Origin of the sequence: Flavobacterium sp. NLM (assembly GCF_002210235.1) — a bacterium.
Lineage (GTDB): Bacteria > Bacteroidota > Bacteroidia > Flavobacteriales > Flavobacteriaceae > Flavobacterium > Flavobacterium panici.
The window spans coordinates 288000-345670 of sequence record NZ_LIAC01000004.1; the positions used below are offsets into that span (position 1 = coordinate 288000).

Annotated in this window: 57 protein-coding genes and 1 pseudogene (2 of these 58 cut by a window edge); 51 read left to right on the plus strand and 7 right to left on the minus strand. The window is 29.8% G+C overall.

Annotated features, from left to right (window positions below):
* From APR43_RS06730 to APR43_RS06965, 48 genes and pseudogenes are all read left to right on the plus strand, one after another.
* On the plus strand, window positions 1-954 hold the 3' portion of the coding sequence (locus APR43_RS06730) for a hypothetical protein (protein ID WP_053470861.1). The gene continues 72 nt to the left of window position 1, outside the view; only the last 954 of its 1026 coding nucleotides appear in the window; its start codon lies off the left edge, out of view; its stop codon occupies window positions 952-954.
* 47 nt (window positions 955-1001) lie between these two features.
* Window positions 1002-2405, plus strand: a complete 1404-nt coding sequence (locus APR43_RS06735; protein WP_053470862.1) for a lipopolysaccharide biosynthesis protein — start codon at window positions 1002-1004, stop codon at window positions 2403-2405.
* On the plus strand, window positions 2402-3433 hold the full coding sequence (locus APR43_RS06740; RefSeq protein ID WP_053470863.1) for a hypothetical protein: 1032 nt from the start codon (window positions 2402-2404) through the stop codon (window positions 3431-3433). The genes APR43_RS06735 and APR43_RS06740 overlap by 4 nt, the downstream gene beginning before the upstream one ends.
* A 229-nt stretch (window positions 3434-3662) precedes the next feature.
* Window positions 3663-4916, plus strand: a complete 1254-nt coding sequence (locus tag APR43_RS06745) for a glycosyltransferase family 4 protein (protein ID WP_053470864.1) — start codon at window positions 3663-3665, stop codon at window positions 4914-4916.
* Entirely contained in the window at window positions 4916-6169 is a 1254-nt protein-coding gene (locus APR43_RS06750; protein WP_053470865.1) for a hypothetical protein, read from the plus strand. The genes APR43_RS06745 and APR43_RS06750 overlap by 1 nt, the downstream gene beginning before the upstream one ends.
* On the plus strand, window positions 6132-6941 hold the full coding sequence (locus APR43_RS06755; protein WP_053470866.1) for a glycosyltransferase family 2 protein: 810 nt from the start codon (window positions 6132-6134) through the stop codon (window positions 6939-6941). The genes APR43_RS06750 and APR43_RS06755 overlap by 38 nt, the downstream gene beginning before the upstream one ends.
* A gap of 480 nt (window positions 6942-7421) precedes the next feature.
* On the plus strand, window positions 7422-8087 hold the full coding sequence (locus APR43_RS24785) for a glycosyltransferase family 4 protein (RefSeq protein ID WP_371079490.1): 666 nt from the start codon (window positions 7422-7424) through the stop codon (window positions 8085-8087).
* Window positions 8088-8111: 24 nt separating this feature from the next.
* Complete coding sequence (locus APR43_RS06765; protein WP_053470868.1) at window positions 8112-9083, plus strand: NAD-dependent epimerase/dehydratase family protein; 972 nt, start codon at window positions 8112-8114, stop codon at window positions 9081-9083.
* Window positions 9080-9823 carry a glycosyltransferase family 2 protein gene (locus APR43_RS06770; protein WP_053470869.1) on the plus strand — a complete coding sequence of 248 codons (744 nt, stop codon included), beginning with the start codon at window positions 9080-9082 and terminating at the stop codon, window positions 9821-9823. The genes APR43_RS06765 and APR43_RS06770 overlap by 4 nt, the downstream gene beginning before the upstream one ends.
* Window positions 9820-10728 carry an NAD-dependent epimerase/dehydratase family protein gene (locus APR43_RS06775; RefSeq protein WP_053470870.1) on the plus strand — a complete coding sequence of 303 codons (909 nt, stop codon included), beginning with the start codon at window positions 9820-9822 and terminating at the stop codon, window positions 10726-10728. Before APR43_RS06770 ends, APR43_RS06775 begins: the two co-directional genes overlap by 4 nt.
* 21 nt (window positions 10729-10749) lie before the next feature.
* Window positions 10750-11865 carry a GDP-mannose 4,6-dehydratase gene (gene gmd, locus APR43_RS06780; protein ID WP_053470871.1) on the plus strand — a complete coding sequence of 372 codons (1116 nt, stop codon included), beginning with the start codon at window positions 10750-10752 and terminating at the stop codon, window positions 11863-11865.
* A gap of 47 nt (window positions 11866-11912) precedes the next feature.
* The gene (locus tag APR43_RS06785; protein ID WP_053470872.1) at window positions 11913-12845 is read left to right on the plus strand and encodes a GDP-L-fucose synthase family protein; all 933 of its coding nucleotides are present in this window, start codon (window positions 11913-11915) and stop codon (window positions 12843-12845) included.
* A 19-nt stretch (window positions 12846-12864) separates the two neighbouring features.
* Entirely contained in the window at window positions 12865-13824 is a 960-nt protein-coding gene (locus APR43_RS06790; protein ID WP_053470873.1) for an MraY family glycosyltransferase, read from the plus strand.
* Entirely contained in the window at window positions 13821-14246 is a 426-nt protein-coding gene (locus tag APR43_RS06795; protein ID WP_053470874.1) for a WxcM-like domain-containing protein, read from the plus strand. Before APR43_RS06790 ends, APR43_RS06795 begins: the two co-directional genes overlap by 4 nt.
* Window positions 14239-15381 (plus strand): DegT/DnrJ/EryC1/StrS family aminotransferase, encoded by a 1143-nt coding sequence (locus tag APR43_RS06800; protein ID WP_053470875.1) that lies wholly within the window; start codon window positions 14239-14241, stop codon window positions 15379-15381. Before APR43_RS06795 ends, APR43_RS06800 begins: the two co-directional genes overlap by 8 nt.
* Before the next feature lie 19 nt (window positions 15382-15400).
* On the plus strand, window positions 15401-15949 hold the full coding sequence (gene rfbC / locus APR43_RS06805; RefSeq protein ID WP_053470876.1) for a dTDP-4-dehydrorhamnose 3,5-epimerase: 549 nt from the start codon (window positions 15401-15403) through the stop codon (window positions 15947-15949).
* Window positions 15949-16797: a dTDP-4-dehydrorhamnose reductase gene (gene rfbD / locus APR43_RS06810; RefSeq protein WP_053470877.1), complete on the plus strand. Its 849-nt coding sequence runs from the start codon at window positions 15949-15951 to the stop codon at window positions 16795-16797. The genes rfbC and rfbD overlap by 1 nt, the downstream gene beginning before the upstream one ends.
* A 40-nt stretch (window positions 16798-16837) precedes the next feature.
* Window positions 16838-17722 carry a glucose-1-phosphate thymidylyltransferase RfbA gene (gene rfbA, locus APR43_RS06815; protein ID WP_053470878.1) on the plus strand — a complete coding sequence of 295 codons (885 nt, stop codon included), beginning with the start codon at window positions 16838-16840 and terminating at the stop codon, window positions 17720-17722.
* A gap of 83 nt (window positions 17723-17805) precedes the next feature.
* The gene (locus APR43_RS06820; RefSeq protein WP_053470879.1) at window positions 17806-19773 is read left to right on the plus strand and encodes a polysaccharide biosynthesis protein; all 1968 of its coding nucleotides are present in this window, start codon (window positions 17806-17808) and stop codon (window positions 19771-19773) included.
* A gap of 130 nt (window positions 19774-19903) precedes the next feature.
* Window positions 19904-20764 (plus strand): ABC transporter permease, encoded by an 861-nt coding sequence (locus APR43_RS06825; RefSeq protein WP_053470880.1) that lies wholly within the window; start codon window positions 19904-19906, stop codon window positions 20762-20764.
* A 53-nt stretch (window positions 20765-20817) separates the two neighbouring features.
* Entirely contained in the window at window positions 20818-22086 is a 1269-nt protein-coding gene (locus tag APR43_RS06830) for an ABC transporter ATP-binding protein (protein ID WP_053470881.1), read from the plus strand.
* A 6-nt stretch (window positions 22087-22092) separates the two neighbouring features.
* Window positions 22093-22869 carry an FkbM family methyltransferase gene (locus APR43_RS06835; protein ID WP_053470882.1) on the plus strand — a complete coding sequence of 259 codons (777 nt, stop codon included), beginning with the start codon at window positions 22093-22095 and terminating at the stop codon, window positions 22867-22869.
* A gap of 38 nt (window positions 22870-22907) precedes the next feature.
* Window positions 22908-23774, plus strand: coding sequence for a glycosyltransferase family 2 protein (locus APR43_RS06840; RefSeq protein WP_053470883.1), 867 nt, complete (start codon window positions 22908-22910; stop codon window positions 23772-23774).
* A complete protein-coding gene (locus tag APR43_RS06845; protein ID WP_053470884.1) occupies window positions 23764-24762 on the plus strand; it encodes a glycosyltransferase family 2 protein in 999 nt (332 codons plus the stop codon). Before APR43_RS06840 ends, APR43_RS06845 begins: the two co-directional genes overlap by 11 nt.
* Window positions 24759-25604 (plus strand): glycosyltransferase, encoded by an 846-nt coding sequence (locus tag APR43_RS06850; protein ID WP_053470885.1) that lies wholly within the window; start codon window positions 24759-24761, stop codon window positions 25602-25604. Before APR43_RS06845 ends, APR43_RS06850 begins: the two co-directional genes overlap by 4 nt.
* Window positions 25604-26506, plus strand: a complete 903-nt coding sequence (locus APR43_RS06855) for a glycosyltransferase family 2 protein (protein WP_053470886.1) — start codon at window positions 25604-25606, stop codon at window positions 26504-26506. Before APR43_RS06850 ends, APR43_RS06855 begins: the two co-directional genes overlap by 1 nt.
* A gap of 2 nt (window positions 26507-26508) precedes the next feature.
* A complete protein-coding gene (locus tag APR43_RS06860) occupies window positions 26509-27438 on the plus strand; it encodes a hypothetical protein (protein ID WP_053470887.1) in 930 nt (309 codons plus the stop codon).
* Between the two features lie 493 nt (window positions 27439-27931).
* A pseudogene (locus tag APR43_RS24790) lies at window positions 27932-28078 on the plus strand (DapH/DapD/GlmU-related protein); the annotation flags it as partial.
* A gap of 52 nt (window positions 28079-28130) precedes the next feature.
* The gene (locus APR43_RS06870) at window positions 28131-28979 is read left to right on the plus strand and encodes a class I SAM-dependent methyltransferase (protein ID WP_053470889.1); all 849 of its coding nucleotides are present in this window, start codon (window positions 28131-28133) and stop codon (window positions 28977-28979) included.
* 24 nt (window positions 28980-29003) lie between these two features.
* On the plus strand, window positions 29004-30146 hold the full coding sequence (locus APR43_RS06875; RefSeq protein ID WP_053470890.1) for a glycosyltransferase family 4 protein: 1143 nt from the start codon (window positions 29004-29006) through the stop codon (window positions 30144-30146).
* 34 nt (window positions 30147-30180) lie between these two features.
* A complete protein-coding gene (locus APR43_RS06880; RefSeq protein ID WP_053470891.1) occupies window positions 30181-31125 on the plus strand; it encodes a glycosyltransferase family 10 domain-containing protein in 945 nt (314 codons plus the stop codon).
* Between the two features lie 59 nt (window positions 31126-31184).
* A complete protein-coding gene (locus tag APR43_RS06885) occupies window positions 31185-31973 on the plus strand; it encodes a glycosyltransferase family 2 protein (RefSeq protein ID WP_082356383.1) in 789 nt (262 codons plus the stop codon).
* Window positions 31958-32848, plus strand: coding sequence for a glycosyltransferase (locus APR43_RS06890; RefSeq protein ID WP_053470893.1), 891 nt, complete (start codon window positions 31958-31960; stop codon window positions 32846-32848). Before APR43_RS06885 ends, APR43_RS06890 begins: the two co-directional genes overlap by 16 nt.
* A gap of 4 nt (window positions 32849-32852) precedes the next feature.
* On the plus strand, window positions 32853-33872 hold the full coding sequence (locus APR43_RS06895; RefSeq protein ID WP_053470894.1) for a glycosyltransferase: 1020 nt from the start codon (window positions 32853-32855) through the stop codon (window positions 33870-33872).
* A gap of 20 nt (window positions 33873-33892) precedes the next feature.
* On the plus strand, window positions 33893-34987 hold the full coding sequence (locus APR43_RS06900) for a glycosyltransferase family 4 protein (RefSeq protein WP_053470895.1): 1095 nt from the start codon (window positions 33893-33895) through the stop codon (window positions 34985-34987).
* A gap of 13 nt (window positions 34988-35000) precedes the next feature.
* A complete protein-coding gene (locus tag APR43_RS06905; protein WP_053470896.1) occupies window positions 35001-35660 on the plus strand; it encodes a cytidylyltransferase domain-containing protein in 660 nt (219 codons plus the stop codon).
* A gap of 21 nt (window positions 35661-35681) precedes the next feature.
* A complete protein-coding gene (neuB, locus tag APR43_RS06910) occupies window positions 35682-36722 on the plus strand; it encodes an N-acetylneuraminate synthase (RefSeq protein ID WP_053470897.1) in 1041 nt (346 codons plus the stop codon).
* On the plus strand, window positions 36715-37848 hold the full coding sequence (gene neuC, locus APR43_RS06915) for a UDP-N-acetylglucosamine 2-epimerase (protein ID WP_053470898.1): 1134 nt from the start codon (window positions 36715-36717) through the stop codon (window positions 37846-37848). The genes neuB and neuC overlap by 8 nt, the downstream gene beginning before the upstream one ends.
* Window positions 37849-37879: 31 nt before the next feature.
* Window positions 37880-39313 carry an MBOAT family O-acyltransferase gene (locus APR43_RS06920; RefSeq protein ID WP_053470899.1) on the plus strand — a complete coding sequence of 478 codons (1434 nt, stop codon included), beginning with the start codon at window positions 37880-37882 and terminating at the stop codon, window positions 39311-39313.
* On the plus strand, window positions 39313-40194 hold the full coding sequence (locus APR43_RS06925; protein WP_053470900.1) for a hypothetical protein: 882 nt from the start codon (window positions 39313-39315) through the stop codon (window positions 40192-40194). The genes APR43_RS06920 and APR43_RS06925 overlap by 1 nt, the downstream gene beginning before the upstream one ends.
* 7 nt (window positions 40195-40201) lie before the next feature.
* Entirely contained in the window at window positions 40202-41587 is a 1386-nt protein-coding gene (locus tag APR43_RS06930) for a hypothetical protein (protein ID WP_053470901.1), read from the plus strand.
* 11 nt (window positions 41588-41598) lie between these two features.
* Entirely contained in the window at window positions 41599-42249 is a 651-nt protein-coding gene (locus tag APR43_RS06935; protein WP_053470902.1) for a CatB-related O-acetyltransferase, read from the plus strand.
* Window positions 42250-43422, plus strand: coding sequence for a glycosyltransferase family 4 protein (locus APR43_RS06940; RefSeq protein WP_053470903.1), 1173 nt, complete (start codon window positions 42250-42252; stop codon window positions 43420-43422).
* The gene (locus APR43_RS06945; RefSeq protein ID WP_053470904.1) at window positions 43419-44519 is read left to right on the plus strand and encodes a glycosyltransferase family 4 protein; all 1101 of its coding nucleotides are present in this window, start codon (window positions 43419-43421) and stop codon (window positions 44517-44519) included. Before APR43_RS06940 ends, APR43_RS06945 begins: the two co-directional genes overlap by 4 nt.
* Window positions 44516-45631 (plus strand): glycosyltransferase, encoded by a 1116-nt coding sequence (locus APR43_RS06950; RefSeq protein WP_053470905.1) that lies wholly within the window; start codon window positions 44516-44518, stop codon window positions 45629-45631. The genes APR43_RS06945 and APR43_RS06950 overlap by 4 nt, the downstream gene beginning before the upstream one ends.
* A complete protein-coding gene (locus APR43_RS06955; RefSeq protein WP_053470906.1) occupies window positions 45628-46707 on the plus strand; it encodes a glycosyltransferase in 1080 nt (359 codons plus the stop codon). Before APR43_RS06950 ends, APR43_RS06955 begins: the two co-directional genes overlap by 4 nt.
* Window positions 46704-48044, plus strand: coding sequence for an O-antigen ligase family protein (locus APR43_RS06960; protein WP_053470907.1), 1341 nt, complete (start codon window positions 46704-46706; stop codon window positions 48042-48044). Before APR43_RS06955 ends, APR43_RS06960 begins: the two co-directional genes overlap by 4 nt.
* A gap of 63 nt (window positions 48045-48107) precedes the next feature.
* Window positions 48108-49502 (plus strand): exopolysaccharide biosynthesis polyprenyl glycosylphosphotransferase, encoded by a 1395-nt coding sequence (locus APR43_RS06965; RefSeq protein ID WP_053470908.1) that lies wholly within the window; start codon window positions 48108-48110, stop codon window positions 49500-49502.
* 4 nt (window positions 49503-49506) lie between these two features.
* On the opposite strand, the gene APR43_RS06970 is transcribed toward APR43_RS06965, so the two are convergent.
* Together APR43_RS06970 and APR43_RS06975 are read right to left on the minus strand one after the other, a co-directional pair.
* A complete protein-coding gene (locus APR43_RS06970) occupies window positions 49507-50646 on the minus strand; it encodes a DUF4105 domain-containing protein (protein WP_053470909.1) in 1140 nt (379 codons plus the stop codon).
* 23 nt (window positions 50647-50669) lie between these two features.
* Window positions 50670-51653: a PorV/PorQ family protein gene (locus tag APR43_RS06975; RefSeq protein WP_053470940.1), complete on the minus strand. Its 984-nt coding sequence runs from the start codon at window positions 51651-51653 to the stop codon at window positions 50670-50672.
* A gap of 276 nt (window positions 51654-51929) precedes the next feature.
* On the opposite strand from APR43_RS06975, the gene APR43_RS06980 reads away from it, so the two are divergent.
* Both APR43_RS06980 and APR43_RS06985 read left to right on the plus strand, forming a co-directional pair.
* Window positions 51930-52643, plus strand: coding sequence for a CDP-alcohol phosphatidyltransferase family protein (locus tag APR43_RS06980; protein WP_053470910.1), 714 nt, complete (start codon window positions 51930-51932; stop codon window positions 52641-52643).
* Window positions 52644-52653: 10 nt separating this feature from the next.
* Entirely contained in the window at window positions 52654-53508 is an 855-nt protein-coding gene (locus tag APR43_RS06985) for a glycoside hydrolase family 25 protein (protein WP_053470911.1), read from the plus strand.
* A 67-nt stretch (window positions 53509-53575) separates the two neighbouring features.
* On the opposite strand, the gene APR43_RS06990 is transcribed toward APR43_RS06985, so the two are convergent.
* The 5 genes from APR43_RS06990 to APR43_RS07010 form a co-directional block, all read right to left on the minus strand.
* Window positions 53576-53800, minus strand: a complete 225-nt coding sequence (locus tag APR43_RS06990) for a DUF5808 domain-containing protein (protein WP_053470912.1) — start codon at window positions 53798-53800, stop codon at window positions 53576-53578.
* Window positions 53801-53875: 75 nt separating this feature from the next.
* Complete coding sequence (lptB, locus tag APR43_RS06995) at window positions 53876-54616, minus strand: LPS export ABC transporter ATP-binding protein (RefSeq protein ID WP_053470913.1); 741 nt, start codon at window positions 54614-54616, stop codon at window positions 53876-53878.
* Between the two features lie 133 nt (window positions 54617-54749).
* The gene (locus tag APR43_RS07000) at window positions 54750-55100 is read right to left on the minus strand and encodes a carboxymuconolactone decarboxylase family protein (protein ID WP_053470914.1); all 351 of its coding nucleotides are present in this window, start codon (window positions 55098-55100) and stop codon (window positions 54750-54752) included.
* The gene (gene tatC / locus APR43_RS07005; protein ID WP_053470915.1) at window positions 55093-55911 is read right to left on the minus strand and encodes a twin-arginine translocase subunit TatC; all 819 of its coding nucleotides are present in this window, start codon (window positions 55909-55911) and stop codon (window positions 55093-55095) included. Before tatC ends, APR43_RS07000 begins: the two co-directional genes overlap by 8 nt.
* A complete protein-coding gene (locus APR43_RS07010; protein ID WP_053470941.1) occupies window positions 55911-56876 on the minus strand; it encodes an SIS domain-containing protein in 966 nt (321 codons plus the stop codon). The genes tatC and APR43_RS07010 overlap by 1 nt, the downstream gene beginning before the upstream one ends.
* 88 nt (window positions 56877-56964) lie before the next feature.
* Between APR43_RS07010 and recQ the strand changes: the two genes are divergently transcribed.
* Window positions 56965-57671, plus strand: partial view of a DNA helicase RecQ gene (gene recQ, locus APR43_RS07015; RefSeq protein WP_053470916.1) — the start only. Its footprint extends 1489 nt past the window's final position; only the first 707 of its 2196 coding nucleotides appear in the window; the start codon lies at window positions 56965-56967; its stop codon lies off the right edge, out of view.

Genomic DNA, 57671 nt, shown 5'->3' on the forward strand with positions numbered 1-57671 from the left:
GATTCGGTTAAAATTAATACTCAAAAAATTACTAGTAGTGAAGGGTTGAATAATGCTTTTACTAATTTGGTTTTTTTTGATAATCAATGGTTTCTTTCATATAGAGAATCCGATAAACATGCATTAGGACTTGATGGCATTGTTAAAATACTTAATAGTTCTGATGGTATTAACTGGAGTGTAATTAAAGAGTTTAAAGAAGATAATTTAGATTTACGAGATGCTATGTTTGCAATTAATGGAGATAAATTAATGGCTTATGTACATGGATCTCGATATGAAGGCACTAATTTAGTTATGTTTAAAGATTTTAAATCAGATTATATTAAAGGAAAGGGGTGGAATGATCTGGAAAATGTTCTTTTAGATAAAAGAAAAGGTTACACAAGTAAAATCGAAGGTAATCAGGCATGGCCGTGGAAAATTACTTGGTATCAGGGTAAAGCATATTCTTTTGCTTATGGGAAAGATAGTTTTTTTGACTTTTATACAAGTTCAAACGGACTTAATTTTCAGAATATGTTTTTTGACCAGAATATTAAAGGGATGCCTACAGAGGCAACTTTAAAAGTTGATAGTAAAGGTGTATTCTATGTTCTTTTAAGACGGGATGACGGATCAGCAATTGTTGGAAAGTCAACAAATTTAGGAACTACATTTGAATGGTTTGGAGAAGTTCCAATTTATAGTTTTGGAGGACCTGACTTCGTGTTTTATAAAGACGGTTTACTAGTAAGTGGAAGGGAGAATCATAAAGTCATTTTAGGATATTATAATTTAAAGACTAATGAATACAAAAAACTTTATACTTTAAAAAGCGGAAGAGACTGTTCATACCCTGGAATGGTACTCAAAAATGATATTTTATGGATCAGCTATTATTCAGGCCATGAAAATAAATCAGGTACATCAATTTATCTTTCACGAATAGATTTAACTACACTTACGTTTTAAATTTATTTTACAATAATATTTCACGATCAAAGTGAAATGCAGTTTTTATGTTTAAAAAAATAATCTCGCACAGTTTAATATATGGTTTAGCTCCATTTATACCCAAAGTTATTAATTTATTGATGCTGCCAATTTTTACGGCAGTTTTAAATCCAGTAGATTATGGTGTTCAGTCATTACTAAATTCAAGTATGGGATTAATTGGAGTACTGGCAATGCTAGGCTTAAATCTTCCTTTAACCAATGTTTTTTTTAAACACAATTATCATTATAAAAAAAGATGGGGTCAGTTTTACGGCTTTTTAAATTTATGGATGGTAATATATGCTGTTTTACTGGCAGGTATAATTTACTGTATCGTTCCTATAGAAGCTCAGGAAAATGTATTCTTGATAATCGTATTTAATGTTGCACCAATTGTTTTATTTGGACCAACTGCTGATATTGGTCAATTGTATTATCAACTCAATCAGCAGCCAAAACAGGTAGTCATTCGAACTGTGATTGTATCATTTATTACAATTATTTTAAATTATGTCACAATCGTAATATTGAATTTACATTACATGGGGTGGTTTTTTTCCACTTGTGTTTCAACACTGCTACTAAATGCATCTTATTGGTATCCCTTACACTATAAACTGCATATTAAACCAATTTACCATTTTAAGACATTAGTAATTACGAAGGGATTAAAGGTTTCCTTGCCTATGATTCCCCACTATTATGGTTCTTTTTTACTAGGGTCCGTTGATAGTTTAATATTAAAATATTATACAGTAGCCACAGTTCAAATTGGATTTTATGGTTTTGCAGCAACATTTGGAAATTTAACAGCTTTATTTGTTGGAGCCATAAATACAGCAGTAGGTCCTATATTATTTCAAATGATGAGCAAAAAGCAATATTTGCCTATCCGAAATTTGATTTGGGCCATTCAAGGAGGTTTTTTAATTGCTGTAACTTTGGGTTGCATGTGGATGAAAGAAATTTTTCAAATCGTAGTTAAAAATGATCATTTACAAACAACGTATTTTTTAGCCGTTGTATTTATAATGGGGCATTCTTACAGACCAATGTACTTTGGTTCGGGAAGTTTTTTATTTTATAATGAAAAAACACGAAATCTTTGGAAAGTAACATTAGGAGCAGGACTAGTATGTGTTATTTCAAATTTTTTATTAATACCTTTTTTAGGATTTACCACTCCAGCTTATGTGCTGTTTTTTAGTTATCTTATCATGGGATATGGAGTGTTTTTTTTGAAAGATTATAAAGAAAGTGCAGTTATTGATTTTAAGCCGATAATCTGGTTTTTTGCAACGATACTCTGTTTTGCTTTAGCACTTTTTTTAGTTGAAGTTAATTATAAACTTAAATTATTTATAAGCTTCATAATGTTAGGTTTTTTAGCTGTTTTTTATTTAAAAAAATACGCAAAAAAGATATGAAAGAAAAAATTATAAAATACTTTTTACAGCATTCTCTGACGCGTAAATATCTTTACATATTATTGAAATTGAAAAATTACAAAGGAATCCAAGAAATGAGTGCAGAATGTAATTCTAGACGAATGCTTGGGCTTTTTGAATATGGCAAATTAGCTAAAAATATTGCGCCTTTTTTTTATCCAAATGAAATACAATTCTATGGTTTTGATCATGTTATTTCTAAGTACACAGGGCTTACAAATTTAAAAAGTACAATTTCTAACGAGCATGGTTTTATATTTTCGACATTTGTTTCTAATCATTACATTAAGAATGATACAATCATGACTTTTAGTGATTTTAGAGAAGAAGAAATAAAAAAGAAATACTCGAATGAACTAAATATTGCTAAAATTGGTCCCTATATTCATTACGCGGATTCTTTATTATCTTTAGAAGAAACGGTTAATATTAAAAATGAAATTGGCAAAACATTACTAGTTTTTCCTTTTCATTCCATAGATGGTGTTCTAAGCAGTTTTGATACAGATACATTTATTGAAAATATAGAAAAATATAAAACAGAAAATAATTTCGATACAGTGTTAGTTTGCCTGTATTGGAAAGATATTCAGATAGGCAGAGCAGAAAGTTACATTAGTAAAGGCTATAAGGTGACCACTGCAGGACATATAAATGATCGATTTTTTCTAAATAGACTTAGATCTATTATTGAATTGTCAGATTTTGTAATTTCAAATGAGTTGGGTACGTATATCGCCTATTGTCTCTGTTTGAATAAAAAAATCAAACTCATCAATCAAAAGAGTGAATTTGTTGGAGAACAGGGTAATGAAGAACATATTAATAGGGTTGGTTTTTTAAAAATCGAAAACCATATGATTAGTTATTATCAGATACAAGAAAAATTGATGTCTATTTTATCTCATGAAAATCCAACAACTGAAGGTTTAGAGTTTGTTAAAGATTTTTTTGGTCTCCAGCATTTAAAAACTGCTTCAGAATTAAAAAAGATTTTAATGAATTAAAAAAATCATTGATTTACAATTCCATAAATCTAATATGGATATTTCCAATTTTTATTTCAATTCCTTAAGGCTATTGCCTTTTAATTCAAGTTTTAAAAATGGTTCTTTTTCATATAAGATTTGATATTTGCATAAATTGTAAATAAATTCATGATTCAATAAGAAATAAGATTAATATCTAAATTAAAACATTGTTTTATAATATTAAATTTTAACTGAGTTTATAATAATGAAAATAATAATAGTTAATTCATATGATAATGTTGGTGGAGCTGCTAGAGCAGCTTATAGGTTGCACAAATCGTTATTATCAAAAGGAATTGACAGTAATATGATTGTGCAGCGTAAGTTAGGTGATGATTATACTGTTCAGTCTTTTCCCAATAGTCTTTTTCAAGAATTACTTGCAAAAGTTAAACATATATTAGATCAACTTCCATTAAGATTTTATAAAAACAAAACAAAAATACTTTTTAGCCCTTCTTGGTTAGGATTTAACAATGTTGTTGATCGAATTAATTCAGCTAATCCTGACATTGTTCATCTTCACTGGATTTGTAATGGTATGTTTAAAGTGGAAGATTTAGCACGAATTAAGGCTCCTATTATTTGGACATTGCATGACAATTGGGCCTTTACCGGTGGATGTCATATTATGTGGGATTGTGAAAAATACACTGAAAATTGTGGAACCTGTCCTAGACTTGGAAGCACTAAAGAGAATGATTTAAGTAGAGATGTTTTTAAAAGAAAAGAGAAGACTTATAAAAAAATGCCAAATATGGTCATTAATGGTTTAAGTGAATGGATTACTAATTGTGCCAGGAAAAGTACTCTTTTTAGAAATCATAAAATTATAAATATACCAAATCCCATAGATACTGACTTGTTTCACCCTTTTGATAAAACCCTATCAAGAAATTTATGGAGATTCCCACAAGATAAAAAATTGGTTTTATTTGGAGCGATAGCAGCAACAAGCGATATTAATAAAGGTTATCAACAGTTAAAAAATGCACTGGACTTATTAGATAATGACAATGTTGAGTTAGTGATTTTTGGTAGTAGTGAGCCTAAAGATAAAGACTTTTTAAAATTTAAGACGCATTATCTTGGTCATCTTAATGATGATATTAGTTTGGTTTCATTATACAATTCGGTTGATGTGGTTGTATTGCCAAGTTTACAAGAAACATTGCCTCAAGTGGCAATTGAAGCAATGTCATGTGGTACTCCAGTTGTTGCTTTTGGACATACTGGATTGTTAGATATAATTGAACATACTGTAACAGGTTATTTGGCAAAGCCATTTGATAATAAGGAATTAGCTGATGGGATTAACTGGGTTTTAGATGAAAATAACTATTCTGCTTTATCAATAAATTCCAGAAGTAAAATTGTAAATTGTTTTAGCAGCTCATACGTAACAGATAAATATATAAAACTGTATGAAGATATGATGGCAAATAAAATTAAGCAATAATGGTTTTAAAGAATAATAAAATTGGTTATGCAATAATATGGATTATTATTTTTATGGCATTTCCTTTTTCGATTGCTCAAGCTTATAATTTGCCTGCAAAAATGATAATGGCTATGCTTACTACTCTTTTGATGGTAGGCCTTTTGCTTAAAATCAGAGATATTAAAGTAAATACTACTATGTCTTTTATCTTTTTATTTCAAATTTTCACATCATTTATATATTTATTTATTCATAGAGATTTGGCTTATATAAATCTCTTGTTTCAAATTTTAGTGCCATTCATAATTTATATGTATATATCGCTATTTTTGAATATAGAAATTTTATCAAAACTGCTAATTAAGTTGACACTGGTTATGGGAGTACTATCTGCCATATGTTTCATACTTTGTTTAACAATCAATTTGCCTTATTATTCAGTTTTTCAAAATCCTGATGGAAGAGATGGTTTTAATTTTATTATCTCATTTACAAATACAAATATAGATTACGGTTTTGGTAAATTTATTCGTCCTGCAGGCTATTTTGATGAGCCCGGAACACTTGCTTTTTATATAATAATTGGAATACTGCTAAATGATTTAACGATAAAAAATACAAAGATTCAAAGTACATTAATGATAGTGGGGCTTTTTACATTCTCAGTAGCATTTTATTTAATTCTTACTCTTTACGGATTATTATATTTAAGTAAAAAAAGTTTGGTAAAAATTTTGATTTCTTTTGTCTTCATTTCTTTTATTTCTGTTTATCTATACTCACAATTGGATAGCGAATATCAAGGAGTTATATATGGGTCATCAATAGGAAGATTAGAAAGTATAATTAATCCAGATTCTGCATCGAACAATTTTCAAGCAGATAATAGATCAAATTTAATATCAAATGCCAAAGAAGCAATTATTGATTCTCCAGTAATTGGCCAAGGGATCTCATATGCTTCAAACGAAGATAGTAAGTTTTATGGGACTTTTATGTCAGCAAATTTTCTTGGAATATTTGGAATACATGGAATAATTGGAGGATTAATATTTTCCTTACATGTGTTTTATTACATCTATGTTTGTTTTAAAAAAAGAGGAGGTTTAACAATTCCTCAAAAAAGCTGCCTAATATATTTAGTCTTAATATTACAAAGACCTGATTATATTGGGGGAATATTGACCTATTTAACAGTATGTCTTTTAACCTTAACTTCATTAAATTTTAAAAATGTTACCCAAAATATCGATAATTACCGTAGTTTATAACGACGAACAATATATTTCAAAAACCATTGAAAGTGTACTTAATCAGTCTTATGATAATATAGAATATATAATTGTTGATGGAGGTTCGACAGACTCGACTGTAGAGAGAATTAAAAACTACACCGATGCTATAGATGCTTTTATTTCGGAAAAAGACCGAGGAATATATGATGGAATGAATAAAGGAATTCAAAAAAGCTCTGGAGATTACCTTCTTTTCCTTAATTCTGGAGATTTTTTTCACAATAATAATATATTGAATGTGATTTCAGGTTACATTGAAAAAAGTGGAAATGCGGATATTATTTATGGTGATTTTAGCGTTAAATCAGAAGATGCAAATTTTGGTTTTATTCGAAAAGCTGGTGATGTTGGAAGTATAAAAAAAGAGATGGTTTTTAGTCACCAAGCATGTTTTATTAAAGGAGATTTACACAGAAAAAATAATTACGATTTAAAATATAGAATTTGTGCAGATTATAATTTTTTATTAAAAAGCTATTTAGAAGGAGCAAAATTTTATAAGGTGCCGGAAATTATTGCCACTGTTTCAAATGGAGGTTTATCAGATATGAATCGAATAAAAGTCTTTAAGGAAAGATTGGAAATAAAAAAGGTATTAATTCCTTCTGTTAGTAATTATTATTACTATTTTAAAAGTGTTTCCTATTTATCATTTATAGGACTAGTTAAAAAATCAATTCCTAATTCTCTTTTTCTAAAATTTTATAAATTAAAATATAAAATAAAGAAAAGAGAAACAGAAGTTTGATTTTGTAAACTAACCTTCTATTGAAAAATAATTGCGAAAATTTTTAAAAGACTAATGAAAAAAAACATTTTATTTTTTTGTCCTATCCCACCCCCAATAGGTGGTCAAGCATTAATATCTGATATCGTTTATAATTTAATTAAGCCTAAATTTCTAATTAATACAAATGTAAAAAGTAAATACTTTGGTACATTAATAACTATATCAAAAACCTTTTGGTTTTTAATTTTTCATAAAATTGATTTAGTATACTTTACTTGTACCAGAAGTAAAAAAGGGGCTATAAAAGATTTGATTTTGCTTTTTTTATGTAAACTACGAGGAATAAAAGTTATAAATCATTTACATGGTAATGAGGTTATGGATCTTTTTACAGGTGATTTTTTTTCGAAAATTATTCATTGGGCTTATAATCAAATAGACATAACAATTTTTGTAACTGAACGCCAGAAAGAACTTATGCCATCCTCTTTATCAAAGATGAAAAAAATTGTAATTCCTAATTGTTATGATTCAGTTTTAGAAGATATTGATTTCAATTTAAAGAACAGAAAAGAGGAAATACAAATTTTTTACATTTCATTTTTAATGAAAAGCAAAGGTATTTTTATAGCCTTAGATACATTTGCTAAAATTGCAGAAGAATACAAAAACGTTACATTTCATATTGCTGGAGAACCTCTTTCTGATTATTTAATGTCTGCTTCAGATGTAAAGGAATTATTTGAAGAAAAGTTTAATAAACTTGAACAAAATTATCCAAAACGATTTGTTTACCATGGAGTTGTTAAAGGGCAAGATAAAATAAAACTGTTTCTGGATAGTGATATTTTACTTTTTCCAACTTTTTTTAAAACAGAATCTTTTGGATTGGTTAATGTTGAAGCAATGAGAACAGGAAATGCCGTTATTACTACAGATCATAATTTTCTGTCTGATATTGTCACTGAAAAGGAAGGAATTCTAATAAAACCAAATGATGTAGAAAGTGCTTATAGTGCTATTAAACATTTTCTTAATAATCCATCTTTGCTTTTGCAAGTTCAAAAACATAACATTGAACATGCTAAATTAGAATTTTCTCCAAAGAAATTCAATAGCAGAATAAAATCATTATTTTCAGATTGTTTGAATAATGAGTTTTAATTTTTTTATAAATAATAAAAAATAATGTTTACTAAATATAAAATACTTGTTACAGGTGGTTCGGGATTCATTGGAACGAATTTGACAGAAAAATTTATTCAGGATGGACACAAAGTTTTGAATCTTGATATAAAGCCACCACAAAAAGAAGAACTATTGAATTCGTGGGAAAAAGCGGATATTAATGATTTGAATATTTTTAGGAACTTAGTGCTAAATTTTGAACCTGATTATATTGTTCATTTAGCCGCACGAACTGATTTAGACGGAAAAACTCTTGAAGATTATAATGCAAATATTTTGGGAGTAGAAAATCTACTCAAAATTGCGAATGAGTTATCGAATTTAAAAAAAATAATAGTAACCTCTTCAATGTTGGTATGCTACGGTGGATATTATCCTAAAGACCAATTTGATTATACTCCAACAACAATTTATGGTGAAAGTAAGGTGCAAACAGAAAAGATTGTTTGGGATCATAAGCCATCTTGTGATTGGGCAATAATAAGACCAACTTCAATATGGGGTCCATGGTTTGGAGCTCCATACAAGAATTTTTTTGAAATGGTAATTGCAGGAAGATATTTTCACATTGGAAATAGAGGTTGTACTAAAACATATGGTTTTGTTGGTAATGCTGTTTATCAAATTGAAAATATTCTTTTTACTGAAACAAGAAATGAAGAAGAGAAAGTTTTTTTTATAGGTGATGATCCGGCAACAAATATTGAAGAATGGGGAAATGAGGTTGCAGATGAACTAGGAAGTAAAATAAAAAAAGTGCCATACTTTGTAGTTAAAGGGGCAGCATTATTTGGTGATGTTTTAAATTTTTTTAGGATTAATTTTCCAATGAGTTCGTTTCGTCTTCATAATATGACAACCAATAACATTTTAAATTTAAAAAACACTTATAAAGTAGCGCCATTATTGCCATATTCAAGAAAGGATGGAGTAAAAATAACTTTAAAGTGGATGTTTGAAAATAAATTATGAAAATTTCTATAATAACAGTTTGCTATAATAGTTCAGATACGATAGAAAAAACAATACTATCTGTAGCGAGTCAGACCTATAAAAATATTGAATACATTATAGTTGATGGTAATTCTAAAGATAGCACTTTAGAAATTATTAAAAATAATGAAACCAAAATAACCAAATGGATTTCAGAACCAGATAAAGGACTTTATGATGCAATGAATAAGGGATTGTTACTGGCAACAGGAGATTTAATAGGTATTTTAAATTCGGATGATACTTTTTATTCTGCAACAGTTATTCAAGAGATTGCAAAATTTCATGAAAGTAATAATGTTGATGCGTCTGTTGGTAATATTATTCAGCATAAAGAAAATGGTAAAGTTTTAAGGTTGTATTCTTCTAAATTTTGGAATCCGCAAAAATTAAAAATTGGCTTTATGCCGCCCCATCCGTCTATTTTCTTTAAAAGAGAGCTTTTTGAAAAGTTTGGTGATTACGATTTAGGATTTAAAATAGGCGCGGATTATGAACTTATTACCAGGTTTTTTTTAAAGAATAATATAACATGGCAATTTTCTGGTATAACAACTACTGCAATGCTGGTGGGTGGACTTAGTAGTTCTGGATCTTCTTCTTATAAATTAATAACGAAAGAAATTCAAAAAGCATTATCTATGAATGAAATTGAATTTTCACCATCAAAAATAAGGATGCGTTTTTTTTGGAAAATAATAGGGTTCTTAAAAAAATGAAAATAACAATCACTGGAGCCTCAGGTTTTGTTGGGATTAATCTTCAACAGTATCTAAAAGATTTATATCAAATAAATACTTTAAGTATTCGTTATATATCAGATCAAAAAATAGAAATTTCATCAGATGCAATTATTCATTTGGCAGGTAAAGCTCATGATTTAAAGAAAGTTTCAAAACCATCTGATTATTATGAAGCAAATTTTGAACTAACAAAACAGTTGTTTGATGCATTTCTAATTTCAAAAGCAAATGTTTTTATTTTCATGAGCAGTGTGAAAGCATCTTCAGATAAAGTTGAAGGAATTTTATCTGAAGATAATACCTGCAATCCTAAAACACATTATGGGATTTCAAAAAATAAGGCTGAAGAATATATTTTAAGTAAAAAACTTCCAGACGAAAAAAGAGTTTATATTATCAGACCCTGCATGATTCATGGTCCTGGAAATAAAGGAAATTTAAATCTTTTGTATAATTTGGTTTCAAAAGGTATACCATGGCCGCTTGGTTCGTTTGAAAATCAAAGATCTTTTCTTAGTGTTGAAAATCTTTGTTTTGTTATTAGAGAAATATTAGATAATAAATCTATAAGTTCAGGAATTTATAATGTTGCTGATGATTTAGCGCTTTCTACAAATGAATTGATTTTGATATTAAATCAAACATTAGATAAAAGATCAAATATTTTGAAAATTCCAATTTCTCTCATTAGTCGGATTTCTCGAATTGGTGATATTTTTAAATTACCTTTAAATTCAGAAAGACTTCAAAAGCTGACAGAGAATTATGTTGTTAGCAATAATAAAATTATAAAAGCAATAGGAAAACCTTTACCAGTTACTACTAATGAAGGTTTAATTAAGACTTTTAAGTCTTTCAGAAAAAATAATAAACTAAAATAAATATTAATTAAAGAAGATAAAATGAAAATTGCACTTATAACAGGTATCACAGGACAAGATGGTTCATACCTGGCAGAATTATTATTAGAGAAAGGTTATATGGTTCATGGTGTTAAAAGAAGAGCTTCTTCATTTAATACACAACGTATTGATCATATTTACCAGGATCAACACGAAGCACATGTAAATTTTAAGTTGCATTATGGAGATTTAACAGACTCTACTAACATTATTCGAATTATTCAAGAAGTTCAACCTGATGAAATCTATAATTTAGGAGCGATGAGCCATGTAAAGGTTTCCTTTGATTCACCAGAATATGTTGCGAATGTTGACGGTATTGGAACATTAAGAATCTTAGAGGCGGTTCGTATTTTAGGCTTAGAAAAGAAAACCCGCATTTACCAAGCATCGACATCTGAATTGTATGGCGGTTTAGCCGATAATAAAAATGAAAAAGGATTTTATGATGAACACTCACCATTTTATCCACGTTCACCTTATGGAGTAGCAAAAATATATGGTTTTTGGATTACTAAAAACTACCGTGAAGCATATAATATGTATGCTTGTAATGGAATTTTGTTTAATCACGAATCACCACGTCGAGGAGAAACTTTTGTAACTCGTAAAATAACTATGGCTACAGCTGCGATTGCATTAGGTGAGCAAGACTGTATTTATTTAGGTAATTTAGATGCGCAACGTGATTGGGGACATGCAAAAGATTATGTAGAAGCAATGTGGCGTATTTTACAGCAAGATATTGCTGAAGATTATGTAATTGCTATGGGAGAAACTACTTATGTACGTGATTTTGTTAAAATGTCATTTGGAGAAGTAGGAATCGAAATCGAATTTAGAGGAGAAGGAGTAGATGAAAAAGGATATGTGGCTTCTTGTAGTAATCCTGAATTTCAGCTTGAAGTAGGTAAACAAGTTATTGCTGTTGATCCGCAATACTTCCGTCCAACAGAAGTTGACTTGCTTATTGGAGATCCTACAAAATCAAAAACTCAATTAGGATGGGTTCCGCAATATGATTTAGCCGGATTAGTAAAAGAAATGATGGCATGTGATATTCAAAATGTTCGAAGAAAAAAGATGCTGGACGAAGTAAGAGCAGTTAAATATTAATTGAGATAAAACACAATGATTTTATTCTTGAATTAGAAAATACTATTATGAATTTAGAAGAGAAAATATATATAGCAGGGCATCGAGGAATGGTAGGTTCAGCTATTTTACGTCAATTAAAAGCTAAAGGATATACAAACTTTGTTTTAAAAACTTCTGCTGAATTAGACTTAAGAAATCAACAAGCTGTAACTGATTTTTTCGCTAAAGAAAAACCTGATTATGTTTTTTTAGCGGCTGCAAAAGTTGGTGGAATTATTGCAAATAATACTTATAGAGGTGATTTTATTTATGAAAATTTGATGATTCAGAACAATGTAATTCATCAATCTTACTTGAATAACGTAAAGAAATTAATGTTTCTTGGTTCCTCATGTATTTATCCAAAAATGGCTCCACAACCACTGAAAGAAGAATATATGCTTACAGGAGAGTTAGAACCAACAAACGAACCTTATGCAATTGCTAAAATTGCAGGTATTAAAATGTGTGATGCCTACAGAGATCAATTTGGTTGTAATTTTATTTCGGTAATGCCTACAAACTTGTACGGACCGAATGATAATTATGATTTAAAAAATTCTCACGTATTGCCTGCAATGTTGAGAAAATTTATAATAGCAAAACGTAACCAGGAACCTTCAGTAACGATTTGGGGAACAGGAAGTCCTAAAAGAGAGTTTTTACATGCAGATGATTTAGCGGAAGCATGTCTGTTTTTAATGGAAAATTATAATGATTCAGGATTAGTAAATATTGGAATTGGTGACGATATATCAATCTTAGACCTTGCAATTTTAGTTAAAAAAGTTGTAGGATTTGAAGGAGAAATTCTAACAGATACAACTAAACCAGATGGAACTCCTCGTAAATTAATGGATGTTTCTAAATTAAGCAGTTTTGGTTGGAAAGCTAAAATAACTTTAGAAGAAGGAATTCAAAAAGTGTATGAGGAAATTAAAGATACTAATTGGGAATAGATCACAAGATTAGAAAATAATGCAATACACAATACTTGGGTTAATATTAATGATTTTTATGCTTCTTTATTTTAAAGTTGCAGACCGTTATAATATTATTGATAAACCAAATCAAAGAAGCTCGCATACAGAAATAACATTAAGAGGAGGAGGAATTATTTTTTGGTTTTCGGCATTCCTTTATTTTGCCCAATACCTTAATTACTTTTTCTTCACAGGAATTACTTTGGTTAGTTTAGTAAGTTTTTGGGACGATATTCAGAGTTTGTCTAACAAAATCCGAATGTCTGTCCAGTTTCTTGCAATTAGTTTAATTTTTTATGACTTAGGATTGTTTACGATCGTTCCTGCATTTGCAATTGTTGCTGCATATATTTTAGCAATTGGACTAATAAATGCTTACAACTTTATGGACGGCATTAATGGAATTACGGGGTTATATACCTTGGCGATTCTTGGAGCCTTATTATATGTTAATTCAAATATTCAGCTTTTTATAGATGGTAGTTTTATAAAGTACGGAATGGTTGCAAGTTTAGTTTTTCTGTTTTTTAATTATAGAAAAAAAGCGAAGTGTTTTGCCGGAGACGTTGGAAGTATTGCAATTGCGTTTTGGGTAATTTATTTACTTTTAAAATTAATATTAAATACAGATTCAATTATCTGGCTTTTATTTTTGGCTGTTTACGGTGTTGATGCTGTTTGTACAATTTTGCACCGTTTATACTTGAAACAGAATATTTTTGAAGCTCATCGTTTACATTTTTATCAAATTTTGAGTAACGAATATAAAATACAGCATAGATTAGTTTCACTTTATTACGCGATCGTACAAATTGGAGTTTCGGCTTTGGTTATTTCTTTTTATCAAAAAGTTAATGAGATTGTACTGTTTGCAATTATAATTATTCCTTTACTTTTTGTCTATTCAATAAAATTTTATTTGATAAATAAAAAGAGTTTAAAATTAGAAATGTGAATCCAAAAATAATTCAAGGCGGGAAATTTTCAGACCATAGAGGTACTATTTCATATGTTAATGATTTTAGTTTTGAAGGTATTGAAAGATTTTATATTATCAGCAATTCTGTTGAAAATCCAATTCGTGCATGGCAGGGGCATAAATTAGATGCCAAAAACTTTTATTGTATTAACGGATCTTTTAAAATTCATTTTGTAAAAATTGATAATTGGGAAAATCCTTCAAAAGATTTGATAATTGAAACAATTATAGTTTCTGAAGCAGATAGTAAAGTGGTCCATATTCCATTTGGATATGCAAATGCAATTGAATCTTTGGAACTTGATTCAAAGTTAATATCATTTTCTACATTACCATTAAAAGATGTTAAGGAAGATGATGTTCGTTATCCATCAGATTACTGGAAGATAAATGAATGATAAAAGAATTCATTTGTCACTTTCAAACCAAAGCGGTTTAGAAAAAGTATATGTTCAAAAAGCATTAGAAACAAATTGGATTACCTCAGGCGGTCCAAATGTAGACAGCTTTGAAGATCAGCTTCAAGATTATTTTTCAGAAGGAACATTTGTTGCAGCATTAAATTCTGGGACTTCAGCCATTCATCTATCATTAATTTTATTAGGAGTTAGTAATGGAGATGAGGTTATTTGCCAGACATTAACATTTTCAGCATCTGCAAATCCAATTTTATACCAAGGCGCAACACCAATTTTTGTAGATAGTGAACCTGAAACATGGAATATCTGTCCGTATAATCTGGAGATTGCAATAAAAGACAGAATAAAAAAAGGGAAAAAACCGAAAGCGATAATTGCAGTTCATTTATATGGCATGCCGTATAAAGTAGATGAAGTTCATGCTATAGCCGATCGCTATGAAATACCAATTATAGAAGATAGTGCAGAATCACTTGGAAGTACCTATAAAGGAAAAAAATGCGGTACATTTGGTACTTTTGGAATTTTGTCATTCAATGGGAATAAAATTATTACAACATCGAGTGGTGGAGCATTAATCACGAATTCAAAAGATTTAAAAGAAAAGACCATTTTTTATGCTACTCAATCTAAAGATAACGCTATCCATTATCAACATAGCAGCATAGGTTATAACTATAGGATGAGTAACATTTGCGCATCCATAGGATTGGGGCAATTTGAAATATTGAATTCAAATATTGAAGCAAGAAAGAATAATCATTTTTTTTATAAAGAGATTTTTAATAAGATAAAAAATGTTGTGCTTTTTGAAGTTTTAAACGAAGATTATTTTTCAAATTATTGGTTGAATGCTATATTGATTGAGCCAGAAGCTCAAAATAATATAAACAGAGAAAGTTTAAGATTAGCATTTGAGAAAGAGAATATTGAAAGCAGACCTTTATGGAAACCAATGCATTTACAGCCAATCTTTGCAAAATTTCCATATTATGGAGAAACCATTGCAGAACAGTTGTTTGAAAAAGGATTATGCTTGCCTTCAGGATCTGGTCTTACAGATGAGGATAGAAATAGAATTAAAGAAGTAATCAATAATTTCTTTAAAAATTAAATGAGCTTTAAAAAGTAATATGAAAATTACACAAACATTCTTAGAAGATCTTGTAATTATTGAACCTGTAATATTTGGAGATGAAAGAGGATATTTTTTTGAATCTTACAACAAAATAAAATTTAAAAATTTAGGGATTGATATTGATTTTGTTCAAGATAATCAATCATTTTCAAAATATGGTACGTTACGTGGACTTCATTACCAAAATCCTCCTTTTGCACAAACAAAATTAGTTCGTGTTCTAGAAGGAGAAATTATAGATGTTGCTGTTGACTTAAGAAAAGATTCTACAAGTTACGGTAAAGTTTTTAGTATTTTACTGTCAGCTGAAAATAAAAAACAATTGTTAATTCCAAAAGGCTTTGCACATGGTTTTTCAGTTATTAGTGAAACAGCTTCTGTTATGTATAAATGTGATCAGTTCTATGATAAAGAATCTGAGGGTGGAATTAAATTTAATGACTCCTCTTTAAATATTGATTGGGGAATGGATTTAAAAGATGCCATTATTTCTGAGAAAGATCAGAAACTTCCTTTTATTGAAAGTTGTAACAGCTTATTTTAATGAAGAGAGTATTAGTGACTGGAGCAAATGGTCAGTTGGGGTCAGAAATCGTAGTTTTATCTAAAAATCATCAAAATTATGATTGGGTTTTCGCTGACAGAACACAAATTACATTAAATAATTTAGATTTGCTTCAATTTCAATTAAGGCAAATACAGCCAGACATAATATTGAGCTGTGGTGCATATACTGAGGTTGATAAAGCAGAAACCGAAAAAGAGCTTGCTTTTACAGTTAACCATTTAGCAATTGAAATAATCGCTAAATATGCTGCAGAAAATAACGTTAATTTAATTCATATTTCGACCGATTATGTTTTTGATGGTACTTCTTCGCTAGCTTTAAATGAAGATTCAAAAACAAATCCTGTAAATGTATACGGTAAAAGTAAATTAGCTGGTGAAATTGCTTGCTTGAGAGAAAATCCAAATTCTATTATAATTCGAACTTCATGGGTCTATAGCAAATTTGGAAATAATTTTGTCAAAACAATGAAGAGATTAATGCAAGAAAGAGACGAAATTAATGTAGTAAATGACCAGATAGGCTCTCCAACATATGCTGCAGATTTGGCTATTGCTATGATTCATATTATAGAATCTTCAAAATGGATACCTGGAATTTATAATTTTTCAAATGAAGGAGAAATAAGTTGGTATGAATTTGCGTTGGCAATAAAAGAATTAGGGAATTACAAAACCAATGTTAGAGGTATTTCAACATTGGAATATCCAACACCTGCAAAACGTCCAAAATTTTCATTACTAAGTAAAGAAAAAATAAAAACGATTTATAATTTGGATATTTCAAATTATTTAGAGAGTTTAAAAAAGGTATTTACATCTTAATTTTAAGATTAACAATAATCTAAAATTTTTAATAAAGATTATGAAAGGAATTATTTTAGCTGGGGGTTCTGGCACACGTTTACATCCTTTAACTCTTGCTATGAGTAAGCAGATGATGCCTGTATATGATAAACCAATGATTTATTACCCATTATCAACTTTAATGATGTGTGGGATTAATGAAATATTAATTATCTCAACTCCTCATGATTTGCCAAATTTTAAAAAATTACTGGGAGATGGAACAAGTTTAGGTTGTAAATTTGATTACGCTGAACAAGCAATTCCAAATGGTTTAGCTCAGGCTTTTGTTATTGGTGAAGAATTTATTGGAAATGATGATGTTGCTTTGATTTTAGGAGATAATATATTTTTTGGATCTAATATGCAGCAATTACTTAAATCTAATACGCAACCAAACGGAGGAGTTGTTTTTGCTTATCACGTTTCAGATCCAGAACGTTATGGAGTTGTTGAATTTGATGAAAAATTTAATGTCATTAGCATTGAAGAAAAACCAGAAAATCCAAAATCAAACTTCGCAGTTCCAGGTTTATATTTTTACGATAACTCTGTAGTAGAAATTGCAAAAAATATAAAACCAAGTTCTCGTGGTGAATATGAAATTACCGATGTAAATAAAGTGTTTTTGGAAAGAAATTCTCTGAAAGTAGGAATATTAAGCCGCGGTACAGCCTGGCTTGATACAGGAACTTTTAATAGTTTGATGCAAGCTGGTCAATTTGTTCAGGTTCTTGAAGAAAGACAAGGTCTAAAAGTGGGTTGTATTGAAGAAATAGCATGGAGACAAGGATTTATTAACGATAAGCAATTAGAGAATTTAGCTCTGCCATTAGTAAAATCGGGTTATGGATCATATTTAATAGAATTTTTAAAACAAAAGAAAAAAGGTTCTAAAGTTTAATTTTAATTAATAAGTAAAATTTTAAATCTTTAATTTGTATTTTTGTAAGCCATACAAAGTTTGCAGAATTAAACTAAACCAAATTGGATACAGATAAACCAACAAAAATAGCATCCTTATTGTATAATTCTTTCTCACCAAGGAATTTAAGAGCAAACATTAACAATCTCAGTTATTTGCCGAGATGGATTATTGTTGCTATAGATGTAATGGTGCTTCTTTTTTCATTTACATTTACTTACATGCTGTTTGAAGGTACAGCATTAGGATATATTATCATTTCTCATGATTTCTATTTTGTCTCAAGTTTAATAATAGTAAATATTTTTTTCTTTTGGCTTTTTAGAACTTATTCTGGTATCATAAGGCATTCGTCATATATTGATGCTATAAAGCTTCTGTTTTCTCAGATGTCAGTTTTAGTATTCTTTTTGTTTATTAACTTAGTATATGAATTATACACAGGACAAAAAGCTTTTTTAAATACGGCATTATTTATAAATTTAGTTCTGTCTTTTTGCGGTTTGTTTTTGTATCGTGTAGTGGTAAAACAGACTTTCGAATTATATTTTTCAGAAAAAACAAATTCAAAACTGATAAGAACTGTAATTTATGGAACTGATGCAAATGCAATTTCAGTAGCAAATGCGTTAAAATTTGAAACTCCATCGCGATTTAAAATTGTTGGTTTTGTAGATAAAAATAATCAAAATGCATCTAAGAGGATGCTGGATTTACCAATTTTGATTTTAAGAAAAAAACTTCCGGCTTTAATGCGATCTGTAGCAGCCGAAGGAGTTATTATCGCAGATAAAAGTTTATCAAAAGATGAACAATTGATCATTGTTGATCAATGTCTTGAATTCAATTATAGAGTTTATACAGTCCCTCTAATTTCCGATTGGGAAAACCAAAAAGAGATTTCTCAAAAAGTAAAAAATATTCAAATTGAAGATTTATTAGAAAGAAAACCTATAGTTTTAGACAGTAAGTCGATTTCTAAACAATTGAAAGATAAAACAATCCTAATTACGGGAGCTGCCGGGTCTATTGGTAGTGAAATAGTAAGACAGGTTCTTGGATTTAATCCAAAAACAGTTATTATTTTAGATCATGCTGAAACTCCGTTACACAATTTATGTTTAGAAACACTAAGCATGGATACAACTGCAAAAATTGTAGCAGTTATTACAGATGTTAAAAGTAAAAAAGCATTAGAGAAGGTATTTAAAAATTATAATCCGCATGTAGTTTTTCATGCTGCTGCATATAAGCATGTTCCTTTAATGGAAGAAAACCCATCGCAAGCTATTTTGACTAATATAAAAGGAACCAAAAATTTAGCAGACCTAGCATGTAAATATCATGTCAAAAAATTTGTAATGGTTTCTACTGATAAAGCTGTGAATCCGAGTAATGTTATGGGGGCCAGCAAACGAATTGCAGAAAAATACGTTCAGTCTTTGTATTTGAAGAACCAAAAAGAGAATATACCTGGAGTTACAAAGTTTATTACTACACGTTTTGGGAATGTTTTAGGTTCTAACGGTTCCGTTGTTCCTCTATTTACTAAACAAATTGCTGAAGGAGGCCCGGTAACAATAACGCATCAAGATATTATTCGATATTTTATGACCATTCCAGAAGCTTGCCAGCTGGTTTTAGAAGCCGGAGCAATGGGTAATGGAGGTGAAATTTATATTTTCGATATGGGTAAACCAGTAAGAATTATCGATTTAGCTAAAAAAATGATTAAACTTGCTGGATTTATTCCTGATAAGGAAATTAAAATAAAAATTGTTGGATTGCGACCAGGTGAGAAATTATATGAAGAATTATTAAATGATACTTCTAAAACGTTACCAACATATCATAATAAAATTATGATAGCGCAGGAAATACAGGACGAATATGAAAATCTACATACTGATATTGATGAACTAATTGGTATTGCTGATTTTTATGATAATGAAGATATAGTTGCAAAAATGAAAAAAATTGTTCCTGAATTTAAAAGTATGAATTCTGCTTTTGAAGTTCTTGATAAATAATTCTGATAAAATTCAATAGATATATTAAAAAGGTGTTTTTTTAAAACGCCTTTTTCCTTTTTAATTAAATAATAAAAGGCTAAAAATCTTGTTAAATCAAGGGTTTGAGAACTCTTATATAGAATATAAAATGAATAATAATTCTAATGACTGGTTGTTCGAAATAACACCAAAAAACAAATTCTTTTCACTAAACTTTAAAGAAGTATGGCAATACAGAGATTTATTATTTCTTTTTGTTAAACGAGATGTAATTACTGTATATAAACAAACTGTATTAGGGCCACTCTGGTATTTAATTCAACCACTATTTACTTCAATAACATTTACCATAATATTTAATAATGTTGCTGGTATTAATACAGGTTCTGTTCCTCCATTCTTGTTTAATTTGGCAGGTATTACTGTTTGGAATTATTTTACAGCTTGTTTAAATGGAACTTCGGATACATTTAAAGCCAACGCAGGTATATTTGGAAAAGTTTATTTTCCAAGAATAATCACGCCTCTTTCTGTTGTAATTTCAAATTTAATTAAGTTAGGAATTCAACTTGTAATTTTTATTGCCTTTTATATTTTTTACTATTTTAAGGGATCGGATTTAAGCTTAAACAGTTCATTATTGCTTTTCCCTTTATTGATTGCTATTATGGGAATTTTAGGGCTTGGATTAGGAATGTTGATTTCTTCTATGGTAACTAAATATCGCGATTTTAGTTATTTGGTAGCGTTTGGAATACAATTACTTATGTATTTATCTGCAGTAATGTATCCAATGGAACTTATTAAAGCAAAATTACCTTCTTACGGATGGATCGTAGAATATAATCCACTTGCGTATATCATTGAATCGTCACGTTACATGTTATTAAACGTTGGAGAAATTTCAGTAATAGGATTAGGATATACCGTAACCATTACAATTATCATATTTTTTCTTGGCCTTTTAATTTTTAACAAGACAGAAAAAAGTTTTATTGATACAGTTTAGGATTAAAAATCTATAAGATTTTATTTTAGGTAATTAACGATTAAAGATTATAATTGGAAAAAGATATTATTTTAAAAGCCGAAAATATTTCTAAGCAATATCGTTTAGGAGAAGTAGGAACAGGTACATTAAATCACGATTTAAATAAATGGTGGCACCAAATTCGTGGTAAAGAAAATCCATACTTAAAAATAGGCGATACTAATGATCGTTCTACAAAAGGAACTTCAGAATACGTATGGGCATTGCATGATATTAATTTCGAGGTTGAACGAGGTGAGGTTTTAGGAATTATAGGTAAAAATGGAGCAGGAAAATCTACTTTATTAAAAATACTTTCAAAAGTGACGGCACCTTCTACAGGAAGTATTAAATCACGAGGAAGAATCGCCTCTTTATTAGAGGTTGGTACAGGCTTTCATGGAGAAATGACCGGTCGTGAGAATATCTTTTTAAACGGTGCAATTCTGGGAATGACAAAAAAAGAGATAGCATCTAAACTGGATGAAATTATCGAATTCTCTGGCTGCGAGCGTTATATTGATACTCCTGTTAAAAGATATAGTAGTGGTATGACTGTTCGTCTTGCATTTGCAGTAGCTGCTTTTCTGGAACCGGAAATTTTGGTTATCGATGAAGTTTTAGCAGTTGGAGATGCAGAGTTTCAGAAAAAAGCAATTGGTAAAATGCAAGATATTTCTAGAGGTGAGGGACGAACGGTTTTGTTTGTGAGTCATAATATGGCTGCAGTTAAAAGTTTGTGTACAAAGGGTTTGGTGCTTATTAATGGAAAAGTAGCAATGGTTGGCAGTACAGAACAAGCTGTGAATTATTATCTAAGTCAGGATTCAGAGTCAATGAACATGAGAAACTTTTCTTCAGAATACGATAAACCAGAATTTACACTTCACGAAATAAGTTTAAATGCATTTGGCAAATCATCTGAGGACCCATTAGATGAATATCAAAAAATAGAGCTAAATACGATGCTTACTTTAAAAGATAGTTCAAAAAACTTGCATTTAACTTTAGTGTTAAATAATGATGCTGGTGAACCCCTTTTTACTTTTTCACATATAAATAATGATTTAAAATTAAGAAATGGTTTAAATAAAATTAAATGTGTTTTTCCCGAAGGATTTTTAAATATAGGTACTTATTACCTATCTCTTTTTATAATAGAAAATGGAAAAAGTGCTTTATTTATTGAAAAGGACATTATGTCATTTATTATTCAGGAAGGAGAAAGACCAATTGGTGCTTGGATGGGAAGAGAACCGGGATTTATAAAACCAAGATTTGAATGGTCAATAGATAATTAATGTAAAATGAAAATTAAAAAGAAAATTAAATTATTATTTAAAAAATTTGGTTACAATTTAACCAAGATAAGCTCAATCGCTCAATCACCTATTGAATCTGTTCATATTGATGATAAAAGTTCTTTATTGTCGAATTTTTATAATACTTTAAAAAAGATCAATTTTCAACCAAAACATATTGTTGATATTGGAGCAAATCATGGAACTTGGACACGTGATGCTTTGCAATATTTTCCAGATGCATATTATACTCTTGTAGAGCCTCAAAATTGGTTAAAAGAATCATTTCAAGATATTTTAGATAGCAATTCTAAAATTCGATTTTATCCCTTTGGTGCAGGTAAAGAAAAAGGATCTTTTCTTTTTACAATTGTAGATCGTGACGATAGTTGTTCATTCAGATATACAAAAGAAGAAGCAGAAACAGCTGGATTACAACAAATAGAAATTCCTGTTATAACTCTAAATGAATTGCTTATCGAAGGGAATTTTCCTACTCCTGATATTATTAAAATTGATGCCGAAGGATTAGATATTGAAGTTTTGCAAGGAGCAAGTGATTATTTTGGAAAAACAGAAATATTTATGGTAGAAGCTGGAGTTGTTAATAAATCATTTGATAATAGTTTCTTGAAGTTGATAAATTTCATGGATGAAAATGGATATAGATTATTTGAAATTACAGATTTAAACAGGCCTTTTGACTTAAAAGTTTTGTGGCTGGTTGAATTAGTATTTGTTAAGAAAAATGGATTTATTGATTCTCAAATAGTTGCTCAATAGTAAATTAAATGAATAATTTAAAAATTCTAAGAGGTTAAATGAACGGTAATTATATGCAAAAGACAGTTTCGGTTAATATGATTACTTATAGGCATGAATCCTATATTGAGCAGGCTATAAAAGGAATTTTAATGCAGCAAACGGATTTTGATTATGAATTAATTATCGCCGATGACTGTTCTCCTGACAGAACAGAGGAAATAGTTAATGATTTAATAAAAACACATTCGCAAGGAAGTAAAATCAAATATTTCAGGCATAAAAAAAATATTGGAATGCAAGCTAATGGTATTTTTGCTTTTAATCAATGTTCAGGAAAATATGTTGCACTTTGTGAAGGAGATGATTATTGGACAGATCCATTAAAACTGCAAAAACAAGTAGATTTCTTAGAAGCAAATTTAGATTATAGCATTTGTTATCATAAAGTCCAAGTATTAAGGAATGGCGTTTTAGAAGAAGATGATATAACCAGTGAAGTATCAGAAACAACAACAATAAAAGATCTTGCTAAAGGAAATTACATTCACACTTGTAGTGTAGTTTTTAGAAATAGATTATTTAGGAAGCTGCCTAAATATTTTCATAAAGCACCTGTTGGAGATTATTTTCTGCACATGCTTAATGCCAAGTATGGAAAAATTAAATTCTTAAATGAATTTATGAGTGTATACAGACTTCATGATAATTCTATATGGTCTTCTCAGACTCAATTAAAAAGAGAAGAAATTTGGATAAATTTTTTAAAAAATATTAGAAAAAATTTTGATTCTGAAGTTCAGGAAATACTTAATGATCAGATAAAAAAATATGGAGGATCAGTTGAAAAAGAAAAAGTATTCGATTTTAATCAATTCAAAAAAATATTCAAAAAGCTTTTAAAAAAAATTAGAAGTGATAAATAACTTACCATTAATTTCTATAATTGTCCCAAATTTTAATCATGAAAAATATTTGGTCGAACGGCTAGATAGTATTTTTGCTCAAAGCTATTCTAACTTTGAAGTAATCTTACTAGATGATTGCAGCACAGATAACAGCCGGGAAATTTTGTCTATCTATGCAAAGAATGAGAAAGTTTCTCATTGTATTTTTAATCAAAGTAATTCAGGAAATACTTTTAAACAGTGGTCAAAAGGAATATCATTAGCAAAAGGTGATTTAATTTGGATTGCTGAAACAGATGATTTTTGCGAAAATAATTTTCTAGAAAAATTAGTAGAACCCTTTCAAAATGATTTAGATGTTGTTTTAGCCTATTGCCAGTCAAATAGAGTTAATGAATTTGGAGAAGTAACAGGAAATTGGATTACTCATACTAATGACATTGACGAAAACTTATTTTTGAATCCTTTTACAATGGATGCAAATAAATTTATTGAGAAATTTTTAATATTTAAAAATGTAATTCCAAATGCTAGTGCAGTAATATTTAAAAAAGATGCGGTTAATGTTGAAGACCATTTTGATATCGCAGATGAGTTTAGATATTGTGGAGATTGGATGTTTTACTTTAAATTAATCGTAAATAAAAAAATAGCATTTATACCAGAGTCATTAAATAATTTTAGGTATCATTCTACCAGCGTTATAGCAAAAGCCATTCAATCAGAAAAGAGAATCGCAATTATTGATATTGATTATAAAATGCGAAAAGTTTTAATGAATTATTTATGCACCATTAATATTAATAATATTGATAAAATTAAAGCGGAAAATAGATTTATAAAACGAAATTTTTTAACCTACGAAAAGGCTTTTTTACTTATTAGAGGAGGGAAAAAACTGTACGGTTATCTACTGTTATTAACTATAATGGATGTTTTTTATAAAAAATATAAAATACGTAAAAACCTTAGTATTAAAATAAAAAGATTCTTTAAAACAGCTTGACACTTTCAATAATAATATGCTCCAGAACAGTAGAAATCAACCCAATACTTTCAAGTAATATTGATGAAACAATTGGTGTTGATTACGAATTGATTGTAATTGATAATTCTGAAAATAAACATTCTATTTTTGAAGCCTATAATCTTGGAATTAGTAAAAGTAAAGGAAATTTCTGCTGTTTTATTCACGATGATATTTTTTTTCATAACAGAAATTGGGGAAAAATAGTCCAGAATATATTTGAACAGAATTCTAAAATAGGGTTGATAGGTGTGGCAGGTACAAAAGTGAAAACCAGAATGCCTTCAGCCTGGTGGGATTGTCCCGAAAATGTTAAGAGTATTAATATAATTCAACATCTTAAATCTGGTCATTTAGAACATTGGGAGAAAGGCTGGGAGAAAAAGATTGAAGAAGTAGTAGCTATAGATGGAGTTTTTATGGCTGCCAGACGCCCTGATAAAATTCATTTTTCTAATACATTAACAGGGTTTCATAATTACGATTTGAACTTGTCTTTTGAATATTTAAAACATAATTACAAAATTGTGGTGGCAAAAGAAATTTTGATCGAGCATTTTTCTGTTGGAACAATCAATCCTTCATGGTATCGCTCTGTAATTAAAATACATGATATGTATGCTGATATATTACCATTGGAGTTAAATAAACAATCAGATTTTAATTTAAAAAAATTAGAGTTTGATAATGGTTCAAAATTTCTTCTGGAATCGTTTAAGCACATAAAGAAAACACATTCAATAAAAATCTGGTTTAGACTTCTTTTGTTAAAACCAAAATCAAAACTTCATTTTAAGTTTTTAAAATTGTTCTTACGATAATGATCGCAATTGTAATTCCTTATTATAAGATAACTTTTTTTGAAAAGACGTTAGAATCATTAGCTAATCAAACAGATAAAAGATTCAAGGTTTACATAGGTGATGATGCCAGCCCTGAAAGCCCGTCATTGATTCTGGAAAAATATAAATCAAAATTTGCTTTTGAATATCATCGTTTTGAAACCAATTTAGGTGGTACATCCTTAACTAAACAGTGGGAAAGATGTATTTCACTTTCCGAAAAAGAAGATTGGATAATGATTTTGGGTGATGATGATTTTTTAGATCACTCAGTAATTGAATCCTGGCACCGAAATTTTGAAAAATTTAAAGACAAATCCAATGTAATTAGATTTGCAACAAAAATTGTTTTAGAAGATTCTAATACAATTTCAGACGCATATATTCATCCTGTTTGGGAATCAGCATCAGATTCTTTTGTGAGAATTTTTAAAGGAATTACAAGAAGCTCCTTATCTGAATATGTTTTTTCAAAAGCTAGTTATAAAAAATATGGTTTTAATAATTATCCTTTAGCCTGGTGTAGTGATTATAAAGCATTTTTAGATTTTCCGGATGGTAAATTAATATACACCATAAATGAATCTATTGTATTCTTTAGAATTTCTAATATTAATATATCTGGCCAGCAAGAAAATGCAATCTTAAAAAAAGAGGTGAGCATTCGTTTTTTTAGGGATGTAATAATAAATTATTTACACACATTTAAAAAAGATCAAAGACTGGAATTGCTGATGACTTATGAAGTTGCAATAAAAAAAGACAGAAAACCGACGTTAAAAGAATGGTTTTTTATAATGAAACTTTACTTTTTAAACTTTAAGCTAATGCCATTTGTAAAATTGATTAGAAGATTTTTTATAAGTATTCTTAAAAAATAACCATGTTTGAAACTCCTATATTATTCCTTATTTTCAATAGACCCGATACTACAAAAGTAGTTTTTGATGAGATAAAGAAACAAAAACCTAAATATTTATTCATTGCTGCGGACGGAGCGCGATCAAATGTTATTCAGGATGCTAAAAAATGTAAAATAACCAGAGATTTAGTTCTTGAAGGCATAGATTGGGATTGTGAAGTGAAAACATTATTTCGAGATGAAAATTTAGGCTGCGGTCTCGCAGTTTCTCAAGCTATAACTTGGTTTTTTGATAATGTAGAACAAGGAATAATTTTAGAAGATGATTGTTTGCCACATCCTTCTTTTTTTAATTATTGCCACGAGTTATTAGAAAAATATAAAGAAAATCAGAATATTTTTGCAATAAATGGAAGCAATTTACTTCAAGGGAAAAAAGTTGGAGATGCCTCTTATTTCTTTTCGGATTATGTTTTTGTATGGGGCTGGGCAAGTTGGCGTAGAGCATGGCAGCATTATGATTTTGATTTTAAACATCTGGAAAATTTTAAAGTAAATAACTTAATAAAAAGAATAGACGACAGAACTGTATTTAAAAAATATTGGATTCCTATATTCGAAAAAGTTTTAAATAAAGAGATTGACACTTGGGATTATCAATGGAGCTTTTCTATTTGGAACAATCAAGGAATAGTAATTGCACCAAATACAAATCTTATATCGAATATGGGTTTTGGAGTTAATGCCACTCATACTACAGGTCAAAGTCCTTTTGAAAATCTGTCAACACAAGATATTGGAAAAATCATTCATCCTAAGAACATAAAGGTTGATAAAACGGCAGACAGATATATATCAGATAATTGTTTTAAAATTATTAAAAACAAAAAAAGAATTCAACATTCATTACAAGCATTTGGTAAAAAAATATTTAAATACTTAAATAAATAATTTTAAATCAAACATCAATAAGATACAGCCATTGATTATGCTAAAAAAAATAAAGAAGAAAATAAAGAAAATATTATTTGCTCAAAAGCGTACTGACTTAAATTCTGATAAATCAAAGTATGTTTTATCATCTTCCTCTTCAAACATTTCATCATTAAATATAGTTGTTAGAAAACCTATTGAAGGTAAAAAATATTTAGAAATAGGAAATGATTCTGTTGTAAATGGAGATTTTATTTTTGAAGTTCAAGATGGAAAAATTAGTATTGGAGACAGAACTATTATTGGAGGTGGACTTTTTATTTGTATAGATGAAATAGAAATAGGAAATGATGTTTTGATTTCCTGGGGATGTACAATGATTGATAACAATTCTCACTCAGTAATTTGGGCAGAACGAAAAGATGATGTTTTACACTGGAAAAAAGGGCTGGATGAAAATAAAATAGGAGTATATAAAGATTGGCAAAATGTTAAAAGAAGAAAGATAAAAATAAACAATAAAGCCTGGATTGGATTTAATAGCATTATTTTAAAAGGGGTATCGATTGGTGAAGGAGCAATAATTGGAGCAGGAAGCGTTGTAACAAAAGATGTTCCGGACTGGACAATTGTTGGCGGAAATCCAGCTGTAGTTATAAGAACCATCCCTGAAAACGAAAGATAAAATCACAAAAACAAACAAAGAATTCATGAATTGTAAAATTTGTAAATCTAATTCAGAGAAAATATTTTCTGGCAAAATATTAAACAAATACGAAATAGATTATTTTAAGTGCCAGAACTGTGGTTTTATCCAAACAGAAGAACCTTTTTGGCTGCAAGAATCTTATTCTTCAGTTATTGCAATGACTGATATTGGATTGGTTGCCAGAAATTTAAGTTTTCAAAATATTACAACTTGGATTATAAAAAATTACTTTGATTATAAAGCTAAATTTATTGATTTTGCTGGCGGTTATGGTTTGTTCGTAAGATTAATGCGAGATAGAGGATTAGATTTTTACAGACAGGATTTTTATTGTGAAAATTATTTTGCACAATATTTTGATGTAACAGACCTAAACAATACAGATAAATATGAACTACTAACTGCCTTTGAAGTTTTTGAACATTTGGTTCATCCTTTTGAAGAAATTGAAAAAATGTTTGATTATTCTGATTCTATATTTTTTTCGACAGAATTACAGCCGCAAATAGAAATAAAATCAATACAAGACTGGAGATATTTTGCAAAAGAAACGGGGCAGCACGTTGCATTTTATAATATAAAATCATTGGAAATAATAGCCGAAAAATTGAATTGTCATTTTTATTCAAATGGAAATAACCTTCACATTTTGACAAAAAAGAAATTGGTTTCAAACCCTTTTCAAAAATGGCAGAATAAAAATAAAAAATCCTTTGTTGTTAGAGAGCTTTATAAAATTATTAGAAAATTAGAACACTCTAAGAACCAGAAAATAAATCAAATTCATTTAGAAAGTCTATTGGAAAAAGATTATCATATGATAATAAATAAAATTAATAACAATAACTAACGTATTTAATTTTATAAAGCCAAAATGAAAATTTTAGTACATCCGCAAACATTCAATTTGCAAAAATATGGAGGTATCTCTAGATATTACACAGAAATATTTTCAAGACTTTCTAAAAATAATAAGGTCAAAATTCCTCTATATGGTACTTCTAATATTTACTATAACGAAAGTAATCTTGTAACCTTTAATCAAAAAATATACTCTGTATATATAAAATTACTTGAAAAATTTAAAATTCGTCGTTTTGAAAAAACACGAAAACGAAATGATAAATTTTTTGAACGAACAATTCTAAAAAAAGATTTTGATGTTTTTGTTCCGACATATTATGATGTGAGCTTTTTAAAATTGATAGACTCAAAGCCTTTTGTGTTGACAATTTATGACATGATCTATGAATTATTTCCACATTTTTTTGAAGATCAGCAAAAAATAATTTCATCAATTAGCGCTAACAAATTACTCTTAATGGAGAAGGCGACAAGAATTATAGCCGTTTCAGAAAACACAAAACGTGACATTATTAAAATATATCCGCATATTGATGAATCTAAAATTGATGTAGTTTATCATGGCTGTTCAATAAAAATTGTAGAATCACATACACATAACCTTCCCAAAAAATATATCTTGTTTGTAGGTACCAGAGCTAATTATAAAAACTTTATTTTTTTGGTAAATTCTATAAAAGAACTTTTAAAATTAAATAATGATTTAGTTTTACTGTGTGCAGGTGGAGGCGAATTTGATAATGAAGAAAAGGAATTTTTAAAAGAATTAAATCTGGAAAATCAAATTATTCAGAGAGAATTTAAAGATCACGAATTAGGGCTTTATTATAAAAATGCAATTTGTTTTGTTTTTCCTTCCTCATACGAAGGATTTGGAATTCCAGTTTTAGAATCAATGGCTTGCGGATGTCCGGTAGTTTTAGCAAAACATAGTTCTTTTCCAGAAGTGGCAGGCGAAGCAGGAGTTTATTATGAAGCAGAAAATCCAGAAGATTTAAAAAATAAAATTTATTCATTAGTTCAAAATCCTATTTTACGAAATGAATTTTCAATAAAAGGATTAGATCAAATTAAAAAATTTAGTTGGGAAAAAGCAGCAGCAGAATGTTTGGCTGTTTATAAAAAAGCTTATACGACATCAATTAAGCAATAAGAAAATTTATATGATAAGCGAAAATCGATCGGAAATGAAAGAAGTACGAATTAACTTTGTTGACTTTTGGCCATTAGATAAAACGAATAATTATTTCTATAATTTATTATCAGAACGTTATAATGTGATTATAGACGAAGTAAATCCAGATTTGATTTTTTACTCTTGTTTTGGTACAGAATATCTCAAATATAAATGCAAAAGAATTTATTTTACAGGAGAAAACACCAGACCAAATTTTTCTGCCTGTGATTTTGCTTTCACTTTTGATTTTAATAACAGAGAAGATCATTACAGATTGCCGCTTTATCTATTGTATATAGATGAAGACAATATGAATAATAAAATTTCTGAAATTAAATCCAGAAATGAATTAGCAGAAAGCTGGAGTCAAAAAAAGAAATTATGCTGTATGGTTGTTTCTAATCCAAACGCTTTAGACAGAATCAATTTTTTTCATAAACTGTCAAAATATATACAAGTTGACTCAGGGGGTAAAGTATTAAATAATGTTGGAGGACCAGTTCCCAATAAAAAAGAATTTATAAAAGAATATAAGTTTGTAATTTCTTTTGAAAATGAATGCCATGATGGCTATACAACAGAAAAAATTATCGAACCAATGTTTGTCGACAGTATTCCAATTTATTGGGGAAACAAACATGTAGATAAGGAGTTTAATACTAAGAGGTTTTTAAATTATCATGATTTCGAAACAGAAGAAGCACTTATAGAACGATTGCTTGAAATTGATAAAAACCCGGAAATTGCTATTGATATATTATCTCAGCCCGTATTTAATGAAAAAATTGATACACCGATTAAAATAAGAAAAGATGTTTTAGAAATAATTGATACTATTATAAATTCACCTAAAAAACCTAAAGCACAAACTTACAGGGAATTACTTCACTTGATGAATACAGAGTATAAGAAAAATATAAAAAAAGCAATTAAGAGAATATTGTTTATTAAATAGTATATCAGTTAGAAAATTAAATACAAAAATTTATCACTGGGATTTAACTATACCAAACTATGCAGCCATACTTGTCCATCATTACTATTAATTTTAATAATCGAGCAGGTCTAGAAACTACTATGCAATCTGTATTGTCACAAACATTCACAGATTTTGAATACATAGTGATTGATGGAGGAAGTAATGATGAAAGTAAACAATATATTGAGAGTCAGGAAAAATCTATTCAATTTTGGGTTAGTGAGCCAGATAATGGCATTTATAATGCAATGAATAAAGGGATTAAAGCAGCAAATGGTGAATATTTGTTGTTTTTAAATAGTGGCGATTTTTTAAATGGAAATACTTCTTTAAAAGATTTTATAAATCATTCTGATTTTAAAGGAGATATTATTTATGGAGATTACAAATTTGAAAACGGTTTCAAAATATTCCCGGACTATCTATCTCCACTATATTTTGTACGCACTTCATTACCACATCAAAGTACATTCTTTAAAAAAGAAGTTTTTGAAAAAATGGGACTTTATGATGAACAGTATAAAATAGTTTCTGATAGAGATTTTTTTATCAAATGTTTTTTAAGCAATAAGTTTATTTTTAAACATATTGAATATCCTCTTACGGTCTTTGATCTTAAAGGAGTAAGTAATGATAAATCTCATCAAGAAAAACATTTATTAGAATGTGATAAGATGCTTCAAAATCATTATGGTATTTACTATGATGACTATAAAAAAATGCTGCAATTACAGCAAGAATTAAATCAAACTCGTAAAAAAACATTTTTTGGTTTGATGAAAAGAGTTAAAAACAAGATAAAAAAAATATGTCGCATCCGCTAGTTAGTATAATTGTTCCAACTTACGATAGGACAGAATTTCTTAAATTGACTATTGAAAGTATCATTAATCAAACCTATAAAAATATAGAAATTATTGTTGTAGATGATGGTACACCGCATGATAGAAATTTACTTCTCTGTCAAACATTTGAAAAAGTAAAATATATTAAAATTGAAAATAGCGGAGGTCCGGCAAAACCAAGAAATACAGGAATTAATCTTGCAAAAGGTAAATACATTGCGTTTATAGATGATGATGATTTATGGCTTCCTAATAAAATTGAGACCCAGGTTAATATTTTAAAACAAAATCCAGAGTTTGGTTTAATTCATGGCTGCTGTCAGGTAATTAATGAAAATGGTATACTTCAAGCACAGATAGCTGGCAGACCAGGATCTATAGATGTAAAACATGGAAATGTTTCTATGAAAATGATGGGAAATTGGACTTTAATGACACCTTCGGTTCTTTTAAATAAAACGATTGTAGATAAAGCAGGATTATTTAATGAAAAAATGCCTTCTGCAGGGGAAGATGCTGAATACTGGATTAGATGTTCTTTTTTTACCAAATTTTATTACGTTGACGAACCATTAGTTCAATACAGAGTTCATAATAATAACATTTCTACAGAAGCAAAAGGATATGCTGATCTTTCATTGTTTTTAAAAAAGGTGCTCACTAAATTCAATTCTGAAAAAATCATAGATAATATCCAATATAAGATACTTTTAAATAATCTTTGCGCAATGCAGATTAAAATGATTAAGAAGTTTAGTTATAAATCTGTCCGTAATCTTTTTGAATTAAATCCATTTTGGATGTTCAAATGGAGAAATTTAAAATTACTTACTTTTATTTTAATAAAAAGATAACAAGATGCGAGTAGGCTATAATCCAAATAAAGATAAGGTACAGGAAGATAATGTCTTTTTTCATCAAGTTATAATACCCGTTTATATACCCAATCAGGAAGGCTATTTTAAAGACAGTTTTAAAATTCTTCAATATTGTTTAGAATCAGTGTTTAAAACCTGTCATAATAAAACATATTTTACAATCGTCAACAACGGAAGTAATAATGAAGTAGTAGAGTATTTAAATAACCTGTATCATGATAAAAAGATACATGAGTTAATTCACACTTCGAATATTGGTAAAATCAATGCTGTTTTAAAAGGAATAACAGGACAAAAATTTAAAATTATAACAATTTCAGATGCAGATGCATTGTTTTTAAATGAGTGGCAAAATGCAACTTATGAAGTTTTCAAAGCTTTTCCAAAAGCAGGTGCCGTTTGTCCAACGCCTTCTCCAAAATCGTTCAGCAATAAAACAGCAAATGTAATTTTTGAAAATCTTTTTTCTAATCTATTAAAATTTACTGCCGTAAAAAATCCCAAAGCCTTACAATATTTCGCAAATAGTATTGGAAATCCTGAATTTTATAAAAACACGCATTTAGAAAAATATCTTACTCTTTCTAATGGAAATCTAAAAGCAGTTATTGGCGCAGGACATTTTGTAGCAACTTACAGATCAGATGTATTCTCTAATCTTGGTGTTTTATTTTCAGATTATAGTTTAGGAGGAAATAGTGAAGACGAAATTCTCGATAAAACAGTGGTAAAAAATGGACTCTGGCGATTATCTACAGAAGATAATTTTGTATACCATATGGGCAATACTGAAGAAGAATGGATGCAGCAAAAATTGGAAAAATCTATAATTGCATCAGATGATATAGTAGAAGAAATTCAATTTGATAAGCAAAAAGAAAAAAAGATAATCTCATGGATAAAAAATGATCTGTTTTATAGATTTATCTTTCACAAAAGCATAAAAAAGAAGTTTTTAATATATAAAGGCTTAACAAAAGAAGAAGCAAAAAAATATTAAAAAAAGAAACTCTAATTTAAATGGCAAAAACAATTTTAATCTCTCAATTATCGTTGCCCTATTCAAAGATAGGGAGCTGGACAACTTTGTATAAAAATTACATCTGTTCTCCACTTAACCAAATAGATTATATTGTTTGTGAACAGCCAAATAATACTTTTAGCAAAGTCAAATACAGTTTTGTAAAAAACACTTTCCTAACAAAAGCTTTTAGAAAATTTACTAAAAAGAGATATTTATCATATATAAAAGCTTTAGACAAAATCATGAATAATGAAGAAAAATTTATTATTCAAATAGTAGATAACTTTTATTTAGTTGAACACGTTGTAGATTTTTTGAAGAAAAGAAAAATTCGCACTAACTGTTATATTCAATTTTTTTATCATAGTTATCCACCTTTTTTTGACAATCAAAAAGCCAATTATTTTTTTGAATCAATAGATGAACTGGTTCTTTTAACTTATAAATCATATCTGGCTCACAAAGAGTATTATACGGCTTTGCCAACTAAGGTTTCGATTTTACATAATGGAATTGATAATAAGAAATTCTTTAAAATTGAAAATTCAACAAAAGATCAGTTAAAAGAACAATTCGATGTAAAGGATAAAAAAATATTTGTTTGGTGTTCGCAAGACAGACCCAAAAAAGGCTTACACATTATACTCGAAGCTTGGAAAAACATCTCAATAAAATATAATAATGTTGAATTATGGATTATCGGATGTGAACCAAAACAAGAGCAGGAAGGAGTGAAGTTTTTAGGCAGAATTCCAAATGAAGATATTGCATTGTATCTGCAAAGTGCTGATTGTTATTTGTTCTCTTCACTATGTCAAGAAGGATTTCCATTGAGTTTAACCGAAGCATTGCATTCAGGCTGTTATTGCATTGCCTCAAATGTGGGCGGAGTATCTGAAGTTGTTCAAAATGGGCGATTCGGAAAATTAATTGAAGCCCCGCATTTTATAGCAAACTGGGAAGATGCTATAATTGAATTTATAGAACAGCCATTAAACTTTGATTCTCTGCCGGAAAATTTATATACCACAGATTCGTGGAATTTAGGTATGAATGAAATCATTGAAAAAGCTAAATCAAGATTAGATTGAAAAAAGAAACCAAATGAAAACAATAGCTATAATTCCAGCCCGCGGAGGATCAAAACGAATTCCTGAAAAAAATATTCAATTATTGGGAGAGTTACCTCTAATTGTTCATTCAATATTATATGCACAAGAAAATAGTGATATAATAGAGGATATTTACGTTTCAACTGATGATGCTGAAATAAAAAAAATAGCATTGCAATTTGGTGCGAAAGTTATTGATCGTCCCATTTCTCTTTCAGGAGATTTAGAACCAACAGTTTCGGCATTAAAACACGTCTTAGAATCAATTAATTCAGATGTAGAAAATATCGTTTTACTACAAGCTACAAATCCATTGCGCCCTCAAAATTTATTAAAAGAAGTTTTCGAAAAATATCAAAATGATAATTTAGACAGCATATTTACGGTTTCAAGAAATCATCAAAAATTCGGGAAAATTGCCAATAATAAATTCCAGCCGTTTAATTATACTATCGGGCAGAGGAGCCAGGATTTAGAACCGCTTTTTTTTGAAAATGGGATGCTTTATATTACAAAAGCTTCTTTAATTCTAGAAGATATTATTATTTCAGAAAATGCTTTTCCATTCGAAGTAAATCATATTTTTGCACAAGTTGATATTGATACTCCCGATGATTTAGATTATGCGAGATACCTTTATCAAAAACATTAAAACCCCAAATTTTAAAAAATAATGAATCCATACATAGAAATTGCAGGTCGTAAAATTGGACCAGATTTTCCACCTTTAGTTATTGCAGAAATCGGTATCAATCATGAAGGCTCTTTAGAAGTAGCAAAAGAAATGGTTGATGCAGCATACAGAGCAGGAGTTGAGGTTGTAAAACATCAAACCCATATTGTAGAAGACGAAATGTCTGGCGCAGCAAAAAAAGTAATTCCGGGAAATGCAGATGTTTCTATTTATGAAATTATGGAAAGATGCTCATTAAACGAATCTGAAGAGTTAGAATTAAAAAAATATGTGGAAAGTAAAGGCATGATTTTTATTTCAACGCCATTTTCAAGAGCAGCTGCCGAAAGATTAAAGAAATTTGATATTCCGGCATATAAAATTGGTTCGGGAGAATGCAACAATTATCCTTTGCTAGAACATATTGCCTCATTTGGTAAACCTGTAATTTTAAGTACAGGAATGAATACAATCGAAAGTATTCAAAAAGCCGTAGCAATTTTTGATAAACATACTATTCCAGTTGCATTATTACATACGACAAATTTATATCCAACACCAATTCATTTAGTTCGTTTTGGTGCAATGGTAGAACTTCACGAAGCTTTTCCAAATAAAGTATTTGGATTAAGTGATCATACTTTAAATAATAACGCTTGTCTAGGTGCAGTAGCTCTTGGAGCGAGTATTTTAGAGAGACACTTTACAGATCACATGCAGCGAACAGGTCCGGATATTGTTTGCAGTATGGATGAGAAAGCATGTGGAGAATTAATTGTTTCAAGTGCAGAAATTGCCTTAATGCGTGGCGGAACTAAAAAACCTGCTCTTGAAGAACAAGTTACCATTGATTTTGCTTTTGCTACTGTTTGTGCTATAAAACCAATTAAAAAAGGAGAAGTTTTATCTAAAGAAAATATCTGGGTTAAACGTCCGGGAACCGGTAAAATTTTAGCTGAACATTTTAATGATTTGTTAGGTAAAGCAGCTTCTAGAGATATTGAAAATGACGAGCAATTAGACTTTACTGATTTTGAGTAATTCTACAAAAAAAATATTATTTCTTACCGGCACCCGCGCTGATTTCGGAAAAATAAAATCACTAATTCAAACCCTTGAAGAACAACAGGATTTTGAAGTTTTTGTTTTTGTTACCGGCATGCATCTGCAGGAAATTTATGGATACACTCTGATAGAAATAGAGCGCTGTAACTTTACTAATGTTTATACCTTCGAAAATCATACGCACGAAACTACAATGGATTTGACATTGGCAAAAACCATTGAGGGATTGTCAAATTATTGCAAAACAATAAATCCTGATATGATTGTAGTACACGGTGATAGAGTAGAAACTCTTGCCGGTGCTATTGTAGGATCTTTAAATAATATTTTAGTTGCCCATATAGAAGGCGGTGAGGTTTCAGGAACTGTTGATGAATTAATTCGTCATAGTGTTAGTAAATTAAGTCACATACACTTTGTATCTAACAAGGAAGCAGCAAAGAGATTAATTCAAATGGGAGAAGTAAAAGAATCTATATTTACTATTGGTTCTCCAGATATTGATATTATGTTTTCTAGTAATTTGCCACCTCTTGAAACAGCTAAAGAATATTACGGAATTCCATTTAATGAGTTTGCTGTTGTAATGTTTCATCCTGTTACAACAGAATTTAACTCAATGAAAGATTATGCAGCTACTTTTGTTGATTGTTTACTGGAGGATAATCATAATTATATTGTTATTTTTCCGAATAATGATTTAGGAAGTCAATTTATAATCGATGAATTTAAAAGACTGGAAGAAAATAAACAATTTAGAATTTTTCCTTCTCTAAGATTTGAATATTTTCTAACATTATTAAAAAATAGTCAATTTATAATAGGCAACAGCAGCGCCGGAATTCGTGAAGCTCCTTATTATGGAATACCAATTATAAATATAGGAACCCGCCAGCAAAATAGAGCCATTCATGCAGATATTATGAATGTGGATTACTCAGAAAAAAACATAAAAGAAGCACTTTCAAAAATAGACTCTCATAAAGTTCAGGTTTCAGAAAATGATTTTGGACAAGGAAACAGCAATGAATTGTTTTTGCAATCAATAAAGAAAGACGATATTTGGCAGCTCAATCACCAAAAGCAATTTAGAGATATATAATGTCTTTTTATTAATACCACTTTAAATACCTATGTTTTTTAATTCTATAGCATTTGCTATCTTTTTACCAATCGTTTTTTTCTTGTATTGGTTTGTTTTTAATAAAAACAAAAGCACGCAAAATGCTTTATTAATTATTGCCAGCTATTATTTCTATTCTTGTTGGGATTGGAGATTTTTATTTTTGTTGGTTTTCTCAACATTTCTGGATTATTATACAGGAATTCAAATTGAAAAAGGAAAATCTGAAAAAAGCCGGAAATTTTGGTTTTGGTTAAGCATTCTGGTCAATCTGGGTTTTTTAGGAATATTTAAATATTATAACTTTTTTGCAGCATCATTTTCTGAATTATTAAATTCAGCTGGGCTAAAAGCAAGCCCATTATTATTAGAGGTCATCTTGCCTGTCGGAATTTCATTTTATACTTTTCACGGACTTTCTTATGTAATAGATATCTATTTTAAAAGGATAAAAGCCGAATATAATTTTGTAGACTATTCTTTATTTGTAAGTTACTTTCCATTACTCGTTGCAGGCCCAATTGAAAGAGCAACACATTTATTACCGGAGATAAAAGTTAAACGCGAATTTGATTTAGAAAATGCAAAACAAGGAGTTTATCAAATTATTTGGGGTTTAGTAAAAAAGGTAATTATTGCAGATACGTGCGCAACTTATGCCAATGCTATTTTTGATAATTATACTTCAATGAATTCCTTCTCACTTATTTTGGGAGCCATATATTTTGCTTTTCAAATTTATGGAGACTTTTCAGGATATTCAGATATTGCACTTGGTGTATCCAAATTGTTTGGTTTAGATTTATTACGAAACTTCAATTATCCATATTTTTCAAGAGATATAGCAGAGTTTTGGCGTCGTTGGCATATTTCGCTTTCTTCTTGGTTTCGCGATTATTTATATATTCCGTTAGGAGGAAGTAAAGGTGGACTTTGGATGAAAATTAGAAACACATTTATCATTTTTGTTGTCAGTGGTTTTTGGCATGGAGCAAATTGGACTTATATTGTCTGGGGATTTATCAATGCTGTTTATTTCTTACCGCTGCTTCTTTCAAACAGCAACAGAAATAATATAGACGCCTTTAAATTGAAGTTTAATTTCGATTCCTTTAAAGTGCTATTAAGTATACTTTACACATTTTTGTTAACCTGTGTTGCCTGGGTATTTTTTAGGGCTAGAACTATTACAGATGCTGTTTTGTATTTAAAACGAATTATTACCAATAAAGATTTTAGTTTTCAATATTTAGATAACGAACGTTATAGTTACGAATTGTTACTTATGATTGGGATATTTGTTTTAATCGAATGGAATAATCGTAGTAAGGTAGAACCACTTTCTGGAAAATGGAGCACATTAAAAGTCGCTCTGGCAATTTTAGCTATTATGGCTTTTGGAACTTTTTCAGATTATAAAGAATTTATATATTTCCAATTTTAATGAAAAAGTTTTTAATCTATATCACTAAAATTATTTTAGTAACTGTAATTATAGCATTTCTACTAGACGGACTGTATACGTATATTTTTATGCAGTCTGATAATAGAGGTAAAGTTGAAAAAGTTTTCAATTCAAAAGCTCAGAAATACGATGTTGTTATTTTGGGTTCTTCCAGAGCAAATAACCATTTTGTAGCTCAAATATTTGAAGATAAAGGGCTTAAAACATTTAATTACGGAATGAGCGGCGGACATTTATTTGAGGCTTCATTAATGTTAAAGCTAATGATCGAAAGAAAATATGAAATTAAAAATGTTATTCTGGAAGCCGATTTAAATCTTTCAAACGATCATCAGTCCGAAGGAATTTCGGCTAAATTTTTACCGTATATTCATAATTCAGAAACTATTAGAAATCATTTTGCAAATGAGGCAGATTTTAATGAATTATATTATGTCCCATTTTACAGATATATAAAATATGATGGTAAAATAGGATTTAGAGAAGCTTTCAAAATTTTAAAGCACGAGCAGACAAATGCATTGGATAATTTAGGATATTATCCGCTTGTAAAACATAAAAATGGCAATATGAAAAACAATATTGTCAATTTAAAACCATTAGCACATAATAGATATTATGAAGAAATTAAAAATATCTGCAAGACTCATAATATCAATTTTATTCCGGTAATGACACCAATGTGCGAAAATGTTGTTGGAATGAACTATTTTGAAAAGGTAAAAAAAGAATACCCTGAAATTCATAATTATGAAAACACAATAGTTGAAAATAAATATTTTTCATCTTGCGGACATATGACAGATACTGGAGCAAAAATGTTTACTGCCAGAATTTTAAAAGATTTTTTTAAAAAATAATTTTTCAATGGAGAAAAATAGAATTGCATTGCTGTTTCCAGATGGCGTTGGTATTAGAAATTACCTTTACTCTAATGTTTTTGATAATTTAGAAGAAGATATAGTTCTGTTCCATAATTTCGATCCGGAAACTATAACGGCAATAAAAGAAAGTACTCCAATTAATGAAGAAATTTTAATTCCCAATTATAAAGAATCTGTAAAAGAGAAGTTTTTAAGAGAACTAATCTGCCTTTCTAGATTATATTATAATAATTCTAAAGTCAATAATCCAAGTTTACTGACTAATTGGAATTGGAACCAAAAGGGATTGTCCAAAAAGATATTTTACAAAGCAATTGAAGTATCATCTGTCTTTTTAAAAAAATATTCGAGCATTTTGAAATTGGAAAAAAGGTATCAAAAAGCAATTCGTAAAAATCCATTTTACAATGAAGTAATAAATCTTTTAAAAGACAGACAAATTAATCATGTTTTTTGTTCGCATCAAAGAGCTTTAAGCGCAGCTCCTGTTTTTGCCGCCGCTGCCGATTTAGGAATTAAAACAAGCACCGTAATTTATTCCTGGGATAATTTACCAAAAGCAAGATTAGCACTAAGAGCAAACAATTACTTAGTGTGGTCTGATTATATGAAGGATGAATTAAAATTGTATTATCCCGAAATTCCATCAGAAGATATTCATGTTACGGGAACTCCGCAGTTTGAATTTTATAATAACCCAGATAATATAATAGATAAAAACACTTTCTACGAGAAATACAATTTAGATTTAAATAAAAAAATTATCTGTTTTTCTGGTGATGATACCAAAACCTCTCCAGATGATCCTGCATATCTAAAAGATATTGCCGATGAGATTATTAGAGCAAATTTACAGAACGAATATCAAATTCTATTAAGAAGATGTCCAGTTGATTTTTCAGGAAGATTTGATGTAATTATAAAGCAACATAAAGATTTAATCAAAGAAGCACCGCCTTTGTGGTATTTCAGTAAATCAAAAGAATGGAACACGGTTTATCCAACTTTTGAAGATGTTAAATTATTAGTAAGCACAGTATTTTATTCTGAGATAGTAGTAAATGTAGGATCAACGATGGCTTTTGATTTTGGGAAGTTTGATAAACCTTGCGTTTTTATTAATTATGACCAACAAAATCAAAATAATAAAAACTGGTCAGTAAAAACAATTTACCAATTTCAGCATTTTAAGAGCATGCCAGATACTAATGCAGTACTTTGGCTCAACAGTAAAGAAGAGATTATTGATAAAATTATCGATAAAAAAAATTGGAACTCAATAGCTCCTCTAAAAAACTGGTATGAAATTGTTGCTGGAAAAGAAAACAATATTATTTCTAAAATTTCAAATGTTATAAAAAACACTTAAAAAGAAAGCTCATGATTCTATATATTAGAAAACTGTTATGGCGCCTTTTGGGAATTAATTATTACAATTATTTAAAAGGTAAAAATAATATCTATTTAAAAGATACAAAGTGGGCAGTTGTTGGAAATAAAACTTACGATAACGGCGCTTTTGTCTGGAAATGGTATAATGATTCGAGCTTAAAAATTGGTAAATACTGTTCCATAGCAAATGATGTAAATTTCATTTGCGACTCTGGCTTTCACACAGAAAGTGAAGTTACTTCATTTCCTTTGTTTCATCAAATTTTGGAGAAAAATGATGAAGTAATAATCAATGAAATACCGTACAAAGTCAGCGACTTAAGTGAAAAAATAAAAGCGAAAAAAGCTGATATAATAGTAGGGAATGATGTTTGGATTGGAATGAACGCCACGATTTTGCCAGGTGTAAAAATTGGAAATGGAGTTACAATCATGTCTGGAGCTGTTGTTTCAAATGATATTCCGGATTATGCAATTGCAGCGGGAGTTCCGGCAAAAATAATTAAATACAAACACAATCAGGAAATTATTGAAGCTTTGAATAAAATTAGCTGGTGGGATTGGTCGGATGAAAAGGTGAAACAATCTGTAAATGATTTCTACCTTTCGATAGAAGATTTTATTAAAAAACATTCGTAAATGCATATCTGTTTCATAACTAACGAATTTCCAAAACAAGGATTTCCACATGGCGGAATTGGCAGTTTTGTTAAAACACTAGCAACAGCATTAGTGAAAAAGGATATTCAAGTATCTGTTATTGGTATTAATTATACTCCAAACGAAGAAACAGAAGTTTTAGAAGGAGTTAATGTTTATCGACTAAAGAAAAGCAACGTCAAAGGATTTTCATGGTATTTCAACTCAAAAGCAATAACTCAAAAAATTATTGAAATTCATAAACAGAACCCTATAAAAATTATAGAATCTTCTGAATTGGGTTTTGCTTTCATATCGAAAATAAAAGATATAAAATACATTATTCGTCTTCATGGAGGACACCATTTTTTTGCTGAAGGCGAAAACAGAAAAATTAATAAATGGAAAGGGTTTCAGGAAAAAAGATCTTTTAAGAAAGCCGATGCTTTTATTGCAGTTTCTCAATATGTAAAAAACCATACGGAGAAATATTTAAGTTATAATAATAAACCAATAGCATACATAAGCAACCCCATTGATACTGATTTCTTTAAACCAATTGGTAAAAATGAAATTCAAAACAAAATTGTCTTTGCAGGAACAGTTTGTGAGAAAAAGGGAATACGTCAATTAATCCAGGCTTTTCCTTTTGTAAAAAAAGAATTTCCTAATGCTATGCTGGAAATTTATGGAAGAGATTGGTTTTTTCCAGACGGCACATCATATATAAAAATGTTAAAAGAGAAGGAATTGCCAAAACTAAAAGAACAAGCAAAAGACATTCAGTTTCACGGAGCAGTTTCTTATTCTAATATTCCACAGGCATATTCTGAAGCATCAGTGTGTGTGTTTCCTTCTCATATGGAAACTCAGGGATTAGTTGCTCCAGAAGCTATGGCGATGGAAAAAGCAGTCGTTTTTACAAAATTAGGTCCAGGCCCGGAAGCTATTGAAGATTATAGAACAGGATTATTATGCGATCCACATAGTCCTGAAGATATTGCTGAAAAAATTATTTGGTTTCTTTCGAATGAACAAGAAGCCAAAACAATTGGAAAAAAGGCAAGGGAATTTGTACTTCAAAAATATGCGTTAGAACATATTTTTAAGCAAAATGTTGATTTTTTCAAATCTATAATCAAATCTCAATACATTAATAAATTAGGTTTATGAAAACCATTTTAATAGCTCATAATTACAATGAAAATTCATTTGCAGTAATTAGTTTTTCGTTAGCTAATTACTTGGCAGATCTTGGTAATAGAGTTATTTTTATTTCTTACAGACCTTATTTTTCTGAAACAGAAATAATCAAAAAAGAAAAAGGAGAAATAATAATATGTTCATGGCCATCTGAAAATCGGCCAACTTCGTTAAAAGATGCTATTTGGTTTTCCAGATTATATTTTAAGTACAAACCAAATGCGGTAATTGGTCACTTTGTTGGAGCCAATATTACTATTGGGATATCAAAATTATTAGCATTAAATAAAACCCGAACATTTGCTTATTATCATACTCTAATGGAACAAATTGAGTTAGATAATAAAAAAATGAAATTTAAAAAAGATATTTTATTTTTCAGAAAGAAAGTATTCTATAAACTGTTTTGTGATGTAGTAATTTGTCCTTCAGAATTGGCTAAAACGGATTTTGAAAAAAGCTATCATTCTAAAAAAGGATTAGTTGTTTTAAATCCCATGAAGGATAGGTTTTTGAACTCAAAAACTATTGATGGAAATGCGATTATTGTTTCTTTTTTAGGAAGGCTCGCTCACTCAAAGGGAATAATAGAATTAATTGAAGCATTTAAAATTTATAAGAAAGAGAATCAGTCTTCGAAGATTATTTTGAATATTGCCGGAAACGGGGGATTAGAATCAGAAATTAAGGAATTAATCAAAGACGAAAATTCAATCACATATTTTGGCGCATTAAAATATACTGATATTGATCAATATCTTCAAAATAGTCACTTCGCAATAATACCATCAAAAATTGATAACCTGCCTACAGTTGGATTAGAATCTATGATGAATAATACGCCTTTGTTAATATCAAATACAACCGGCTTAACTTATTACCTGGAAGACGGGAAGGAATGTTTCAAATTTGATGCAACTGTTGAATCCATAAAATTATTATTTAAAAGAGTCGAAGATGGTTTTATTAACCAGCCCAAAATGGCTGTTGATGCTAGAAAAACTTACTTAGATAAATTTAGTATAGAAAAATATTGTTCTAATTTTTCTAAAGAAATATTGAAATGAAATTTGCAATTATTACCAATGTTAATCATGTTGAAAATAGCGGGCAATTTTTTGGTTACGCACCTTATGTGCGTGAAATGAATATTTGGTTTAAATATGTAGATAAAGTAATAATAGTTGCCCCATTAATTAGAGCCAATCCAACAGACATCGACATTGCTTATGTTCATAACCAAATTGAATTTAGAAAAGTATCAGATTTTAGCTTTACCAGTTTTAAGAATATATTATTCTCAATAGTTAAAATTCCAGTAATTCTTTGGAGCATATTTTGGGCAATGAAAAACGCAGATCATATTCACTTAAGATGCCCTGGAAATATGGGGTTATTAGGCTGTTTTGTTCAGATATTATTTCCCGGAAAAATAAAAACTGCAAAATATGCTGGAAATTGGGATCCCAAAAGTAAACAGCCTTGGACTTATAAATTGCAAAAACGTATTTTAAATAATACTTTTTTAACCAAAAACATGACGGTTTTAGTTTATGGTGACTGGGATAAACAATCTAAAAATATTAAATCTTTTTTTACAGCAACTTATTCTGAATTGGAGAAAATTCAACCAGAAAAGCCGTCATTAGATCCCAATATAAAATTTATTTTTGTCGGAAGTTTAGTCTCAGGAAAAAATCCAATGTATGCAGTAAACATAGTTGAAGGATTAGTTAAAAAAGGAAAAAGCGTTATTTTAAATTTATATGGAGATGGTGTTGAAAGAAATGTTTTGCAGCAATACATAACTAATAATAAACTTGACAGGATCATTTTTCTAAAAGGCAATCAAACAAAAGAAATAGTAAAAACCGCATATCAGGAAAGCCATTTTGTGATCCTGCCTTCTAAAAGTGAAGGATGGCCAAAAGCACTTGCAGAAGGAATGTTTTGGGGCTGCGTTCCCGCAGCTACAAAAGTTTCATGCATTCCATATATGCTTGATCATGGAAAAAGAGGTCTTATGCTGGAAATGGATTTAGAGAAAGATATAAGTCAAATTAATGATGTTTTAAACGAAAATAATTTCTTAGCACTTAGTGAAAATGCTGCTGATTGGTCTCAATATTACACAACAGAAATTTTTGAACTTGAAATTAAAAAGCTGTTAGAAAAATGAGAATACTACAATTAATAGATTCTTTAGAATCTGGCGGGGCAGAACGAATGGCTGTTAATTATGCAAATGCACTTTCAAAAGAAATAACTTTTTCCGGCTTAGTTGCCACAAGAAAAGAAGGAGAGTTAATCCATCAAATAAGTGAAAATGTTTCCTATTTGTTTTTAAATAAAAAGAGAAAAATAGATCTTAAAGCGATTTTTAAATTAAGAAGGTATATACTTGAAAATAAAGTTACTATTATTCACGCTCATAGTTCTTCTTTTTTTACTGCTGTTTTAGTCAAATTAACCTTTGTTAAAATTAAAATTGTATGGCACGATCATTACGGAAGTCGTGTTAATGAATCATGGAAACAAAATAAAGTTTTAATTTTTTTATCTGTTTTTTTTTCATCCATTTTTGTAGTCAATTATCAATTAAGAAACTGGAGTCAGAAAACAATGCTATGTAAAAAAGTAGTTTTTATACCTAATTTTACTATAGAAGAAAACAATGATAATCAAATTACAAATTTGAAAGGCACAGAAGGAAAACGAATTGTTGTTTTGGCAAATTTGAAAAACCCTAAAAATCATATTTTAATTTTAAAAGCTTTTCAAGATTTAAAATTACAAAACTCAGATTGGACACTGCATTTAATAGGAAGAGACTACTTTGATGAATATTCAAATTCGTTAAAAATTTTTATAAAGAATAATGAATTAGAAAAGCATATACATTTGTATGGAGAAAGAAAAGATGTTAAACATATATTATGTCAAGCAGCTATAGGAGTTTTAGCTTCTACAGAAGAAGGATTCCCTGTTGCATTATTAGAGTATGCTATGAGCAATTTAGGAGTTGTTTCAACAAATGTTGGTTTTTGCGCGGAGATTATTCAACATGAAGTTACAGGGTTAGTATTTAGCCCTTTTAATGATTTTGAGTTGAAAGCACAACTAGGAAAAATGATAAAAGAAGAACAGTTTAGGAAGACAGCGGCAGATAATTTTAGAACATCAGTTATGAAGAATTATTCAGAAAAAGTTGTAATTGAAAAATTAATGTCTGAATATAAAAAATTAAATCAATGAAAAAACTTTCCTTGTCTTACAGTTTTTTAATTTTAATTCATGCTGTAATTGCATTGGCAGTTTTTGCCATTCCTTTTTTGTCAAAAATTTATGCACTTTTAATTCCTGTTGTGGGGCTTTATATTGTTAGCCGTAATAAAAACAGAAATAACGAAGTGCTTTTTGTAGCAGCATATTTGGTTGGATCGGAGGTTTTTTTGCGAATGACAGGTGGTAACTTAAATAATGAATACATAAAGCTCTGCGTAATTATTTTTATGTTTTTGGGCATGATTTATAGCAACTTTTCTATAAATGCCCTAATTTATGTTCTCTTTATTATTTTTTTAATACCGGGTATTTTTATAGCACTTGCTGAAGCTGATGTTGATACAGATATTAAAAAAGCCTTGGTTTTTAATTTGTCCGGGCCGTTTTGTCTGGCAATTTCTTCTATATATATGTATAAAAGAAGAATTCTGTTTACAGATTTACAGAATATTTTGACTACCATGGGAATGCCAATAATTACAACTGTAATTTATCTTTTCTTATATAACCCCAGCGTAAAAGATGTAGTAACCGGAACAAGTTCCAATTTTGAAACTTCAGGGGGATTTGGTCCTAATCAGGTTTCTACTATATTAGGTTTAGGAATGTTTATCTTTTTTACACAATTGATATTATTTTCAAAATCCAAAAGAATCGTTTTATTGAATATTCTAATATTAATTTTCATTAGTTATAGAGGAATAGTAACTTTTTCCAGAGGAGGAGTTATTACCGGTGCGGCGATGATTGTTCTCTCACTTCTTTTTTTGTATTACTTTTCAAATGCAAGAGCAAAAAAGAAGTTTATTTTGATCTTTGTTTTAATCGGATCTATGGGGGTTGGAACCTGGGTATATAGTTCATTGCAGACAAGAGGACTTATCGAAAAACGTTATGCGAATCAGGATGCGAAAGGACGTGTAAAAAAAGATAGATTAGGAGGAAGAGAAGCTATTATGGATGCTGATTTAAAACTTTTTTTAGATAATCCAATTTTAGGTGTTGGTGCAGGAATTGGTAAAAAAATGCGTGAAGAATCTTTAGGACAGGCTGTTGCTTCACATAATGAAATTTCCCGTATGTTAAGCGAACATGGTCTTTTTGGAATAATTGGGCTTTTAATACTATTGATAGTTCCTTTTGTTCTTTATATTAATAATCGACAGCATCTCTATTTTTTATCCTTTTTTGCTTTTTGGCTGTTAACAATAAATCATGCTGCTATGCGAACTGCAGCACCTGCATTTGTTTATGCGCTTACACTTCTTTCGGTTCAAATTAAATTACCAATAAAAACACAAAGTTAACTGCGTAGTTTGGTTTTTTATAATACATTTGCCCTAAGTTTAAGCCCCTAAACCTACCATAATATGCGTTCAACTAATAAAATGCATTTTGAAATTTCAGAACGAAAAGTTTTGCTTTTTGCTTTTGATGCTGTTTTCGTTTTGTCTGCATTGTGTTTTTTAAGTTTCTTTTTTAACTATCATTATTTTGCTTTAGAAATAGGAACTATTTACAGACCCATTATACTTGTTGGGTATTTATATATTTTTGGAACAATTTTCGAAATGTATAATCTGCAGGTTGCAAGTAACCAGTTTCAAATACTTAAAAGTGTTGTTCTTTCAGTATCTTCCACAGTTTTAGTATATCTTCTTACGCCGGTTTTATCTCCTGAGTTGCCAAAGCAGAGGTTAGTAATATTGATCTTTTACCTCACATTAGTTTTTACAGTTCTATTATGGCGTTCCTTTTATGCATTATTTCTGGCATCACATCGTTTTTCTCAAAATGTTGTTTTAATATGCGATCAGGATCAGGTAGAAGAATTAGTATTAGGATTAGAAAATGTTGATCCGCATTATAAAATTATTGGATTTGTCAATTCTGATTCTCTTTCTACGGCAAATTCTGATTTTCATTATGTAAAAGAAATTGATAAAAGTGAATTAGAAGATTTTGTAATTGAAAACAACGTTTCAGAAATTGTAATTGCTTCCCAAAAAACAGATGGAATCACTGCCGATTTATATCAGCAACTACTTCATTTATTAGAATCCGGAAATGTTATTAGGGAATATACACAAGTTTACGAAAGTAAAACACAACGTATTCCGGTGCATTATATAGCCCGCGATTTTTATCGTTTTTTTCCTTTCAGCCGCAGCAATAACAATAAACTGTACTTGTTTTTAATACGTTTTATAGAACTCTTGTTTTCTTTTGCCGGTTTAATAATCTGCACGGTTTTCATTCCCTTTATTTTTATCGCCAATCTTATTGGAAACAAAGGCCGTCTTTTTTATACACAAGATCGTGTTGGAAAAAATGGCAATGTTTTTAAGATTTATAAATTCAGAACCATGATTGAGGCTTCTGAAACAAACGGTGCCGTTTTTGCCGTTTTTAATGATAAAAGAATTACACCCTTTGGCAAATTCATGCGTAAATCCAGAATAGATGAATTACCGCAGTTTTATAATGTTTTAAAAGGAGATATGGCCGTAATTGGTCCAAGACCTGAAAGACCATTTTTTGTGGAGGAAATAGCCAGAGTAATGCCTTTTTACGAAACTCGCCATGTAATAAAACCCGGACTTACCGGTTGGGCACAAGTAAATTACTCATATGGAGAATCGATTGATGAGAGTTTGATAAAACTACAATACGATTTATACTACATCAAACATAGAAGTGTTTTCCTTGATTTAAGTATTACTTTTAAAACAATTACGACTGTTTTATTTTACAGAGGCCAGTAAATTATTAGATTATTATTGGTATACGTTTTACGTTTCGTATCACAACTCTTACCAAGACAAAACCACTTGTAATGATCATTGGCAATACAATTAAAAAATGTGCCTTATTGATCATAAATAAGCTGTAAACTACTAGAAAAATTAAATGTAAAACAGCAAACCTATAAGTCCATCTTTTGTTTTTTGCAATCGAAAATAAAATCAAAAGCAGCAAAAGCGGACTAAACAATAACACATTATAATTCATCGCCAGTTCTTGGTGAAAAGAATAAAATCCAACCGAAACAAAAAAGATTCCCATTAAAGATAAAATCAAAAGATAGATTTTGTCTACAACTTTATTGTGTACAACAACCACAAACCCTAAAATAAACAAATAAGTATAAATGTTATTCCACCAAGAAGTTGGAGTTTCTTTTTCAAAGCTTAAAAGTGTTTTACTTTTTCCTGCTAAAAGATGACCTTGAAAAGTCGTTTCGTCTAAACTATTTTTTAAATCAAAAGGAAGAAAAATTCTGGTGGCTAATTGATCAACTTTAGTTCCAAAAATAATACTGGTTCCTAATTGATCATAAAAATGCCCTTTAAAATAAGGAAACAAAACAGAGCGATAAGTTTTATCAGTATCATTCTTTTTTACAATTACATTCCCGCCTAAAGTTGAATTGATAACATCAACAACCATCGATGTACAATTTTTATCAATAAACTTATAAGTGTAGTAACGTTCTTCAGATAATAAAACAGTATTTAATTTATCAAAAAGCTTTTGTTTTAATTCAGGAGAAAGAAGCAATTCCTGCTCAAAAACACTTCTTTTTTCATAAGTATAGTCATTTATAAAATCTGCAAATGAATGAGCAACTACAAAATACTGCAAGTCTCCTTTTGTAAATTTGGCAACAAAATTTGGCGTTCTAAAATCAAAAGCACCGTAATTGTAAACAACGTCAAGATTGTTTATTGGGTCTGCAACACGAATGGCTGTATGTCCAAAATAAGAATACGTTTCATTTCCTAATCCGCAGGTAATTACACTTATTTTAGCATATTTTGATAATGGGATGTTTTGAGCAAAGCCAATGGTAAAACTTAGTAATAATAGTAAACTAAAAAGTGTTTTTTGTAAAAGGACTTTTTTCATAATTTAAAATTTTAAGAAGTTTATTATCTAAAAATACCAAGATCAACTTTTATAGAGAAAATATTAGAATACAAAGCCGCACTTTGATTTCCTAAATCAGTTAAAGCATAATCAATTTGAATGCCTTTGTATTTAAAACCAAGACCAATATTAGGCTGAAAACTTAATTTTTCAGTATTATCCAACTGCATCACATTTTGAAAATTTCCCGCTCCGGCTCTTAAAAAAACAATATCTGTATAGCCAAATTCAAAACCAAGTGCAGGATCAATACTCACAACTTTAGACGAAATAATATCGTTTGTCTGCTCAAAACGCATGTTTAAATTTCCCGCAGCCAAAAGACTGTAATCATCATGGAATTCAAATTTTTTAGAAACTCCTAATTGTGCTTTTGGTAAAGTGATTTCGGTACTTTCTGGTAATTCATTGTTTTCTCCCGGAATTGCATTGGCAATTTTTGCATATTCTTCCTCATCAATATTCCAAACATTATAAGTTGTTGTAATATCGCGAAGCATTAATCCGAATTTCCAATCGTTATGTTCAAACTGAAGTCCGACATCAAAACCAAAACCCCATGAATTGGCAAATTTTCCAATCACTCTTCTAATGATTTTTGCATTTACTCCATATTGAAACCCTTCAACAGGAAGTTTTCTGGCGTATGAAAAAGTAAAACCATAATCGGCAGTAGAAAATAAACGAATTCTGTTATAATCAATATTTCCCTGACTGTCGATTAATTGAGTAGTATCCATAATGTCATCGACACCAAAACGAATCATCGAAATTCCCCACGCGCTTCGATCATCAATTGGACTTGCATATCCAATAAAATCGTATTGCGCAATATTGGCAAAATAACTGGCGTGCATTAACGAAACTTGATGATCTTCCAGATGCGTTAAACCAGCCGGATTCCAGTAAACTGCATTCACATCATTTGTAGATGCTGTTACGGCGCTCGACATTCCTAACGCTGCCGCATCGACACCAATATTCATAAACTCATTCGAATATTTTCGAACGGTTTGTGCATATTGCGAAGTAAAACTCCAAAATAATAAAAACGCAGAAAGTTTTTTCAAAAGCTGTTTTTTTGCAGACTAATGCCTGTTTTTAATTTTCATCAAAAATATAATATTTTACCCATCTAATTTCTTCCTTTTTAGAAATATTGCGAAAGTTAGAATTTCAAATAAAAAACAATTGCGAAAACACGTTTTTCATGTGCATATTATGCTAAATTTGTTCTCCAAGATTATCAAAATTTATAAAACATGAATATCAAAAAACACATTCCGAATTTAATTACATTAATTAATCTTTTTTGTGGCTGCATTGCAATAGTTTTTATTTCTGAAGCCAATTACGAAATGGCTTTTTACATGGTTTGTTTAGGGATCTTTTTTGATTTTTTTGATGGTTTTTTTGCCAGATTATTTAAAGTTTCAAGTCCGCTTGGTTTGCAGTTAGATTCTTTGGCAGATATGGTAACCAGCGGAGTTGCTCCCGGTTATGTTATGTACAGTTTGTTTACAAACAGCGCACACGAATTAGGAACAAATGCTTTTATCCCGTTTTTAGGATTTATCGTGACTTTAGGTTCTTGTTATCGTTTAGCTAATTTCAATATTGATACGCGTCAAACAGATTCATTTATAGGATTGCCAACTCCGGCAAATTCTCTTTTTATTTTAAGTCTTCCGTTAGTTTTAAAGTTTTCAGATTCTTTATTATTGCTTGAAATCCTGACAAATCAATACGTTTTATTAGCGATCACTTTATGCAGTGCCTATATTTTGAATGCCGAAATTCCGTTGTTCTCTTTAAAAGTGAAGAAGTTTAATTTAAAAGATAATGCTTTGCAGATCGTATTTCTTTTGATTTCTTTCGTTTTACTTTTATTATTCCATTTCGGAGCCGTTCCGTTAATCATCATTTTTTACGTTTTACTATCGATCGTAAATAATTTGTTTTTGAAAAAAAAGTAGTTTTATTCGAATGGCAAGAAAAACGACTTATCGTAAAACATATTCCAGAAAACCCGCAGGAAGATCATTGCTAAGCAGGCTTTTTCGATCTCTTTTATTAATTTTCTTTACGCTTCTTTTTATTGGAATTGTTTATCATTATCGAAAAGGACTAGCTTATTATTTAGGTTTTAAATCAGAAAAAGTTTTAGATGAAGATGAGGTAGACAAACATCTTTCTGATGTGAGAAATATTCGTGTTCTCGAAAATCACAAAGGAAAAGTGGTTGGAATTGATGTGTCTGAATTTCAAGGAAAAGTCGATTGGGATGAAGTTGAAATTCTGGACGAAAAATATCCTGTACAATTTGTATTCATTCGTGCAACTGCCGGAAACGATCGTGTTGATGGTCAGTTTAAACGTAATTGGGAAGGTGCTAAAGAAAATAAAATCATGCGCGGTGCATATCATTATTATCGTCCAAATGAAAACTCAATAGAACAGGCCAATCTTTTTATTAAAACCGTAAAGTTGCAAAAGGGAGATTTACCTCCGGTTTTAGATATAGAGAAATTACCAAAAAATCAGCCTTTGGACAGTTTAAAAAAAGGCTTAAAGCGTTGGTTAACTAAAGTAGAAAAACATTATCAGGTACGCCCGATAATTTATTCAGGAGAAAGATATTATTCTGATTTCTTAAAAGAAGAATTTGGAGAATATTTGTTTTGGATTGCCAATTACAATTTCTACAGAGAAAAAATCGAAGATGACTGGCTCTTTTGGCAGTTTACAGAAAAAGCTTCTCTGCCCGGAATTAAACATCGAGTTGATGTTAATATTTACAATGGCGATTTAGAACAATTGCAGTTTATTACTGTGGAGTAGTTTTCAGTCACAGTCGCAGTTTTCAGTTTACCGAGAATGAAAATTGAGATTGAATACTGTTTAATGGTTATTTTGAAAATAAAAGCGCTAGCGGAATTAAGGCAATGAAAGCTAGAAAAATTAAAACTGAATAAGGATTGGCAAAATTAACTGTATATCCCATCCATTGAATTCTTTTTGGCGGAAGCAATCGTTTGTCTTTCGGATTATAATAAAAACATCCCAAATACCAATTGTTTGGATCTTTGTGCCAATTGTCGTTATCTTCCTGAGTTGGTTTTTCTGAATTCATATCTTTAAAAGTTTTCAGTCACAGTTTTCAGTCGCAGTCAAAAACTGAAAACTGCGACTGAAAACTGAATACTTCTTAAAACTCCAGTTTCTTTTTACGAAGTTCGAAGTTTTGTCCAAGATAAACACGGCGAACCATTTCATCTTCTACCAATTCTTCCGGAACTCCCGCTTTCAAGATTCCTCCCTCAAACATTAAGTATGTTTTATCTGTAATCGCTAAAGTTTCCTGAACGTTGTGATCCGTAATCAGGATTCCGATATTTTTATTTTTTAACTGCGCTACAATTCTCTGGATGTCCTCAACCGCAACCGGGTCAACTCCGGCGAAAGGCTCATCTAATAAGATGAATTTTGGATCTGTTGCTAAGGCACGGGCAATTTCCGTACGACGACGTTCTCCTCCAGAAAGTAAATCTCCGCGGTTCGTACGAATATGTTCTAAACTAAATTCTTCAATCAAACTTTCCATTTTAGCAATCTGCTCTTCTTTAGAAAGTTTAGTTAATTGTAAAACACTTAAAATGTTATCTTCAATACTTAATTTTCTAAAAACAGAAGCTTCCTGTGCCAAATAACCAATTCCTTGCTGTGCACGTTTGTACATAGGATAATCGGTAATATTTAAATCATCAAGATAAATGTTTCCTGAATTTGGTTTTACCAATCCTACGATCATATAAAAAGAAGTTGTTTTTCCGGCACCATTTGGCCCCAAAAGTCCAACGATTTCTCCCTGATTTACTTCAACAGAAATTCCTTTTACAACACTTCGGCCTTTGTAAGTTTTTATTAAATTATCGGCTCTTAGCTTCATTTGTTTTAATTAGATAATGTGTCAATTTGATAATGAGATAATTGTATCTCCAATGGGCAAAATAAAGGAAAATAAATCAATAGAATAAATGAATTAACATATTGTCAAGAAATTATCTAATTGACTAATTATCTTATTTGCCTTGTTCTTCTAAAGCTTCCCAGAATTCGTAAGCTCTTCTTAAATGCGGAATTACAATTGTTCCTCCAACAAGAGTTGCGATTCCCATTGCTTCCATCATTTCTTCTTTAGAAACACCTTCCTTATAACTCGTTTCTAAATGGTATTTTACACAGTCGTCACAACGCAAAACAGTCGATGCAACTAAGCCTAAAAGTTCTTTTGTTTTAACATCAAGAGCTCCTTCTGCATAAGCATTAGTGTCAAGATTAAAAATTCGCTTTACAATTTTATTATTGTCAGCTAATAATTTTTCGTTCATTTTAGAACGATAGTCGTTAAATTCTTGAATTAATTCAGACATTATTTTCTTTTAATTTATTTCTATAAACAATCCTTGAAATCAGAATACTTACTTCGTAAATAAGTAACATTGGTATCGCTACAATAGTTTGGCTCACCACATCTGGCGGAGTCACAATTGCAGCAATAATTAAGATAATTACAACAGCATACTTCCAATATTTTCTTAAAAAATCAGGAGTTACTAATCCTAATTTAGTTAAGAAATAAATGATAATAGGCAGTTCAAAAAACAAACCACTTGCCAAAATACTCGTTTTTACCATTCCCATATAAGAGTCTAAAGTAAATTGGTTGATTACCATTTCACTGATTGAGAAAGTGGCAACGAAATTTACAGACATTGGTATTACGACATAATAACCAAATATTACTCCTAAAAAGAAAAGAAGTGAAGAAGTGAATATAAACACTTTAGCATTTTTTCTTTCTTTCTCATAAAGTGCAGGGCTGATAAATTTCCAAAGTTCCCATAAAATATAAGGGAAACTTAAAATAAATCCAGCCAAAAGACACATCCAGACAAATATATTTACCTGTCCTTCCATTTCAGTATTTTGAATAATGAAATTAAGTTTGGTAATGCAGATACTATCTGCAAAACCTAATTGATGTGATAAATCACAAAACCAGACATAAGTAAAAAAACTAGGTCTTGTAGGACCTAAAATAATTTGATCAAATAAATAATCACTGATAAAATAAGTAACAAATGCCATAACGCATATTGCAATTGTACTTCTAACTAATAACCATCTTAGTTCTTCAAGATGGTCTAAAAATGACATCTCGCCAAGGTTTTTCTTTGCCATTATACGATTCCTTCTTTTAAAATGTCATGTAAATGTAATACTCCTTTGTACTCGCCGTTGTCAGCCACGATAAGCTGTGTAATAGAAAAATCTTCTAATATATTTAAGGCATCAACTGCCATAGTTTCTGAAGACACTAATTTAGGATTTTTAGACATAATATCTCTTGCAGTTAAATCCGCAATAGTATCTACGTCATTTAGCATTCTTCGGATGTCTCCATCCGTAATAATTCCAACAATTTTATTGTCTTCAATAACCGCAGTCACACCAAGCCTTTTTTCAGAAATTTCGAAAATTGCTTTTTTGATTGAAGTATCTGGAGAAACAGCTGGTTTTAACGAATGCTCGATCATATCTTTTACACGAAGCAAAAGTTTTTTCCCTAAAGCACCACCCGGATGATAAACTGCAAAATCCTCTGGTTTAAAATCGCGCATTTCCATTAAACAAACTGCCAGAGCGTCGCCCATTACAAGTTGTGCTGTTGTGCTGTTTGTTGGTGCTAAATTTATAGGGCAGGCTTCTGTGTCAACCGTAGTGTTTAAAACATAATCAGAACCTTTAGCCAGGAATGAAGTTACATTTCCGGTAATAGCAATTAAGGTATTCCCAAAACGTTTTAATAACGGAACCAAAACTTTGATCTCCGGACTGTTACCGCTTTTTGAAATACAGATAATGATATCGTCATTTTGTATCATCCCTAAATCACCGTGAATTGCTTCTGCAGCATGCAAAAACATTGAAGGTGTTCCGGTAGAGTTAAAAGTAGCCACCATTTTTTGAGCAATTATGGCGCTTTTTCCTATACCGGTAACGATCAATCGGCCTTTAGTTTCGTAAATACGTTGTGTTGCTTCGAAGAAATTTTCGTCCAGAAAATCAATTAATTTTATAATTGCTTCACTTTCAGAGAGTATGGTTTTTTTGGCGATTGCCAGTATATTTTCTTTTGAGATCAAAACAGAATATTTAAAATTTGTATGTATAAAAGAAAGTTGTATCTTTATGTGTTGCAAATTTATACAAAAATATCCATTTAAATAAAGAATGAATTCAAACGAAATTGAAATACACAAGGAATTAAAGAAGTATTTCGGCTTTAGCCAATTTAAAGGCTTGCAGGAGCAAGTCATTACGAGTATTTTAGGTAAAACGAATACTTTCGTAATTATGCCTACGGGCGGCGGTAAGTCTCTTTGTTATCAATTACCCGCTTTAATTCAGGACGGAACAGCTATTGTTGTTTCTCCTTTAATTGCTTTGATGAAAAATCAGGTAGATGCGATTCGAAGCCTTTCTTCAGAAACCGGAATTGCGCATGTGCTGAATTCCTCTCTTACCAAAACAGAAATTGCACAAGTAAAAAAAGACATTAGTTCTGGTTTAACCAAACTCTTGTATGTTGCTCCCGAATCTTTAACGAAAGAAGAATATGTAGCCTTTTTGCAAAGTGTGCCTATTTCTTTTGTTGCGATTGATGAAGCACACTGTATTTCAGAATGGGGACATGATTTTAGGCCGGAATACAGAAATCTCAGAAGTATTATTAAACAATTAGGTAAAGTGCCAATTATTGGTCTTACCGCTACTGCAACCCCAAAAGTTCAGGAAGATATTCTTAAAAATCTGGACATGTCTGATGCAAATACTTTTAAAGCATCATTTAACAGACCAAATTTATATTACGAAGTACGTACCAAAACCAAAAATATCGAATCAGATATTATTCGGTTTATCAAACAACATAAAGGCAA

Coding starts and splice junctions, on each gene's coding strand:
- APR43_RS06735 (WP_053470862.1), top strand. CDS start 1,002: ATGTTTAAAAAAATAATCTCGCACAGTTTAATATATGGTTTAGCTCCA.
- APR43_RS06740 (WP_053470863.1), top strand. CDS start 2,402: ATGAAAGAAAAAATTATAAAATACTTTTTACAGCATTCTCTGACGCGT.
- APR43_RS06745 (WP_053470864.1), top strand. CDS start 3,663: ATGAAAATAATAATAGTTAATTCATATGATAATGTTGGTGGAGCTGCT.
- APR43_RS06750 (WP_053470865.1), top strand. CDS start 4,916: ATGGTTTTAAAGAATAATAAAATTGGTTATGCAATAATATGGATTATT.
- APR43_RS06755 (WP_053470866.1), top strand. CDS start 6,132: ATGTTACCCAAAATATCGATAATTACCGTAGTTTATAACGACGAACAA.
- APR43_RS24785 (WP_371079490.1), top strand. CDS start 7,422: ATGAAAAAAATTGTAATTCCTAATTGTTATGATTCAGTTTTAGAAGAT.
- APR43_RS06765 (WP_053470868.1), top strand. CDS start 8,112: ATGTTTACTAAATATAAAATACTTGTTACAGGTGGTTCGGGATTCATT.
- APR43_RS06770 (WP_053470869.1), top strand. CDS start 9,080: ATGAAAATTTCTATAATAACAGTTTGCTATAATAGTTCAGATACGATA.
- APR43_RS06775 (WP_053470870.1), top strand. CDS start 9,820: ATGAAAATAACAATCACTGGAGCCTCAGGTTTTGTTGGGATTAATCTT.
- gmd (WP_053470871.1), top strand. CDS start 10,750: ATGAAAATTGCACTTATAACAGGTATCACAGGACAAGATGGTTCATAC.
- APR43_RS06785 (WP_053470872.1), top strand. CDS start 11,913: ATGAATTTAGAAGAGAAAATATATATAGCAGGGCATCGAGGAATGGTA.
- APR43_RS06790 (WP_053470873.1), top strand. CDS start 12,865: ATGCAATACACAATACTTGGGTTAATATTAATGATTTTTATGCTTCTT.
- APR43_RS06800 (WP_053470875.1), top strand. CDS start 14,239: ATGAATGATAAAAGAATTCATTTGTCACTTTCAAACCAAAGCGGTTTA.
- rfbC (WP_053470876.1), top strand. CDS start 15,401: ATGAAAATTACACAAACATTCTTAGAAGATCTTGTAATTATTGAACCT.
- rfbD (WP_053470877.1), top strand. CDS start 15,949: ATGAAGAGAGTATTAGTGACTGGAGCAAATGGTCAGTTGGGGTCAGAA.
- rfbA (WP_053470878.1), top strand. CDS start 16,838: ATGAAAGGAATTATTTTAGCTGGGGGTTCTGGCACACGTTTACATCCT.
- APR43_RS06825 (WP_053470880.1), top strand. CDS start 19,904: ATGAATAATAATTCTAATGACTGGTTGTTCGAAATAACACCAAAAAAC.
- APR43_RS06835 (WP_053470882.1), top strand. CDS start 22,093: ATGAAAATTAAAAAGAAAATTAAATTATTATTTAAAAAATTTGGTTAC.
- APR43_RS06840 (WP_053470883.1), top strand. CDS start 22,908: ATGAACGGTAATTATATGCAAAAGACAGTTTCGGTTAATATGATTACT.
- APR43_RS06855 (WP_053470886.1), top strand. CDS start 25,604: ATGATCGCAATTGTAATTCCTTATTATAAGATAACTTTTTTTGAAAAG.
- APR43_RS06860 (WP_053470887.1), top strand. CDS start 26,509: ATGTTTGAAACTCCTATATTATTCCTTATTTTCAATAGACCCGATACT.
- APR43_RS06870 (WP_053470889.1), top strand. CDS start 28,131: ATGAATTGTAAAATTTGTAAATCTAATTCAGAGAAAATATTTTCTGGC.
- APR43_RS06875 (WP_053470890.1), top strand. CDS start 29,004: ATGAAAATTTTAGTACATCCGCAAACATTCAATTTGCAAAAATATGGA.
- APR43_RS06880 (WP_053470891.1), top strand. CDS start 30,181: ATGAAAGAAGTACGAATTAACTTTGTTGACTTTTGGCCATTAGATAAA.
- APR43_RS06885 (WP_082356383.1), top strand. CDS start 31,185: ATGCAGCCATACTTGTCCATCATTACTATTAATTTTAATAATCGAGCA.
- APR43_RS06890 (WP_053470893.1), top strand. CDS start 31,958: ATGTCGCATCCGCTAGTTAGTATAATTGTTCCAACTTACGATAGGACA.
- APR43_RS06895 (WP_053470894.1), top strand. CDS start 32,853: ATGCGAGTAGGCTATAATCCAAATAAAGATAAGGTACAGGAAGATAAT.
- APR43_RS06900 (WP_053470895.1), top strand. CDS start 33,893: ATGGCAAAAACAATTTTAATCTCTCAATTATCGTTGCCCTATTCAAAG.
- APR43_RS06905 (WP_053470896.1), top strand. CDS start 35,001: ATGAAAACAATAGCTATAATTCCAGCCCGCGGAGGATCAAAACGAATT.
- neuB (WP_053470897.1), top strand. CDS start 35,682: ATGAATCCATACATAGAAATTGCAGGTCGTAAAATTGGACCAGATTTT.
- APR43_RS06920 (WP_053470899.1), top strand. CDS start 37,880: ATGTTTTTTAATTCTATAGCATTTGCTATCTTTTTACCAATCGTTTTT.
- APR43_RS06925 (WP_053470900.1), top strand. CDS start 39,313: ATGAAAAAGTTTTTAATCTATATCACTAAAATTATTTTAGTAACTGTA.
- APR43_RS06930 (WP_053470901.1), top strand. CDS start 40,202: ATGGAGAAAAATAGAATTGCATTGCTGTTTCCAGATGGCGTTGGTATT.
- APR43_RS06935 (WP_053470902.1), top strand. CDS start 41,599: ATGATTCTATATATTAGAAAACTGTTATGGCGCCTTTTGGGAATTAAT.
- APR43_RS06940 (WP_053470903.1), top strand. CDS start 42,250: ATGCATATCTGTTTCATAACTAACGAATTTCCAAAACAAGGATTTCCA.
- APR43_RS06945 (WP_053470904.1), top strand. CDS start 43,419: ATGAAAACCATTTTAATAGCTCATAATTACAATGAAAATTCATTTGCA.
- APR43_RS06950 (WP_053470905.1), top strand. CDS start 44,516: ATGAAATTTGCAATTATTACCAATGTTAATCATGTTGAAAATAGCGGG.
- APR43_RS06955 (WP_053470906.1), top strand. CDS start 45,628: ATGAGAATACTACAATTAATAGATTCTTTAGAATCTGGCGGGGCAGAA.
- APR43_RS06960 (WP_053470907.1), top strand. CDS start 46,704: ATGAAAAAACTTTCCTTGTCTTACAGTTTTTTAATTTTAATTCATGCT.
- APR43_RS06965 (WP_053470908.1), top strand. CDS start 48,108: ATGCGTTCAACTAATAAAATGCATTTTGAAATTTCAGAACGAAAAGTT.
- APR43_RS06970 (WP_053470909.1), bottom strand. CDS start 50,646: ATGAAAAAAGTCCTTTTACAAAAAACACTTTTTAGTTTACTATTATTA.
- APR43_RS06975 (WP_053470940.1), bottom strand. CDS start 51,653: ATGAATATTGGTGTCGATGCGGCAGCGTTAGGAATGTCGAGCGCCGTA.
- APR43_RS06980 (WP_053470910.1), top strand. CDS start 51,930: ATGAATATCAAAAAACACATTCCGAATTTAATTACATTAATTAATCTT.
- APR43_RS06985 (WP_053470911.1), top strand. CDS start 52,654: ATGGCAAGAAAAACGACTTATCGTAAAACATATTCCAGAAAACCCGCA.
- APR43_RS06990 (WP_053470912.1), bottom strand. CDS start 53,800: ATGAATTCAGAAAAACCAACTCAGGAAGATAACGACAATTGGCACAAA.
- lptB (WP_053470913.1), bottom strand. CDS start 54,616: ATGAAGCTAAGAGCCGATAATTTAATAAAAACTTACAAAGGCCGAAGT.
- APR43_RS07000 (WP_053470914.1), bottom strand. CDS start 55,100: ATGTCTGAATTAATTCAAGAATTTAACGACTATCGTTCTAAAATGAAC.
- tatC (WP_053470915.1), bottom strand. CDS start 55,911: ATGGCAAAGAAAAACCTTGGCGAGATGTCATTTTTAGACCATCTTGAA.